General features: G+C 32.6%; 62 protein-coding genes and 1 other RNA gene (2 of these 63 only partly in view). 29 read left to right on the top strand and 34 right to left on the bottom strand.

Annotation, left to right across the window (positions count from 1 at the left end):
- Positions 1-1449 carry the 3' portion of an OmpA family protein gene (locus ABD011_RS09195; RefSeq protein ID WP_343797666.1) on the top strand. Its footprint begins 462 nt before the window's first position, so the window shows 1449 of its 1911 coding nt (coding positions 463-1911); the start codon falls outside the window, past its left edge; it ends in the stop codon at positions 1447-1449.
- 575 nt (positions 1450-2024) lie between these two features.
- Here ABD011_RS09195 and ABD011_RS09190 read toward each other — a convergent pair.
- Positions 2025-2519 carry a CAP domain-containing protein gene (locus tag ABD011_RS09190; RefSeq protein WP_131507249.1) on the bottom strand — a complete coding sequence of 165 codons (495 nt, stop codon included), beginning with the start codon at positions 2517-2519 and terminating at the stop codon, positions 2025-2027.
- Positions 2520-2723: 204 nt separating this feature from the next.
- Positions 2724-3371, bottom strand: a complete 648-nt coding sequence (pdxH, locus tag ABD011_RS09185; protein WP_343797663.1) for a pyridoxamine 5'-phosphate oxidase — start codon at positions 3369-3371, stop codon at positions 2724-2726.
- Positions 3372-3453: 82 nt separating this feature from the next.
- Between pdxH and ABD011_RS09180 the strand changes: the two genes are divergently transcribed.
- The 4 genes from ABD011_RS09180 to ABD011_RS09165 all read left to right on the top strand — a co-directional run bounded on the left by ABD011_RS09180 (position 3454) and on the right by ABD011_RS09165 (position 6409).
- Positions 3454-3867 carry a hypothetical protein gene (locus tag ABD011_RS09180; RefSeq protein ID WP_343797661.1) on the top strand — a complete coding sequence of 138 codons (414 nt, stop codon included), beginning with the start codon at positions 3454-3456 and terminating at the stop codon, positions 3865-3867.
- 94 nt (positions 3868-3961) lie between these two features.
- A complete protein-coding gene (locus ABD011_RS09175) occupies positions 3962-4882 on the top strand; it encodes a helix-turn-helix domain-containing protein (RefSeq protein WP_343797659.1) in 921 nt (306 codons plus the stop codon).
- Positions 4883-4959: 77 nt separating this feature from the next.
- On the top strand, positions 4960-5874 hold the full coding sequence (locus tag ABD011_RS09170) for an alpha/beta hydrolase (RefSeq protein WP_343797657.1): 915 nt from the start codon (positions 4960-4962) through the stop codon (positions 5872-5874).
- Between the two features lie 43 nt (positions 5875-5917).
- Complete coding sequence (locus ABD011_RS09165; protein ID WP_134199969.1) at positions 5918-6409, top strand: hypothetical protein; 492 nt, start codon at positions 5918-5920, stop codon at positions 6407-6409.
- Here ABD011_RS09165 and ABD011_RS09160 read toward each other — a convergent pair.
- The 9 genes from ABD011_RS09160 to lon form a co-directional block, all read right to left on the bottom strand.
- The gene (locus tag ABD011_RS09160) at positions 6313-7233 is read right to left on the bottom strand and encodes a ribonuclease Z (RefSeq protein ID WP_343797655.1); all 921 of its coding nucleotides are present in this window, start codon (positions 7231-7233) and stop codon (positions 6313-6315) included. The genes ABD011_RS09165 and ABD011_RS09160 overlap by 97 nt on opposite strands.
- A 9-nt stretch (positions 7234-7242) precedes the next feature.
- Positions 7243-7575, bottom strand: a complete 333-nt coding sequence (locus ABD011_RS09155) for a ribonuclease Z (protein WP_262733969.1) — start codon at positions 7573-7575, stop codon at positions 7243-7245.
- Between the two features lie 6 nt (positions 7576-7581).
- Entirely contained in the window at positions 7582-8511 is a 930-nt protein-coding gene (locus tag ABD011_RS09150; protein ID WP_129760784.1) for an aspartate carbamoyltransferase catalytic subunit, read from the bottom strand.
- A gap of 4 nt (positions 8512-8515) precedes the next feature.
- Positions 8516-9055: a bifunctional pyr operon transcriptional regulator/uracil phosphoribosyltransferase PyrR gene (gene pyrR, locus ABD011_RS09145; protein WP_129760783.1), complete on the bottom strand. Its 540-nt coding sequence runs from the start codon at positions 9053-9055 to the stop codon at positions 8516-8518.
- Between the two features lie 120 nt (positions 9056-9175).
- A complete protein-coding gene (locus ABD011_RS09140) occupies positions 9176-9922 on the bottom strand; it encodes a T9SS type A sorting domain-containing protein (protein ID WP_343797651.1) in 747 nt (248 codons plus the stop codon).
- 299 nt (positions 9923-10221) lie between these two features.
- Positions 10222-12057, bottom strand: a complete 1836-nt coding sequence (rpsA, locus tag ABD011_RS09135) for a 30S ribosomal protein S1 (protein ID WP_343797649.1) — start codon at positions 12055-12057, stop codon at positions 10222-10224.
- A 199-nt stretch (positions 12058-12256) separates the two neighbouring features.
- Complete coding sequence (cmk, locus tag ABD011_RS09130) at positions 12257-12952, bottom strand: (d)CMP kinase (RefSeq protein ID WP_343797647.1); 696 nt, start codon at positions 12950-12952, stop codon at positions 12257-12259.
- On the bottom strand, positions 12952-13971 hold the full coding sequence (gene porQ, locus ABD011_RS09125; RefSeq protein ID WP_343797645.1) for a type IX secretion system protein PorQ: 1020 nt from the start codon (positions 13969-13971) through the stop codon (positions 12952-12954). Before porQ ends, cmk begins: the two co-directional genes overlap by 1 nt.
- A 96-nt stretch (positions 13972-14067) precedes the next feature.
- The gene (lon, locus tag ABD011_RS09120; RefSeq protein ID WP_343797643.1) at positions 14068-16518 is read right to left on the bottom strand and encodes an endopeptidase La; all 2451 of its coding nucleotides are present in this window, start codon (positions 16516-16518) and stop codon (positions 14068-14070) included.
- Between the two features lie 231 nt (positions 16519-16749).
- Here lon and ABD011_RS09115 point away from each other — a divergent pair, with 231 nt between their 5' ends.
- Genes ABD011_RS09115 through ABD011_RS09100 form a run of 4 tightly spaced genes read left to right on the top strand, consistent with a single transcriptional unit; the run spans position 16750 to position 19685 of the window.
- Positions 16750-17310 carry an RNA polymerase sigma factor gene (locus tag ABD011_RS09115; RefSeq protein ID WP_343797641.1) on the top strand — a complete coding sequence of 187 codons (561 nt, stop codon included), beginning with the start codon at positions 16750-16752 and terminating at the stop codon, positions 17308-17310.
- Positions 17311-17319: 9 nt separating this feature from the next.
- The gene (locus ABD011_RS09110) at positions 17320-17883 is read left to right on the top strand and encodes a hypothetical protein (RefSeq protein ID WP_343797639.1); all 564 of its coding nucleotides are present in this window, start codon (positions 17320-17322) and stop codon (positions 17881-17883) included.
- On the top strand, positions 17861-18955 hold the full coding sequence (locus ABD011_RS09105; RefSeq protein ID WP_335975260.1) for a hypothetical protein: 1095 nt from the start codon (positions 17861-17863) through the stop codon (positions 18953-18955). The genes ABD011_RS09110 and ABD011_RS09105 overlap by 23 nt, the downstream gene beginning before the upstream one ends.
- Before the next feature lie 19 nt (positions 18956-18974).
- Positions 18975-19685 carry a head GIN domain-containing protein gene (locus tag ABD011_RS09100; protein ID WP_335975257.1) on the top strand — a complete coding sequence of 237 codons (711 nt, stop codon included), beginning with the start codon at positions 18975-18977 and terminating at the stop codon, positions 19683-19685.
- A gap of 83 nt (positions 19686-19768) precedes the next feature.
- Here the strand turns inward: ABD011_RS09100 and ABD011_RS09095 are convergent, their stop codons facing one another.
- The 5 genes from ABD011_RS09095 to glgB all read right to left on the bottom strand — a co-directional run bounded on the left by ABD011_RS09095 (position 19769) and on the right by glgB (position 27416).
- Entirely contained in the window at positions 19769-20629 is an 861-nt protein-coding gene (locus ABD011_RS09095; RefSeq protein WP_343797635.1) for a hypothetical protein, read from the bottom strand.
- A gap of 41 nt (positions 20630-20670) precedes the next feature.
- On the bottom strand, positions 20671-22005 hold the full coding sequence (locus ABD011_RS09090) for an MFS transporter (protein WP_134199994.1): 1335 nt from the start codon (positions 22003-22005) through the stop codon (positions 20671-20673).
- A 75-nt stretch (positions 22006-22080) separates the two neighbouring features.
- Entirely contained in the window at positions 22081-22896 is an 816-nt protein-coding gene (locus ABD011_RS09085; protein WP_129760773.1) for a M48 family metallopeptidase, read from the bottom strand.
- Between the two features lie 105 nt (positions 22897-23001).
- On the bottom strand, positions 23002-25407 hold the full coding sequence (locus ABD011_RS09080) for a glycoside hydrolase family 31 protein (RefSeq protein ID WP_343797632.1): 2406 nt from the start codon (positions 25405-25407) through the stop codon (positions 23002-23004).
- A gap of 95 nt (positions 25408-25502) precedes the next feature.
- Complete coding sequence (gene glgB / locus ABD011_RS09075; RefSeq protein WP_343797630.1) at positions 25503-27416, bottom strand: 1,4-alpha-glucan branching protein GlgB; 1914 nt, start codon at positions 27414-27416, stop codon at positions 25503-25505.
- Between the two features lie 124 nt (positions 27417-27540).
- Between glgB and msrB the strand changes: the two genes are divergently transcribed.
- On the top strand, positions 27541-28029 hold the full coding sequence (gene msrB, locus ABD011_RS09070) for a peptide-methionine (R)-S-oxide reductase MsrB (protein ID WP_343797628.1): 489 nt from the start codon (positions 27541-27543) through the stop codon (positions 28027-28029).
- 36 nt (positions 28030-28065) lie between these two features.
- The gene (locus tag ABD011_RS09065) at positions 28066-28596 is read left to right on the top strand and encodes a DUF1572 family protein (protein WP_343797626.1); all 531 of its coding nucleotides are present in this window, start codon (positions 28066-28068) and stop codon (positions 28594-28596) included.
- On the opposite strand, the gene ABD011_RS09060 is transcribed toward ABD011_RS09065, so the two are convergent.
- On the bottom strand, positions 28593-29897 hold the full coding sequence (locus tag ABD011_RS09060) for an NAD(P)/FAD-dependent oxidoreductase (RefSeq protein WP_343797624.1): 1305 nt from the start codon (positions 29895-29897) through the stop codon (positions 28593-28595). The genes ABD011_RS09065 and ABD011_RS09060 overlap by 4 nt on opposite strands.
- Before the next feature lie 116 nt (positions 29898-30013).
- On the opposite strand from ABD011_RS09060, the gene lpdA reads away from it, so the two are divergent.
- Entirely contained in the window at positions 30014-31390 is a 1377-nt protein-coding gene (gene lpdA / locus ABD011_RS09055; protein ID WP_131507293.1) for a dihydrolipoyl dehydrogenase, read from the top strand.
- A gap of 53 nt (positions 31391-31443) precedes the next feature.
- Here the strand turns inward: lpdA and ABD011_RS09050 are convergent, their stop codons facing one another.
- The 5 genes from ABD011_RS09050 to ABD011_RS09030 all read right to left on the bottom strand — a co-directional run bounded on the left by ABD011_RS09050 (position 31444) and on the right by ABD011_RS09030 (position 34272).
- Positions 31444-31875, bottom strand: a complete 432-nt coding sequence (locus ABD011_RS09050) for a PorT family protein (protein ID WP_161566741.1) — start codon at positions 31873-31875, stop codon at positions 31444-31446.
- Between the two features lie 76 nt (positions 31876-31951).
- Positions 31952-32461, bottom strand: a complete 510-nt coding sequence (locus tag ABD011_RS09045; RefSeq protein WP_343797621.1) for a hypothetical protein — start codon at positions 32459-32461, stop codon at positions 31952-31954.
- 107 nt (positions 32462-32568) lie between these two features.
- Positions 32569-32988, bottom strand: a complete 420-nt coding sequence (aroQ, locus tag ABD011_RS09040) for a type II 3-dehydroquinate dehydratase (protein ID WP_134200010.1) — start codon at positions 32986-32988, stop codon at positions 32569-32571.
- A gap of 78 nt (positions 32989-33066) precedes the next feature.
- On the bottom strand, positions 33067-33585 hold the full coding sequence (locus tag ABD011_RS09035; RefSeq protein ID WP_129760761.1) for a hypothetical protein: 519 nt from the start codon (positions 33583-33585) through the stop codon (positions 33067-33069).
- A gap of 156 nt (positions 33586-33741) precedes the next feature.
- Positions 33742-34272, bottom strand: coding sequence for a hypothetical protein (locus tag ABD011_RS09030; protein WP_343797618.1), 531 nt, complete (start codon positions 34270-34272; stop codon positions 33742-33744).
- 221 nt (positions 34273-34493) lie between these two features.
- Here ABD011_RS09030 and xerD point away from each other — a divergent pair, with 221 nt between their 5' ends.
- Together xerD and ABD011_RS09020 are read left to right on the top strand one after the other, a co-directional pair.
- Positions 34494-35405 carry a site-specific tyrosine recombinase XerD gene (gene xerD / locus ABD011_RS09025; RefSeq protein WP_134200015.1) on the top strand — a complete coding sequence of 304 codons (912 nt, stop codon included), beginning with the start codon at positions 34494-34496 and terminating at the stop codon, positions 35403-35405.
- A 96-nt stretch (positions 35406-35501) separates the two neighbouring features.
- Entirely contained in the window at positions 35502-36662 is a 1161-nt protein-coding gene (locus tag ABD011_RS09020) for a sensor histidine kinase (RefSeq protein WP_343797616.1), read from the top strand.
- Between the two features lie 50 nt (positions 36663-36712).
- Here ABD011_RS09020 and rny read toward each other — a convergent pair whose 3' ends face one another.
- The 4 genes from rny to ABD011_RS09000 form a co-directional block, all read right to left on the bottom strand.
- A complete protein-coding gene (rny, locus tag ABD011_RS09015) occupies positions 36713-38290 on the bottom strand; it encodes a ribonuclease Y (RefSeq protein WP_129760757.1) in 1578 nt (525 codons plus the stop codon).
- 54 nt (positions 38291-38344) lie between these two features.
- Positions 38345-38452, bottom strand: a non-coding RNA gene (gene ssrS / locus ABD011_RS09010) — 6S RNA.
- A 56-nt stretch (positions 38453-38508) separates the two neighbouring features.
- The gene (locus ABD011_RS09005) at positions 38509-38802 is read right to left on the bottom strand and encodes a cell division protein ZapA (RefSeq protein WP_129760756.1); all 294 of its coding nucleotides are present in this window, start codon (positions 38800-38802) and stop codon (positions 38509-38511) included.
- Positions 38803-38819: 17 nt separating this feature from the next.
- A complete protein-coding gene (locus tag ABD011_RS09000; protein ID WP_134200019.1) occupies positions 38820-39110 on the bottom strand; it encodes a hypothetical protein in 291 nt (96 codons plus the stop codon).
- Between the two features lie 181 nt (positions 39111-39291).
- Here ABD011_RS09000 and ABD011_RS08995 point away from each other — a divergent pair, with 181 nt between their 5' ends.
- From ABD011_RS08995 to ABD011_RS08985, 3 genes are all read left to right on the top strand, one after another.
- Positions 39292-40983, top strand: coding sequence for a M23 family metallopeptidase (locus ABD011_RS08995; protein WP_343797611.1), 1692 nt, complete (start codon positions 39292-39294; stop codon positions 40981-40983).
- Between the two features lie 63 nt (positions 40984-41046).
- Positions 41047-43461 (top strand): TonB-dependent receptor, encoded by a 2415-nt coding sequence (locus tag ABD011_RS08990; RefSeq protein WP_343797829.1) that lies wholly within the window; start codon positions 41047-41049, stop codon positions 43459-43461.
- A 6-nt stretch (positions 43462-43467) separates the two neighbouring features.
- Complete coding sequence (locus ABD011_RS08985; protein ID WP_343797609.1) at positions 43468-44091, top strand: hypothetical protein; 624 nt, start codon at positions 43468-43470, stop codon at positions 44089-44091.
- 48 nt (positions 44092-44139) lie between these two features.
- On the opposite strand, the gene ABD011_RS08980 is transcribed toward ABD011_RS08985, so the two are convergent.
- Complete coding sequence (locus ABD011_RS08980; protein WP_343797607.1) at positions 44140-44880, bottom strand: DUF6263 family protein; 741 nt, start codon at positions 44878-44880, stop codon at positions 44140-44142.
- 160 nt (positions 44881-45040) lie between these two features.
- Here ABD011_RS08980 and ABD011_RS08975 point away from each other — a divergent pair, with 160 nt between their 5' ends.
- A complete protein-coding gene (locus ABD011_RS08975) occupies positions 45041-45442 on the top strand; it encodes a hypothetical protein (protein WP_343797605.1) in 402 nt (133 codons plus the stop codon).
- Positions 45443-45517: 75 nt separating this feature from the next.
- Entirely contained in the window at positions 45518-46021 is a 504-nt protein-coding gene (locus tag ABD011_RS08970; protein ID WP_343797603.1) for a hypothetical protein, read from the top strand.
- Between the two features lie 26 nt (positions 46022-46047).
- Here the strand turns inward: ABD011_RS08970 and ABD011_RS08965 are convergent, their stop codons facing one another.
- Both ABD011_RS08965 and ABD011_RS08960 read right to left on the bottom strand, forming a co-directional pair.
- Positions 46048-46674 carry a CHAP domain-containing protein gene (locus ABD011_RS08965; RefSeq protein ID WP_343797601.1) on the bottom strand — a complete coding sequence of 209 codons (627 nt, stop codon included), beginning with the start codon at positions 46672-46674 and terminating at the stop codon, positions 46048-46050.
- Positions 46664-47809 carry a cysteine desulfurase family protein gene (locus tag ABD011_RS08960; RefSeq protein ID WP_343797599.1) on the bottom strand — a complete coding sequence of 382 codons (1146 nt, stop codon included), beginning with the start codon at positions 47807-47809 and terminating at the stop codon, positions 46664-46666. The genes ABD011_RS08965 and ABD011_RS08960 overlap by 11 nt, the downstream gene beginning before the upstream one ends.
- Before the next feature lie 89 nt (positions 47810-47898).
- On the opposite strand from ABD011_RS08960, the gene ABD011_RS08955 reads away from it, so the two are divergent.
- Complete coding sequence (locus tag ABD011_RS08955) at positions 47899-48831, top strand: hypothetical protein (protein WP_343797597.1); 933 nt, start codon at positions 47899-47901, stop codon at positions 48829-48831.
- Here the strand turns inward: ABD011_RS08955 and ABD011_RS08950 are convergent.
- The gene (locus tag ABD011_RS08950; RefSeq protein WP_134200036.1) at positions 48828-49379 is read right to left on the bottom strand and encodes a Smr/MutS family protein; all 552 of its coding nucleotides are present in this window, start codon (positions 49377-49379) and stop codon (positions 48828-48830) included. The two genes, ABD011_RS08955 and ABD011_RS08950, sit on opposite strands and share 4 nt — an antisense overlap.
- Complete coding sequence (locus ABD011_RS08945; protein ID WP_343797595.1) at positions 49379-49585, bottom strand: hypothetical protein; 207 nt, start codon at positions 49583-49585, stop codon at positions 49379-49381. Before ABD011_RS08945 ends, ABD011_RS08950 begins: the two co-directional genes overlap by 1 nt.
- Before the next feature lie 149 nt (positions 49586-49734).
- Between ABD011_RS08945 and ABD011_RS08940 the strand changes: the two genes are divergently transcribed.
- The 4 genes from ABD011_RS08940 to ABD011_RS08925 all read left to right on the top strand — a co-directional run bounded on the left by ABD011_RS08940 (position 49735) and on the right by ABD011_RS08925 (position 51108).
- Positions 49735-50016: a DUF2752 domain-containing protein gene (locus ABD011_RS08940; RefSeq protein ID WP_129760746.1), complete on the top strand. Its 282-nt coding sequence runs from the start codon at positions 49735-49737 to the stop codon at positions 50014-50016.
- 14 nt (positions 50017-50030) lie between these two features.
- A complete protein-coding gene (locus tag ABD011_RS08935; RefSeq protein WP_131507323.1) occupies positions 50031-50363 on the top strand; it encodes a CCC motif membrane protein in 333 nt (110 codons plus the stop codon).
- Between the two features lie 69 nt (positions 50364-50432).
- Positions 50433-50708 (top strand): CD225/dispanin family protein, encoded by a 276-nt coding sequence (locus tag ABD011_RS08930; protein ID WP_129760744.1) that lies wholly within the window; start codon positions 50433-50435, stop codon positions 50706-50708.
- Between the two features lie 49 nt (positions 50709-50757).
- Entirely contained in the window at positions 50758-51108 is a 351-nt protein-coding gene (locus tag ABD011_RS08925) for a DUF2752 domain-containing protein (protein WP_343797592.1), read from the top strand.
- A gap of 54 nt (positions 51109-51162) precedes the next feature.
- Here the strand turns inward: ABD011_RS08925 and ABD011_RS08920 are convergent, their stop codons facing one another.
- Positions 51163-51612, bottom strand: coding sequence for a DUF5362 family protein (locus ABD011_RS08920; protein WP_343797590.1), 450 nt, complete (start codon positions 51610-51612; stop codon positions 51163-51165).
- A gap of 4 nt (positions 51613-51616) precedes the next feature.
- Positions 51617-52861: an ornithine--oxo-acid transaminase gene (gene rocD, locus ABD011_RS08915; RefSeq protein WP_343797588.1), complete on the bottom strand. Its 1245-nt coding sequence runs from the start codon at positions 52859-52861 to the stop codon at positions 51617-51619.
- Between the two features lie 239 nt (positions 52862-53100).
- Between rocD and rlmD the strand changes: the two genes are divergently transcribed.
- Genes rlmD through ABD011_RS08890 form a run of 5 tightly spaced genes read left to right on the top strand, consistent with a single transcriptional unit; the run spans position 53101 to position 56897 of the window.
- The gene (rlmD, locus tag ABD011_RS08910; RefSeq protein WP_343797586.1) at positions 53101-54552 is read left to right on the top strand and encodes a 23S rRNA (uracil(1939)-C(5))-methyltransferase RlmD; all 1452 of its coding nucleotides are present in this window, start codon (positions 53101-53103) and stop codon (positions 54550-54552) included.
- A gap of 51 nt (positions 54553-54603) precedes the next feature.
- A complete protein-coding gene (locus ABD011_RS08905; RefSeq protein ID WP_343797584.1) occupies positions 54604-55128 on the top strand; it encodes a DUF6452 family protein in 525 nt (174 codons plus the stop codon).
- Positions 55094-55849, top strand: a complete 756-nt coding sequence (locus tag ABD011_RS08900; protein ID WP_343797582.1) for a DUF6048 family protein — start codon at positions 55094-55096, stop codon at positions 55847-55849. Before ABD011_RS08905 ends, ABD011_RS08900 begins: the two co-directional genes overlap by 35 nt.
- A 37-nt stretch (positions 55850-55886) precedes the next feature.
- Positions 55887-56411, top strand: a complete 525-nt coding sequence (locus ABD011_RS08895) for a DinB family protein (protein WP_343797580.1) — start codon at positions 55887-55889, stop codon at positions 56409-56411.
- Positions 56412-56429: 18 nt separating this feature from the next.
- Entirely contained in the window at positions 56430-56897 is a 468-nt protein-coding gene (locus ABD011_RS08890) for a hypothetical protein (protein WP_129760737.1), read from the top strand.
- Here ABD011_RS08890 and ABD011_RS08885 read toward each other — a convergent pair.
- A protein-coding gene (locus ABD011_RS08885) for a THUMP domain-containing class I SAM-dependent RNA methyltransferase (RefSeq protein WP_129760736.1) crosses the window boundary here: on the bottom strand, positions 56894-57671 show its 3' portion. It continues 380 nt past the right edge of the window; the window shows 778 of its 1158 coding nt (coding positions 381-1158); its start codon lies off the right edge, out of view — the gene reads right to left on this strand; its stop codon occupies positions 56894-56896. The two genes, ABD011_RS08890 and ABD011_RS08885, sit on opposite strands and share 4 nt — an antisense overlap.

Below are 57671 nucleotides of genomic sequence, written 5' to 3'. Positions count from 1 at the left end.
ATTAACACCAAGTTTGCCGATTTTGGTGCGTTTGAAAAAGATGGTAAGTTAATTTTCTCTTCTTCAAGAGATGGAAAAGACAAAATTTACGATTGGAATGGTGAACCATTTTTAGACCTTTATGAAGTAGAGGTTACTGAAAAAGATGGTGTAAACACTTATGAAAAAGTAAACAAAATTAATGGACCAAAAATAAATACTGAGTTCCATGAAGCAAATGCAGTTATTACTAGTGATGGAAAAACAATGTACTTTACTAGAGACAATGTAAATAAAAGAAACAAGTTAAAAACTGACAAAGAAGGAACATCACATTTAAAGATTTATAAAGCTTCTTTAGTAGATAGCATGTGGCAAGATGTAGTTGAACTTCCTATTAACGACACCTACTACTCTACTGGTCATCCTGCTTTAAGTCCTGATGATAGTACATTATTTTTTGTTTCTGATCGTGATGGTGGTTATGGATCGACAGACATCTATAAAGTTGCAATACTTGGAGATAATAAATATGGAACTCCTGAAAATTTAGGACCAGAAATTAATACAGATGGTAAAGAAATGTTCCCTTTTGTTGCCAAGGATAATACATTATACTTTTCTTCTGACAGTAATATAAACTTAGGATTCCTGGATATTTTTAAATCAAATATATTAAAAGGTGAAAACGCTGAAGTAGAAAACTTAGGTGCTCCTTTTAATACAAGTTATGACGACTTTGGTTTTATTATAGATTCTGACACTCAAATTGGTTACTTTTCATCAAACAGACCTGATGGAGCTGGTAGTGATGATATTTATGGATTTATTGGTTGTTCTCAAATAATTAAAGGAACCATTAGAGACAGTTTAACTCAAAAACCTATTGCAATGGCTACCGTTAAACTAATCAACAAAGAAGGTAAAATCTTAAACGAAGTTACTGCTGATGAAAATGGAGCATATTCATTTAAAGTAAAATGTCATACTGAATATACTGTATTAGCTACCAAACCAGATTATAAAGACAATCATAAACAAATTATGACTGGTGAAGTTAATAATGAAGAAAACACATTAGACCTAGATTTAATTCCGTTAATTATAAATAATGAAATAGTTATCAACCCTATTTTCTTTGATTTTGACAAATGGAATATAAGACCTGATGCTGCTTACGAACTTGAAAATATAGTAAGTGTAATGAGAGACCACCAAAATATGGTTATTAAAATTGAGTCGCATACTGATAGTAGAGGTAGTGATAGATATAACTTAAAACTATCAGACAGAAGAGCTAAATCAACTCATGAATATTTATTATCAAGAGGTATAGCTCCTGAAAGAATTGAAAGTGCTATTGGTTATGGTGAAACACAATTGTTAAACAAGTGTTCAAATGGTGTAAAATGTACTCCTGAAGAGCATCAACTTAACAGAAGATCTCACTTCTATATCTTAAAAAACTAAACAGCACTTAATTATAAGAACAAAAAAACAGGCTAATAATAGCCTGTTTTTTTATACATCATAGTTAAGTCAATTATTGCCTAACCATTGTAATTTTGAACTATTAAAAACTAAGCCTTTTAACAACCTTGAATCATTCTTTTGTTACGGTAGTTGAATAATCCATTTCAAACTTTAATATTAATTGTTCTTCAATAATTAAGTATGCTTCTTCTCTTCTAGCATTAATAAGATATCCTACTGCTCACACACTTGTGATTTCCTTTCTCGTTTTCGTTAGGTTAATGTTAATAGTCTAAAGTGAATATAACTCATAGACAATGTACTCAAATTTAAAGTCCTTTATAATTGATATACTTTAATTTATCAGAGCTAATAAAACTACCTATTTGTAGTTTGAATTATACCATGGTTAAGCTAGAAATAGTAAATGGTTTAGCTGCATGATTTATAACAGTACAACAAATGTAATCCCTGTATTTACATTAATAACCCATGAATTAAATAAATAAAACGTTTAAATAAAAAAAGACCACTAAAAAGTGGTCTTAATTCATTAACTAATAATTAATCTATTAACGTTTTATAAAAATGTTGGTATAATACCATTTACCTTCTTCATTTTGTTCGGCAGAAATATCAAAGTCTGTAAAGTCTCCTTCAATATTTGCTCTATGACCTTCACTGTTAATCCAAGCGTTTACAACTGATTGCGCTGAGCTAAAAGCATAAGCAACGTTTTCAGATACTTTAGTTGCTGATGCGTGTTGCTCTAAACTACTTTTTCTTTGGAAAAAATTGTCATGATTTACTTGATTAACACTAACCATATAGTCAGTATGCGAATAGGCAACAGACTTAATAATGTTTAAATTGTTCAATGGATTTAAGCCTAATTCTATTCTGTGCGCATTGATAAGCTCTAAAATTTCTATTTCAATACTTTTTGCAGCTGGTGCGTTTTGTAATGTTATATTATTTGCTTCATTTTCAGGGAATTCTTCAGTAGAACAAGAGAAGCTTAACATTGCAAACAATACCATAACAGGTAGGTAAAATTTAGTCTTCATAAGAGGGTTATTTAGATTTGGTGTAGTAAAATTAGAAGACTATACGTAGTAGACTGTTAATAAAATGTTAAAATCGATGAAAAACATGCATTTCATCGATCTTAAATGTCAATAATCGATGAAATGCATAGAATTAAGGAATATTCTTACTTTTTATCGATAAAATTTTACACTTTATCGTTTTGTAAAAGCTGAAAAAAATAATTAAGGCGCAAGTCGGTTAATTGTCCAACTAGAATCTGAATTCAATTTATATTCAATTCTATCATGAAGTCTATTAGGTCTCCCTTGCCAAAACTCAATTTCTGTAGGCTTAATTAAAAATCCGCCCCAATGATTAGGTCTAGGTATATCTTTGTCTTTATATTGAAGCTCTAATTCTTTTAACTTGTTATTCAATACATCCCTATCGGCAATAATTTCGCTTTGGTTAGAAGCCCATGCTCCTAGTTGACTACCTCTTGGACGTGTTAAAAAATAGTCGTCACTAGTAGCTGCATCAACTTTTTCAGCAATACCTTTAATTATAACTTGTCGTTCAGCTGAATGCCAAAAAAAGGAAAGACAAACATTAGGATTCGCTATTATGGCTTGTCCTTTGTCACTATTATAATTAGAATAAAACACAAAACCATCAGTATTAAACTCCTTTAACAACACAATTCTACTTTTAGGGAAACCATCTAAACTTATTGTAGATAACGTCATTGCATTAGCTTCAATATCAGGAAAAGAAGTATCTATTTCATGAAACCATCTTTTAAACAATTCTAGAGGGTTTGCAGGAGCATCTTTTAATAAAAGCTCATGTTTTTCATAAGATTTTCTGTAATTACTTAAGTCTGTACTCATTAGATTTTAATATGCTTTTTTGATTAGATTTTATTTTTTTGAATAAAGTAATTCATATAAATTTAAGAATTATTTTAGTCCCATGACATTTGAAAATAGCAAATATTTTAACCTTCTTAAACACTCAAAAGTAGAGTTTTCATTTGGTAATTTTTATCTTTTTGACAAGTTTATAATCTCTGAAATAAATGAAGGCATCCATTTTGACTGGGACAAAATTCAACAGGTTATTGCTGCATTAATAGATTACTATGGGTCAAATCTTAAAATTGGATATATTTCAAACAGAGTAAACCCCTACTCTATTGAACCACAATTGTGGATTAGATTTCAAAGAGATTATGGGTTTATTGTTGCTAGTGCTATGATATCTTATACTGAACTTAATTACATAAACGCCTCTATTGAAAAGCGATTTTCAGAGATGAGTATAAAGCGTTGCGGCTCTTTAGATGAAGCTATAAACTGGATTAAAAATTTAAAGGAGTTTAAATAATAAAATAGAACTGTCTTGCTTTTACTCTCAAAAAAGCTTATTTTAGTTAAAATATTTCCCCTTACATTATTATTTAAATTTATAGCAATTAACAATGGATCATTTTAGAACCATAGAACAATATTGTAAGGGAATAGGTATATCTAAACCTAAACATTCAGAGTTTGACATTAGAAGATTTGAGATTAACATGAAAACCGTTAATCTTAAACAACCTCCTTTTAGACATGAATTTTATGCTATTGCCATAAAAGTTGCAGGAGGTGGCAAAGCTATTTCTGGTCATCATACTGACTTTCCTACTGGTTATACCATTTTCTTTAATTCACCTTATCAAATTTTATCTTGGGATATTTTACCCGATTGGGAAGGCTTTTACATCATTTTTAATCAAGACTTTATATCAAGATCTTCAGTGTTTAATAATATCTTGAATAGATTTCCCTTTTTAAAGATTGAAAAAGATATCCCTTTAGAGATTGGACAAAAACAAGTAGACGAAGTTTTAGCCATCTACGAATCAATTTATGAAGAATACCACAGCAACCATAAAGACAAGTTTCAAATTATTGAATCGCAAGTGTTACTGTTACTAAACTACATTAAAAGGTATTTTAAAAACACAAATACCACTTTAGATGTTCCTGAAGAAATTAGAAAAACAGATTTAAAAATACTAGGTCGGTTTCAAACACTTATTGAGACTTCTTTTTTTCAAGACATCGATACTAACTTTGATTCTAAGCTACACTCTACCTCATTCTATGCTGATATATTAAATGTTCATCCTAATCATTTAAATACTGTAATTAAACAAATTACAGGGCAAACAGCAAAACAGTTAATACAAAACCATGTTATCAATTTAGCTAAATCAAGACTTATTAACACTCAACTTAGTGTAAAAGAAATCGCATACTCTCTACATTACGAATCTCCTAACAATTTTAGTAGTTTCTTTAAAAAAATGACAGGAAAAACACCAAATTATTACAGAAAAGAAAGTAATATTTGATTTTTATAGTTTTTCCTTTGTTTTTATTTAGATACAAAGTTCTAATAATTAGAACTTTGTGTTCATAAGAAATAAAAATGCACAAAAAAATATCTTTTAATAGCAAAGGCCTCAAACTTAAGGGCAACCTTTTTTACCCCAATAATTATAGTGATAAGCAAAAATATCCTGCTATTATAGTCTCTGGAAGCTGGACAACAGTAAAAGAGCAAATGGCAGGTCTTTATGCCTCAAAATTATCAAAAAATGGTTTTATCACCTTAGCTTTTGACTTTAGTCACTATGGTGAAAGTGAAGGTGAACCTCGTTTTTTTGAAAGACCAAAACTTAAAAAAGAAGATATTAAAAATGCAGTTACTTTTTTATCAAAACAAAAAACTGTGGACACTAATAAAATTGGAGTTTTAGGCATTTGTGCTGGCGCAATGTATACATTAATGGCAGCTGCTGAAGACAATCAAATTTCTTCAGTAGTTACTATTGCATCTTGGTTACATGATGAAGAAGTGGTAAAACTCTTTTATGGTGGAGAGACAGGTGTTAGATCAAAAATTAAAGCTGCAAAAAACGCAAAAATTAAATACGCTATTACTGGAGAAGTAGAATACATACCAACAATATCTGAAACAGATGAAAGTGCAGCCATGTTTGGATCGTACGATTATTACCTAAATCCTAAAAGAGGCGCAATTAAAGAATGGAGTAATGATAAATTTGCAGTTGCTAGTTGGGAAGATTGGTTAACAACTAATCCTATGCCTTATGCTGAAAAAATTAAAACACCAACATTAATGATACATTCAGATGGTGCTGTTTTACCTGACTACACAAAAAAATTTTATAACACCATACCAACTCACAACAAACAACTTATATGGATGGATACTGACTTAGAGTCACCATTTCATCAATTTAGCTTTTACGATCAAGAACCTGAAGTTAACAAAGCAATAGAATATGCTAGCCAATGGTATAAAAAACACATGAATTAATAGCCTTCAAATATTAACCAAACAACCTCAAAAACACTTTACTATGCGACTAGAACTAACACGTTATTACAAAGAAAACAGTTCGTACAAACTGAAACTGTCTTTTGGAACATTTTATTTATTTAGTAAATTTTATGTTGCCGAAATCAATGAAGGAGTGCATTTAAGCTACAATAAGTTAAAAGTTATTTTTCAAGAAATAACTGATTTTTATGGTAAAAATGCTAAAATTGTATGTATTGCAAACAGAGTGAACACCTACTCTACCGAACCTATAGTATTTAATATACTTGATGATGAATTCCCTATTTTAAAAGCAAGTGCTTTTGTTACTTATAGCGACAAAGCTTTTAAAGTATCAACTTTAGAAAAAATTATCATTAAGAATAATGTATTAAGATTTAGGTCTTTGGCCGAAGCTTTGCATTGGGCAACTAATTATGACCTCAAATCATCAAAATCAAATGATTTTCCATCTTTAGATAACAACACATTATCAAATACTGATGAAGCTTCCTCTCGAAAATCTTCATAGCCATTATAACGTGTTGAATAATGACCTAAAATTAATGCCCTTACATTAGCTAACTTAGCTATTTCAGCAGCTTCCTTTGCTGTAGAGTGTTTTGTTTTTGGGGCTAAATGTGCGTGTTTTTCTAAAAAAGTAGACTCGTGATAAAGTACATCAGCATCTTTAATAATAGGAACAATACTAGGGTTATATGCTGTATCACTACAAAACGCATAGCTTTTAACTGGAGTTGGAGCTTTAGTAAGCACACTATTTTTAATTAGTTCTCCATTGTTATCTAAAACATCTGCTCCTTGTTTTAACTTTCTATAATAGGCAACATCAATATCATTATTTAATATTGCATTCATGTCTAGTTTTCGCTCTCCAGGTTTCTCTTTAAATAAAAACCCATTAGTGTATACTCGATGGTCTAAAGGAATTGTATGAACTTCTACTTTATCGTCTTCAAAAATTAATTCAGACTTTGTTGAAGTTAACTCATGAAAAATCAGTTTATAATTTGTCCATGATTCGGCTAATTTCATTTGGAGTGTAATGACTTCTTTAAGTCCTTTTGGTCCATAAATATGCAAATCAGTTTCTCTGGTTAAAAGCCTAAAAGTTGATATTAAACCAACTAAACCAAAATAATGGTCACCATGAAGATGAGAAATAAAGATATGCTTTATGCGATTGAACTTAATCTTGGCTTTTCTTAACTGCACTTGTGTGCCTTCGCCACAATCAATTAAAAACATGTGGTTTTTAATTTGTAATACTTGAGACGTTGGGTTTGTATCTATTCGTGGAGTTGCACTATGACAGCCAAGGATTGTTAGTTGCATGTAGTTGTTTTAAAATCCTAAATCGCGCTCAATTTCTTCCATTTCAATAATATCATAAGCTTCTTGCAGTGTAGGAACTACAACAATTTCATCTGGAGTTTCATCTAAATTGGTTTTGTCAGTAACTATAACAAACGAATGTTTTGATGCTCTATGTTTATTTGAAATACTTAAAAATTCTACTATTTGTTCTAAAGGAATTTTATTTAAACTAGTAAGATTAACAATTACATTGTCATTTTTAAAACGCTCATACATTACTTCAAGCTTTTTTACTAGTTCAACAACCGTAGCTTTTTCTTGTGTAATGATAGTTGTATTTCCGTCTTTGTCAAAAATCATAATAAATTAGTGTTTAATTTTTGAAGCTAATAAATAAATTACAGCCATTCTAACTGCTACTCCATTTTGAACTTGATCTAAAATAATAGCTTGGTCAGAATCTGCAACATCACTCGTGATTTCCACACCACGATTAATTGGTCCAGGATGCATTATTGTAATTTCTTTATCAAGACTGTTCAATAACGCTTTATTAACTCCATATTGCTGAGTGTACTCTCTTGTTGAAGGGAAATAGCTTATATCCATTCTTTCGTTTTGAACGCGAAGCATATTAGCTACATCACACCAATTAAGGGCTTTACGCAAATTAGTTTCAACTTTTACACCAAGTTTATCAATATGTTTTGGCAACAATGTTTTTGGTCCGCAAACCATAACATTTGCACCTTGAAGTTGTAATGCATATATATTTGAAAGGGCAACACGACTATGTAAAATATCACCAACTATAACAACGTTTTTACCTTTTACACTTCCTAGTCGCTCTCGTATTGAATAACTGTCTAACAAAGCTTGTGTTGGATGCTCATGAGCTCCATCTCCAGCATTTACAATACTTGCATCTACGTGTTGAGATAAAAACACTCCTGCTCCAGGATTTGGGTGTCTCATAACAACCATATCCACTTTCATGGAAAGAATATTGTTTACCGTATCAATTAAAGTTTCTCCTTTTTTTACTGAAGATTGTGATGCTGAAAAATTGATAACATCTGCAGACAATCGTTTTTCGGCTAACTCAAAAGAGAGCTTTGTACGCGTAGAGTTTTCAAAAAATAAATTAGCAATTGTAATGTCTCTAAGCGAAGGTACTTTTTTTATTGGCCTGTTAATGACTTCTTTAAAATGATCGGCAGTTTCAAAAATAAGTTGAATATCTTGAGAGTTAAGATATTTTATTCCTAATAAGTGGTTGACACTTAATTCGCTCATAGATTTAATTATTTATTAAGTAAACCGAGTCTTCTCCATCATTTTCAGCCCAATTTACTTTTACTTTTTCTTTGTTAATAGCGTCTACCTGACGACCTCTATAATTAGGTTGTATTGGTAAATGCCTACTAAAACGTCGGTCAATTAAGGTTAAAAGTTCTATTTCGTTAGGTCTTCCAAACGATTGAATTGCTGTTAAAGCAGACCGTATACTTCGTCCTGTATATAAAACATCATCAATAAAAACCACATTTTTATTTTCAACTAAGAAGTTAATTTCGGTAGTATTAGCTTCAAGGGTTTTTTCTCCTCTTCTAAAATCGTCTCTAAAAAAAGTAATATCTAAATGCCCTAACTGAATGTTTTTTACTTTATAGTCTTCAGTTAACATTTTAGCTAAACGATTAGCTAAATACTTACCTCTAGGCTGAATACCTATTAAAACTGTGTTGGAAAAATCGTTGTGGTTTTCAATTAATTGACAAGCCAATCTATGAAGAATGATGTTTACCTCTTTTGCATTAAGTAACACTTTTTGACTCATATTGTATCCAAACGTATTTGGAGAACAAAGATAATGCAAAATTTTTACGCAGTTTATATAAACTCTAAAAAAGTAAAAAGAAGCCTATTTAAGGCTTCTTTTTTTAGTTGTCAAAATAAATTAATATCTAACAAACTTGACAGACTCACTGTTTTTATTATTGTATAAGTTTAAAACATAAACTCCTTTGTTTAAATAAGATGTGTCAATAGATTGTAAAACATCACTTGAATCTCCTTTAGCTAATTGCTTACCGTCTAATCCATAAATACTAAATTCAAAAAAATCGGTATTGTTTAATAAATCTATTTTATTGTCCTTTACTAGAACTTTAAAGTCTTGTTGATTTGCGCTTTCTAAACCTAAAGTACTATCATACTCACTAACCATGGTAATTGATGTTCCATTTAAAAGATTGGTTAAAACACCTCCAAGTCCTGAAGTTTTATACACTCTTAAATAGTAAACATCACCTGGGTTAATATTATTGATAACAACTTCAAAGCTACCTCCAACAACCAATAAAACTCCGTAAGAATCACATCCTATTTCTTGGAGATTTCCAATATCTCCTGATGGTGCTAATAAAATTTGATAATCAACACTAGTTATTAAGGAAACACCAGCGCTTACCATACCAATTGTAACTTTGTTATCTCCTCCTGAGACTTCATGCATATAAAACACATCATCAGTAGCTCCACATACAGGATTTAATCCCGAAGGAGTAGCTGAGTTAAAATCTAAAACATTTACAGCTACAGCAGTTCCATCTACTTCTATAGCATCGTTAATCGTGTTTCCATTTTGAGCTACTAAGATGGTAGCCATCAAAAATCCGGTTAAAAAAAGTACATTTTTTTTCATAATATAAAAATTTAGGGTTAATAAAAAGACTGCTTTGTTCTTGATTGAACTATATCTTGTCTAATTACAAAGTGCACTCTATAATTATGAAAAATTTTAAAACCTATTTTAACAAATAATCATTAAAATTACTATTTTGATAATTATTTACTATTAATTTAACAAATAAAAACACAAACAACAATAATTTAATTAGATATTATGTGAAATGCATAAAATTTTAACATTTAATATGAAGAACATAAAAAAGCCTTACAGAAACTGTAAGGCTTTTTAAAAAATTGGTTTTGGGTCAAATATTACTTCTTCCCGTCCATTTTATCTTTAAGAGCTTGCAACGCGTCGTTAGCATCACCTAAAGTAGGTTTTGCTTCAGCAGCTTGAGCTTCTGCTTTTTTAGCAGCAGCTTTTACGTTTGCTATTTCTTCTTCTTTAAAGATTGCTGTATGAGAAGCAACTACTCTCTTGAATTCTTTATTGAACTCAATGATTTTGAATTCAGCTTCTTCACCTTTCTTAAGTTTCTTACCATCTTCTTTCTCTAAGTGACGAGAAGGAACAAAAGCAACGATATCTTCGTTAAACTCAATAGTTGCACCTTTGTCAACGATTTCAGAAATTTCAGCAGTGTGAGTTGTATCTAAAGCAAACTCAGTCTCATACTTATCCCATGGGTTATCAGTAGTTTGTTTGTGACCTAAAGATAATTTACGTCCTTCTACGTCTAACTCAAGAACAACAACTTCTAACTTGTCTCCTACGTTACAGAACTCGCTTGGGTGTTTAATTTTCTTAGTCCAAGATAAATCAGAGATATAAATTAATCCGTCGATACCTTCTTCTAATTCAACAAATACACCAAAGTTTGTAAAGTTACGTACAATACCAGTGTGTGTAGAACCTACAGGGTATTTTCCTGTAATGTCAGTCCATGGATCTGGAGTTAATTGCTTAATTCCAAGTGACATTTTACGATCTTCTCTATCAAGAGTTAAGATAACTGCTTCAATTTCGTCTCCTACAGATACGAAATCTTGAGCTGAACGTAAATGTGTTGACCATGACATTTCAGATACGTGAACTAATCCTTCAACACCTTCTTCTACTTCAATAAATGCACCGTAATCAGCAATTACAACAACTTTACCTTTTACTTTGTCACCTACTTTTACAGTTTCACCAAGTGCTTCCCAAGGATGCTTGCTTAATTGTTTTAAACCTAATTGGATTCTAGATTTATCTTCATCGAAATCTAAAATTACAACGTTAAGTTTTTGGTCTAATTCAACAATCTCATTTGGATGGTTGATACGAGACCAAGAAAGATCAGTAATGTGGATTAATCCATCAACACCACCAAGATCAATAAACACACCGTATGAAGTAATGTTTTTAACAACACCTTCTAATACTTGTCCTTTTTCTAATTGACCAATGATTTCTTTCTTTTGTTCTTCAATATCAGCTTCAATAAGAGCTTTGTGAGATACTACTATGTTTTTGAATTCGTGGTTGATTTTTACAACTTTAAATTCCATAGTTTTATTTACGTACTGGTCGTAATCTCTAATTGGTTTTACATCAATTTGAGAACCTGGTAAGAATGCTTCAATACCAAATACGTCAACGATCATACCACCTTTAGTTCTACATTTTACAAAACCGTTTACGATTTCACCAGTGTCATGTGCATTGTTTACACGATCCCATGCTTTGATAACACGAGCTTTACGGTGAGATAATACTAATTGTCCTGTTGTGTCTTCACGAACGTCAATTAATACTTCTACCTTATCACCAACTTTTAAATTTGGGTTGTAACGGAACTCATTTAATGAGATTACACCTTCAGATTTTGCGTTGATGTCGATGATAGCATCACGATCAGTAATGTGGATTACTTCTCCTTCTACTACTTCATCATCTAAAGTATCTACGAAATTTTCAGATACTAATTTTTCAAATTCTTCTAATTGCTTGTCGTCAACTTGGTCAATTCCTTCTTCGTAATTGTGCCAGTTAAACTCTTTTAAGAATTTTTCAGGATTTGCTTGTGCTTCAGATACTACTGGAGCTTTAGCTGCTACTGCTTCAGTTGCTTCAACTTCTGCTTGTTTTGCTTGTTTTTCAGCCATGTGCTGATAATTAATTTGTATTCTGTATGTTTAAAAAGATTTATGCGAACACACACAGAAGTGTTATTGTTTGTTTTGTTTGTTTCCTTCCTATCTTTTTCAACTCGCTAAAAAGGAGTGCAAAAATACAATTTATTTATTGTAATACCAAATAAATAATTGAAGTATAAATTATTGGTTTTTAACGCGTAATAAGTGCTTATGCGTTTTTAGCAATGGTTTGTTTTGCTAGTTGCAAAATGGTCTCAAATTGCTCATCTAATGTTAGATTTGAATTGTCTATTTCTATAGCGTCTACAGCTTTGGTAAGTGGAGAGTCTTTTCTGGTGGAATCTATCCTATCTCTGGTTTCAACATTTTTTAAAACGTCTTCAAAACTCACATCGTCACCGCGTTCTTTTAATTCTTCATAACGTCTTACTGCTCTTGTATTTGCAGATGCTGTCATAAACAATTTAAGTTCTGCATCAGGAAAAACAACTGTACCAATATCTCTACCGTCCATAACAACACCTTTGTCTTTTCCCATTTGTTGTTGCTGTTTTACCAATTGCCTACGAACTTCAGGAACCGTTGCTACTTGACTTACAAATTTTGAAACTTCTAATGTTCTAATCTGCTTTTCAACATTTACAGAATTTAAATAGACCTCAGCAAAACCTAGCGTTTCATTAAACTTAAATGAGATATTTATATCATCTAATTGATTGATTAATGCTTCTGTATCAAAACAGTCTTGCGCTATAAAGTTATTTTGCATCGCATATAAAGTTACAGCTCTATACATAGCTCCTGTATCTACATACACATAGCTTAAAGCTTTTGCTAATTGTTTAGCAACTGTACTTTTTCCTGTTGAGGAAAATCCGTCTATAGCAATAGTAATGTTTTGCATTATCTCAAATCTATTTGTAACCCAAAGAAACTTGTGTTTGAAGCTCCTGTATATCTTGCATGCGTATAACTGAATCGCATTTTGTTAAGTTTTATTCCAACTCCAAAAGATAATCCTGAAAAGTTACGTTGGTCAACAATTCTTAATTCTTCTGATCTTCTAAAGTTATATCCTAATCGAACATTAAACCCTCTATCAGGAAATAACTCTGCTCCTAATATTGTATGACGCAGTACTTCATTTAAAAACCCTACTTTTTCTTGAGTTTGTTCGCCATCAAGGTCTGTGGTTGCTCTTGCAGGATTAGAAAAACCAATTGGCCACTCTTGTAGATTTTCTAAGGTTAAGTGCCATCTAATTGGTACGTTCTCTAAAGTTTGCGACATACCAAAATTGATTTCTAAAGGTAAACTCTCATTTAAACCTGCATAAGTTTTAAGCTGCGCTCCAAGATTTCTAACGGTTAATGCTGCATGAAAATCTAATCTTTCATTTATATACATTATTCCTAAATCCAATGCACCTCCAATAGAGTTGTATTGTTCCAATTTTGAAGTGATGATTTTAAGGTTTGCTCCTGCATAAAAATCGGAAAACCCTATTTGCTTTGCATAACCTAAAGATAAAGCAGCTTCATTTCCTGTAAAAGAACCTGTAGATACTCCGTTGATATCATAACCATCAAAACTACCATAATTAATATAGGTCATCCCAATATGAAATGTTTGCACTCGTCTATCCCAAGTATATGCATAAGCAGCAGTACCATAACTAATACCTCCCAAATAGCTTGAATAATTAAGTGCTAACTGGTTATCCATTTCATCATTAATAGTTGCAGGATTGTATAAAGGACTGGTTACATCATAATCATAATTGGTAAGCACTTTACCTCCTAATGCAGCTTGACGAGGAGATGATACCAAATTTAAAAACTGGTACGTAGACTCTCCACCAACTTGAGCATAAATTGATGAAGTGACAATGCAAAATAAAAAAATAAAAACCCTCTTTAGCATAAGTCTGCAAAGTAAACAAATCTATCTTAAAACGAAGACATCATTGTTTTATTTTTATGCTATAAAAAAACCTCAACAAATTGTTGAGGTTTAAACTTATAAGGTCTTTGCATTTTTAACCTTTTGGTTAGTGAGTGCAAGCTTTAAAACATCGCTCATATCGGTAACATAGTGAAATTTGAGACCTTTTAAATATTCAGGCTTTATTTCGTCTATATCACGCTTGTTGTCTTCACAAAGTAAGATTTCTTTTATTCGAGCACGTTTAGCAGCCAATATTTTTTCTTTAATACCACCAACAGGTAACACTTTTCCACGAAGTGTAATCTCACCTGTCATCGCTAAACTACTTTTAACTTTACGTTGCGTAAATAAAGACACCAAAGAGGTTAACATAGTTACACCTGCACTTGGACCATCTTTAGGAGTAGCTCCTTCAGGTACGTGAATGTGTACGTTATATTTATCAAACACTTCTGGGTTTATACCAAACTCATCAGCATGCGATTTAATATATTCCATAGCAATGGTAGCAGACTCTTTCATTACCTTTCCTAAGTTACCAGTAATAGTTAAATTACCTTTTCCTTTAGAAAGTATTGATTCTATAAACAGAATATCGCCTCCTACTCTAGTCCAAGCTAACCCTGTAACAACTCCTGCTACATTATTATTCTCATATTTATCGCGTTCTAGCTTTGGTGCTCCAAGTACTTCTATAATATCATCATTACTCACTTTTACATTGTACTCCTCTTCCATAGCAATGTTTTTTGCTGCGTAACGCACCATTTTTGCTACTTGCTTTTCCAACCCTCTAACACCAGACTCTCTAGTATAACCTTCTACTATTTTTTCTAATTGTGGTTTTGCTATTTTAAGGTCTTTAGACTTTAAACCATGTTCTTCAAGTTGTTTTGGTAGCAAATGTCTTTTAGCTATTTCAACTTTTTCTTCAATAGTATAACCGCTTACATTTATAATTTCCATTCTGTCTCTTAAAGCAGGCTGAATGGTATTTAAACTATTAGAGGTTGCAATAAACATCACTTTAGAAAGGTCAAATCCCATTTCTAAGAAGTTATCATAAAACTCACTGTTTTGCTCAGGATCTAACACTTCTAACATTGCAGATGAAGGATCGCCTTGATGCGAATTAGACAGTTTATCTATCTCATCTAACACAAATACTGGATTAGATGTTCCTGCCTTTTTAAGACTTTGAAGAATTCGTCCAGGCATTGCACCAATATAGGTTTTACGATGTCCTCTAATTTCAGCTTCATCTCGTAAACCTCCTAATGACATTCTTACATACTCTCTCCCTAAAGCTTCAGCAATAGACTTTCCTAAAGACGTTTTACCAACTCCTGGAGGTCCATAAAGACAAAGGATTGGAGATTTCATATCATTACGCAATTTTAAAACTGCCAAATATTCAATAATTCGACGTTTTACGTCATCTAATCCATAATGGTCTCGGTCTAAAACTTTTTTAGCGTGTTTTAAATCGAAGTTATCGTCACTAAACTCATTCCAAGGTAAATCTAAAAATAAGTCTAAGTAATTACGTTGAATAGAATACTCTGCAACTTGCGGATTCATTCGCTGTAATTTAGATAATTCTTTATCAAAATGCTCGCCTACTTTTTCATCCCAAACTTTATCCTTAGCACGTTGGCGCATCTCTTCTACTTCCTCTTCATACGAAACGCCTCCAAGTTCTTCTTGAATGGTTTTCATTTGTTGATGCAAAAAGTACTCACGTTGCTGTTGGCTCATGTCGCTTTGTACTTTAGACTGAATGTCGTTTTTAAGCTCCAGTTTTTGGAACTCAACATTCATATACTTTAAAGTCGTTAACGCACGCTCTTTTAAATCGTTTATCTCTAAAAGCTCTTGTTTTTCCTTTACTGTAAGATTCATGTTTGAAGACACGAAATTTACCAGAAACGAATTGCTTTCAATGTTTTTAATTGCAAAAGTAGCTTCGGTAGGAATGTTTGGGCTTTCCTTAATGATTTGAAGCGACAATTCTTTTATAGAATCTATTATTGCCGAAAACTCCTCGTTATCAACAGCTGGTTTAGCTTCTGCCACATCTTTGATAGTTGCTGTTATATAAGGTTTTTCAGAAACTATTGTATCAATCTCAAAACGTCTTTTACCTTGTATAATAATAGTAGTATTACCATCAGGCATTTTTAAAACTTTAAGGATTTTAGCTACTGTTCCTTTTTTATAAATGTCGTTTCCTGTTGGATTTTCTATAGTTTCATCTATTTGAGAAACCACACCTATTACCTTACTACTTTTATTAGCATCGTTAATAAGCTTTATAGACTTGTCTCTACCTGCTGTAATTGGAATAACCACTCCAGGAAACAACACTGTATTACGCAAAGGTAATATTGGTAATGTTTCAGGTAGTGCTTCATTATTTATTTCTGCTTCATCTTCAGGTGTCATTAGCGGGATTAACTCTGAATTTTCATCGAAATCCTGTAATGACAAACTGTCAAGACTTAAAAAATTAGATTTTGCCATATATCTTTTGTAGGTCATTCTGTCATTATAAACAACAAAATGCATTTTAATTAATCATTAAATATTCAAAACAAATGCTGATAATCAACAATTTAACATATCAACAAAGTTATTTACCTTTATATAATTTCAATAGTTATGCCATTACCAAAATATCACAGTAAAAACTTTTTTCAATTAAAGTGTAACAAATTAAAAACACATACATCTTTATACTAAAGCATTTGTTTTTTGACACTAACCAATCAAAATATAGAGCAGCTACTACAGCTATGTAAATTAGGCAACCAAAACGCGCAAATGGAAGTCTACAACCGGTATTACAAAGCTATGTATAATACTGCATACCGAATTGTAAAAGACAGCTTTGAAGCTGAAGATATCATGCAAGATTCTTTTTTAACCGCTTTTACAAAATTAGACAGCTTAAAAAACGAGTCGACTTTTGGATCATGGTTAAAACGAATTGTAGTAAACAATAGTATTTACCATTATAATAAAAACAGTAAATACAGTGATGTTCCTTTAGATAATGTAATGTATAAAATTGAAGATGAGCAAGGGATTGCCGAAGATTATGAATTTACCAATCTAAAAGCAACCCAAGTTATGCAGAGTATGAAGCAGCTTAAAGAAAATTACCAAGTTAGCTTAACACTGCATTTAATTGAAGGTTATGATTATGAAGAAATTTCGGAAATCATGAATATATCACACGCTAATTGCAGAACAATGATATCTAGAGCTAAAGAGAGTTTGAGGCAAAAACTTCAGCCATTAGCGGAATTATAAGTAAACGATATGGAAAAAGATAACTTAAAGAATTTGTTTGAAAAGCTAGATGGTCAATTTGACATTGAAACTCCATCTATAGGTCATCAAGATCGTTTTTTGAGTAAATTAAAAACTCAAGATACTAAAGTAACAACGGTTCAATCCAAAGGTAAAAACATTTGGAAACCTTTAATGGCTGTTGCTGCATCAGTAATACTATGTTTAAGTCTTTTTACTATTACTCAGCAAGAACCTGAAGTAAAAGATTTAGCTAGTGTGTCTCCAGAGTTATCAAAAACTCAAGATTTCTTTACAACAGCTATAAACAAAGAATTAGCATTACTTAAAGATGAGCGTTCTCCTGAAACCAAAGTTTTGGTTGACGATGCTTTAAAGCAGTTAAACATTTTAGAAAAAGAATACGAATTACTAAAAGTTGACCTTACCGAAAGTGGAGATGACAAACGAGTTATTTATGCTATGATCTCAAATTTTCAAACCAGAATTGACGTATTACAATCAGTACTAGAAAACATAGAACAAGTTAAACAATTAAAGCAACAAAATAATGAAATCAAAAATACTATATAACCTGTTTTTAACCTTGGTTTTAGTGATGCCACTATCTGCTATAGCTGGTGGAACAAGCTTAAAAGGCAAACACACTAAAGAAAAAACCATTAAAAAAGAGTTTACTGTTAACAGTGATGCTCTATTAAGAATAAAAAATAGCTATGGTAATATTAATGTAGCTACCTATGAGGGCAACACGACATCTATTGAAGTGGTTATAAAAACCAACGGAAATGATTTAGACGAAGTTCAAAAAAAGCTTGATGAAATTACTGTTGAATTTAACGCAACATCAAACGAAGTTGAAGCAAAAACCATTTTCAATAAAAACAAATCAAAGTCTTGGTGGAATTGGGGAAAAGGTAACAATATTAATATGGAAATTAATTACATCGTCAACCTTCCTATTACTAACAATGTCGATTTAAACAACGACTATGGTAGCATTACACTTGATAAGCTAGAAGGAAGCGCTATAATAAGATGCGATTACGGAAAGATTACCACAAAAGAATTAATGTCTGACAACAATATACTAAGCTTTGACTATACTAAAAACTGCTACTTTGAGTATATAAAAAGTGGTAAAATCAATGCTGATTACAGTGGTTATACTGTTGCAAAAACCAAAAATCTTGAAATTTCGGCAGACTATACAGACTCTACAATTGAAGTTGCTGAAAATGTAAGTTACAATTGTGACTATGGTTCAATTACCATTAATAACGCAAACAACGTAAATGGCAAAGGAGATTACCTTACTCAAAGACTTGGCAACATTTATAAAAATGTAAAATTGAATGCTGATTATGGTTCTATAAAAATTGCTAAAATGGCTGCAAATGCAGGAAATGTATTGATAGAGTCAGATTACGTTGGAATTACAATTGGCTACGATCCTGGATACAACTTTAATTTTGAAATTGATTTAGAGTATGCATCCCTAAAAATTGATGATGCTGTTGAAATTTCTAAAAAACGAATAGAATCTACTGACAAGTATTACTTAGGACATAAAGGAAGTCCTAATAGCGGAAACAACATTAAAATCACTTCAGATTATGGAAGTGTAACACTAAAAGAGAATTAATCAAAAAACACAACAAACAATGAAAAAATCAATCTTATTTTTAGCCTTTTTAGCATGTTCGTTTATTGCAAACGCACAAAAAATAAAAGGAAATGGAAACATGACCACTATTACCAGATCAACATCAGACTATGATGGTATAAAATGTGCTGGGTCGTTTGATTACATTTTGGTAGCAGGAACTGAAGGTAACATAACTATCGAAGGAGAAGAAAACCTTTTAGAATATATAGTTACCGAAGTTAAAGGTGGAAACCTTATCGTTAAAACCGAAAACAATGTTAACCTTAGAACAAGTAAAGGGAAAACAATTAAAATTACCATTCCGTTTAAAGATATCAATAATGTATCGCTTGCTGGTTCTGGAGACCTTTGGAACGAAGATAAAATTACCTCTACAAACCTCGACGTAGCTTTAGCTGGTTCTGGTGATGTAGTACTTAACGTAGAGGCTTCTTCTATAGTTGGAAAACTAGCTGGCTCTGGCGATTTAACGCTTAAAGGAAACACCAATGAGTTAGAAGCTAAAGTTTCAGGATCAGGAGATTTTCATGGTTTTAATTTGCAGTCAAACCACACAAATGTAGCTGTAGCAGGTTCTGGTGATGCAGAAGTTGTGAGTAATATAAGTTTAAAAGCAAGAGTTGCAGGTTCTGGTGATATAGAATATAGAGGCAACCCAAAAACTGAAGACACTAAAGTTGCAGGCTCAGGAAGTATTAGCAACTAAAATAATTTCATCAATCAATTAAAAAAGCCACTCAATCCCATTACTTAGGAAGAGTGGCTTTTTATTTTTATCGTTTATATTTCTTAATACGTAATATTAATAACACCTGAAGTAATACTAAGGTCTCCTCCATCTGCATTGGTAACTACTCCTCCAAAAGAACCAACTAAATTTCCAGCTTCATTAACTGTTATATTTGATACAAAATCAAATGGAGGTCCTAATTCTGAAGGATAAAATACTGATGTTAATGTTAATTCAAAAGTATCATTAATTAAACCTTCTCCTGTAGCATCAACAGGTACTTCAAAATAAATTGAATATACAGATCCTGGAGATGTATCTACTCCTGTAACTTTTACCATTCCGTTTTCAACAGCTACACTAATATCTTCAAAATCAATTGGAGCTGTACCTGCAAAAAGGCTTAGTTCTTGATCAGGGTTTTCAACATTTACAACACATTCGCCTAAATCATCAACAATCGCTTGTAAGCTTCCGTCGTTATCTCCACATTCGGCAATTTGGTTTTCTAAAGCCAATTTGTAAGCATTACAATAATCAGCATAATTATCATCAGTTGCATTATTAAAGTTTACCTCAGCTAAGTTAGTTGCGTTCGCTAAAGCTTCACAATCATCAAATCCGTTAGGGTCAGAACAATCTCCTAAAGCGTCGATACTAGATTGAATGCTTCCATCAGGATCACCACAAGCAGCTAATAAGTTTTCTAATGCGGTTTTGTACGCAGAACACAATTGAGTATAGTTATCATCAGTAACCGAAACAAAAGCTAAAGCAGCTGTAGCCACTTCTTGTGCTGCAGCTTCACAATTTAAATTTCCTGAGTTTGATGTATCTATTTCACTATCTAATGGTTCGTTTTCGCAAGTAAATGCTGATAAAAGAATAAATAGAGAAAATAAAAAACTGAGTTTTTTCATAATAGTTTTGAGTTGAATTTTTACAAACATAATACTTTTAATTAATTTTCAGGATTAGATTTAGGCACTCTGAACAATAAAATTATTCCAAATAAGAAAAACAGAAATAAAAATACAATAGCATTTCGCATTGTACTTATGTGGTCAACAATAGCAAAAATAGCCATACCTATAACGATTCCTATTTTTTCAGCTACATCATAAAAACTAAAATATGAGGTTGAATCTTCAGTTTCAGGTAAATATTTTGAATACGTAGAACGAGCCAAAGCTTGTATTCCTCCCATTACCAAACCTACAAAAGCAGCAGTAACATAAAAGTGTATTGGCAATGTTACAAAGTAAGCACAAACACATAAAAGCATCCATATAGCATTAATTACAATTAGCGTGTATTTGTTTCCAAAACGTTTTGATGCCCTCGAAGTCAATACAGCTCCTAATACAGCTACTAATTGAATTACTAGTATACTCACTATTAATCCTGTTCTTTTTTCATTATCATCAGCCCAAAGAATTTCTTTTTCACCAAAGTATACAGCCATTAACATAATGGTTTGTACAGCCATACTAAATACAAAAAACGCATACAAATAACGTTTTAATCTTAGGTTTTGCTTAAGCTCTTTCCAAACCGATTTAAGCTCAGTAAATCCGTTAAAAATTACACTTTTGGTTACTTTATGACCTTTAGATGTTCCTTTTGGTAATACGTAAAATGTGTACTGACTAAATATAATCCACCATAACCCAACTGTTATAAATGAAATTCTCATAGCTTCTATTGAAGCTGTATTTCGAGACTCTTCGGTTGTACCAACATCAAATCCAAACCACTCAGGAAACATAACCATAAAAAGGTTAAGAATTAATAATAACACGCTACCTATGTAGCCCAAACTAAATCCTTTTGCACTTATGCTATCCTGTTGGTCTTCGAACGCGATGTCTGGTAAGTACGAATTATAAAACACCAAACTTCCCCAATATCCTATAAGTCCCATAAAATAGAATAGTAAACTAACGTGAATTAAATCTTTACTAAACCAATACAAGCCTATACAACCTAAGCCACCAACATAACAGAAAAACTTCATGAACGTTTTTTTGTTTCCTACAAAATCGGCAATACCTGAAAGTATTGGTGATGAAAACGCAACCACAAGAAAGGTAAAGGCTGTTACAATTTCAATTAAAACGGTTTGTTTAAATTCATATCCAAATGCCGAAACTAGTTCGGTTTTTGTTGCAAATAAACTCCCATAAAACAATGGAAAAATAGAAGATGCTATAGTTAAAGTATATACTGAATTTGCCCAATCATAAAATGCCCAAGCATTAAGAAGTTTTTTACTTCCCTTTTGAAGTTCTGCCATAGTTAGTTAAAATAAAAAGCTGCCCTTTTTAGGACAGCTTCTAAAGTAATCAAATATTTTTAGAATTTGGTGTTATCATTTAAACGATGTTACACCAAACTTTTTTGCTTCAGCTTTTGCCTTTGCAGCATTCTTTGTAAGATTAGCAATTCTAGTTTCGTTTGAAGGATGCGTACTTAAAAACTCAGGTGGTGCTTGTCCTCCACTTTGTGCTTGCATGCGTTTCCAAAGTTCAGCACATTCATCAGGATTATAACCTGCAATAGCCATAATCATTTGTCCAATCTCATCAGCTTGCGTTTCATGACTTCTGCTAAAAGGTAACATTCCTAATACATTTGAACCTACTCCATAAGACTGGTTAAATATATTTCTGGTTTGCTCATCTTTTATAGCAAAATTACCTGCTACTGCAAGACCTTGTTGTATATATGCAGCACTCATACGTTGTTGTCCATGGTTTGCTAAAGCGTGTGATACCTCATGTCCCATAATAGCAGCTACTCCTGTTTCTCCATCTGCTATTGGTAAAATACCTGTGTAGAATACAATTTTTCCTCCAGGCATACACCAAGCGTTTACAGTTTCGTCATTAACTAGATTATATTCCCATTGGTAATCTTTTAAATACCCTTCATAGCCATTAGCATTTAACCAACGCTCAGCAGCAACTGCAATACGTTGACCAACACGTTTAATCATTTCAGCATCAGCAGTTCCTGTAACTACTTTGTTTTCAGTTAAAAATTGATCGTATTGCGAAAATGATGATGGAAACAATTGGTCGTTAGATACAAATGCCATTGTTTTTTTCCCTGTAAAAGGGTTTGTTGCACAAGATAAAAACAGTAATACTGTACCTAATGCAACGATGCTTTTTCTATAGTTCATTATTGATGGTGTTAAATGTTATTAGTTATAAATTTACAAAAATCATTCCATACAATTATGACACATAACATCATAAATTGTCACAATTAACTTACAGTTTAGTTCTTATTCGCCCACTAAGTGAAGTTGAGTAAAATCTTTATCAACTATCATACTATTGTCTCCATTCATCTTAACATTAGCTAATGGAATATCGACATTATCAATTTGGATACTAGAGACCTTAAATGGTAATCCATGGAATTTCACTAAAAACTGCTGATAGTTTGCTGTAAACTTACCTTCTTTATGTTGCTGAATAATAAGTTGATTTGGCTTTCCTGTTAACTTAAACGTTCTAAAACTATAACGTCCTTTTATGTAGTCATAACCATCATGCGCATCATCGTAAAATAGAGAATCTTCTTTACCTTCTTTGTAATATACATCTAATACTACTTGGTCTATTTCTTTTTCATCTACATATTGCTGAACAGGATATTTTGGAATAATTGCACCTTCTTTCACAAAAATTGGCATACTATCAATATCAGCATCAACCCACATTTCCTTTCCTCCATTAACAATTTCATTTGTCCAGAAATTGAACCATTTTCCTCTAGGTACAAACATGCGTCTGCCTCTTGCATTTTGTTCTAAAATTGGACAAACCAATATTTTTTCACCAAAAATAAACTCGTCATTTCTGTAATGTGTGTGAACGTCTTCTTGATCAAACAACATTAATGATTTTAACATTGGAATACCTTCTTCAACATACTGCCAAAATGTAGTATATAAATATGGAAGTAATTGGTAGCGAAGTTCAATAAACTTTCTGACAATATCTGTTACGTCTTCATCAAAAGCCCATGGTTCTTGATCGCCATGATCACCAGAAGAATGTACTCTACAAAATGGATGAAATACTCCTAACTGAATCCAACGAGTAAAAAGCTCACCTTGGGGCTGTTCAGCAAATCCTCCTATATCGCTACCAGCAAATGAAAAACCAGACATTGCCATACGTTGTGCTTGTATGTTTGCTATCCATAAATGCTCCCATGTTGCAACGTTATCACCTGTCCAAGTTGATGTATATCTTTGAGTTCCTGAATAGGCTGCTCTTGTAATTACAAATGGTCGTTTTGGATAAGAGTACTTTTTTAATCCTTGATATGTAGCTCTCGCCATTTGCATACCATAAATGTTATGCGCTTTTCTGTGGCTACAAGGGTTACCATCATAATCGTGTCTTACATCATTAGGGAAAGTTTTATTAGGAACTTCCATAACTGCAGGCTCGTTCATATCGTTCCAAACTCCTTTTACACCAATGTCTTCAACAAGCTCTTTGAATAAACCTGACCACCATTCTCTAACTTCAGGATTTGTAAAATCAGGGAAATAACATTCCCCAGGCCATACTTTACCTTTCATGTATGGTCCATCAGCACGTTTACAGAAGTAATCTTTATCTAAAGCTTCTTTAAACACACTGTATTCCATATCTATTTTAATTCCTGGATCAATGATAACCACAGTTTTAAAACCATCGTCTGATAGTTCTTTAACCATTCTCTTAGGATCAGGAAAATAGTCTTTATTCCAAGTAAAACACCTAAAACCATCCATATAATCAATATCTAAATAGATGGCATCACATGGTATTCTTAACTCTCTAAATTTTTGAGTGATTTCTTTTACCTTACTTTCTGGATAATAGCTCCATTTACATTGGTGAAAACCTAATGCCCAAAGTGGTGGCAATTGATGTGGTTTTCCTGTTAAATCTGTATAATTAGCAACTACATCGCTCATTTGAGGACCATAAATGAAATAGTAGTTCATTTCGCCTCCTTGAGCCCAAAAACTAGTGACGTTGCGTCTTTCATTAGCAAAGTCAAAAAATGACCTAAAGGTATTGTCAAAGAAAATTCCGTAGGCTTTTTTATTGTGCAATGCTGTATAAAACGGTATTGTTTTATAGATTGGGTCTGTATTTTTACCATAAGCGTAAGAATCGGTTACCCAGTTTTCAAAGCGTTTTCCTTTAAGGTTAAGCTTTGCAGGTTTATCTCCAAGACCAAAGTAACTTTCACCATCATGAGAGGCTTTGCTCATTTTTACAATATTGCCTCCAAACTCATAGCTTTCTTCCCAATGAAACCCTAATTCGTCTTCGTTTATCAAACTTCCATCAATAGCATCAAACAACGACACTCTAAGGTCTAGTTTTGAAATTTCACAAATTAGTTTTGAAGTTGTGACTTTATAAACTTCTTCTTGCTCTTCAATCTCAAGTTTATTATATCCTCTACTTGCATATTTGGTTATTGCATAGGAAAAATCGTTTTCAAAATTGCCTGTTGTTGTAAACCTAAATCTCAACACACTATCTCTAACCACTGTTAATTCTAAAACAACATCATTATCGGTTTTAAAATACAAGGTATCAACATCTTTGCTATACGAAACAATTTTTGAAGGAAATAAGTTTCCTTTATATTCTAATTCAGTATTTACAATCATAAGTCAAGGTTAATATACATAACAAAAAAACGTATAAGTTACCACATATAAAACATTAGTTTATAAGAATTATTAACTATAACGTTTTCGAAAATTTATTTTGAATATTTAAACGCTACCATACCTAAAGGTGGAATAGTAATCGCTACAGAATGCTTTCTATACTGCCAATCTTTTTTCTCTGACTTAAGCGTTTTGTTTTGATATTCACCTGTACCATTGTATGACTTTAAATCACTATTAAAGATTTCTTTAAGTGTTCCTTGTTTAGGTAAACCTATTCTATAGTCTTCCCTAGGAATTGGTGTCATATTACACACTACAATAATGTTATCTTTTACGAGCTTACCTTTTCTTATATAGACAAGTACAGAGTTTTCAGAATCGTTATAATCTATCCATTCAAAACCGTCGTTTGAAAATTGCTTTTGATGTAAAGCAGGTTCACCTTTGTACAGTGTATTCAAATCTTTTATAAGCGATTGAACACCTTTATGAACATCATACTGTAATAAATGCCAATCTAAACTTTGTTGAAAATTCCATTCTTCGCTTTGCCCAAATTCGGCTCCTTGAAACAGCAAGTTTGCTCCAGGATGTGTAAACATATAGCTATATAACAAACGTAAATTAGCAAAGCGTTGCCATTCGTCTCCTGGCATTCTACCTAGCAAAGAGCGTTTACCATACACAACTTCGTCATGTGATAAAGGCAGCATGAAATTCTCAGAAAATGCATAGGTCATTGAAAACGTTAAATCATTTTGATGATGCTTTCTGTAAATAGGTTCTTTTGCAAAATATTGAAGTGTATCGTGCATCCAACCCATCATCCATTTCATGCCAAATCCTAAACCTCCTAAAAAAGTTGGTTTTGACACCATTGGATATGCTGTAGATTCTTCAGCAATGGTTTGTACATCAGGAAACAAACTATAAACGGCTTCATTCATTTCTTTCATAAAATCAATAGCCTCAAGGTTTTCTCTACCTCCAAACTTATTGGGTTCCCATTCTCCTTCTTCTCTTGAATAGTCTAAAAACAACATAGATGCTACAGCATCAACCCTTAAACCATCTGCATGATAATGATCTAACCAAAAAATAGCGTTACTAATTAGAAACGATTTTACTTCATTACGACCATAGTTAAAAATTAGGCTTTTCCAATCAGGATGATAGCCTTTTCGCTTATCAGGATGTTCGTACAAATGTGAGCCATCAAAAAAACCAAGTCCGTGAGCATCTTCTGGGAAATGTGATGGTACCCAATCTAGAATAATTCCTATGTCATTTTGATGAAGTTTATCTACCAGAAGTTTAAACCCTTCAGGATACCCAAAACGCGATGTTGGTGCAAAATATCCTGTAATTTGATAACCCCAACTTGGGTCATAAGGATATTCCATTACTGGCATCAACTCTACATGTGTAAAGTTCATGTCCTTTACATAGCTTACCAACTCGTCAGCTAATTCTCGATAAGACAAAAACCGATTGTGTTCTAGCTTTCGTTTCCAAGATCCTAAATGCACCTCATATACTGAAAATGGAGCGTCCAAAGCATTATTAGCTTTACGCTTTTTCATCCATTGGGCATCATCCCAAGTATAATTTTCATCATCCCAAACTATTGAAGCTGTTTTTGGAGGATGTTCGCATCGTCTTGCGTAAGGGTCAGCTTTTTCAGTTATTATATCAGCATTATTACTATGTATTTTATACTTATACACACTGCCTTTCCCAACATTGGGTATAAAGCCTTCCCATATTCCGCTAGAATCCCAACGTACATTAAGTTGGTGTTGTTCATCTTCCCAAAAGTTAAAATCACCTATAACCGAAACAGCCTTAGCACTTGGAGCCCAAACAGCAAAATACGTCCCTTTTACTCCATTTAAAGTAGTAATATGAGAGCCAAACTTTTCATAAAGTCTGTAATGCTTTCCTGCTTTGAAAAGACCAATATCAAATTCCGTAAACAAACTATGGGCTATTACCTTTTCCATATTGAGAATTAAACACTAAATGTACATAATTAAATACACTGTAAAAGTATTATTTCTTTTAAATAAATGTAATTTTAAGCTAATGGTCTCGACCAAAACCATAAAAAATTGAAAATTTAGAATTATGAAAAAGCTCTTTTTATTATTTGCTATAGGAATATTGTTTAGCTGCAATTCTGTAGCGCAAAAAACAAAAACTACAAAAAAGGACGTTTACAAAGTGAACAAAACTGATGAAGAATGGAGACGCGTTTTAACTGATGAACAATTTTATGTTTTAAGAGAAAAAGGCACTGAAAGACCTCACACAGGCAAGTACAATTTACATTTTGAGAAAGGAACTTATGCTTGTGCAGCTTGTGATGCGCAATTATTTGAAAGCGGAGATAAGTTTATGTCAGACTGTGGTTGGCCCAGTTTTGACAATGCCATTGAAGGCACTATAAAATATAAAGAAGATCGCTCTTTAGGAATGGTTCGCACCGAAATACTTTGCGCCAATTGTGGAGGACATTTAGGACACATTTTTAACGATGGACCTACTGCAACAGGAAAGCGTTTTTGTGTAAACTCTGCGAGTTTAAACTTTGACGCTAAAGCTGAAAAAAATTAGCACCAAGTTATTGACATAAGTGTTATCTTTACACTTATGGAAAATACAATAATTTCTGGCATAATCAAACAGTTTGAATACTACAAAACTGCTGCTGACAAAACATTTGACCAACTATCTTTTGACGATATAAATTGGCAACCAAATGATACCTCAAATAGTATTTCTATAATTGTTAAACACATGGTAGGAAATATGTTGAGTAGGTGGACCAATTTTTTAACAGAAGATGGTGAAAAAGATTGGAGGCATCGCGAACAAGAATTTGTGGCAACTTACACAACCAAAAACGATGTATTGCAAGCATGGGAAAAGGGCTGGAACTGTTTGTTTGACGCAATACAACCACTTAAAGATTCTGATTTAGAACGTGTAGTTTACATTAGAAATGAAAAGCACACTGTAGCTGAGGCTATCTTTAGGCAATTAGGACATTACCCTTATCACATCGGTCAAATTGCTTATATAGGAAAATTGCTAAAAGAAAATCATTGGAAATCATTATCTATTCCCAAAGGACAATCTGAAGCATTTAATAAAGAAAAATTCAACAAAAACAGAAATTAACTTTTTTTCACTTCAGATTTTACAATATGATGTTTTTTATAAGGCCTAATAATTAGTCGTGCTTCCCTATCAAAACGAATGTAATTATACACCCAGTTTATAAAAACAACTGCTCTGTTTCTAAATCCTATTAAAAAGAATAAGTGAACAAACATCCAAACAAACCATGCAAACACACCTTGAAATTTAAACGACTCTAAATCTACAACCGCTTTATTACGACCAACTGTTGCCATTGATCCTTTATCGTTATACTTAAAAGGTTTCATGGGTTTACAATCTATTAATCTCACCAAGTTATCTCCAAGTTGTTTTCCTTGTTGAATAGCAGGTTGAGCCATCATAGGATAACCTTGTGGAAAATCTTCGGTTTGCATACAAGCAATATCACCTACAGCAAAAATGCTGTCAAATCCATTTACTTGGTTAAATTCGTTTACCACAATTCTATTACCTCTTGTAATGTAATCTTGAGCATCTAATCCTTTTATGGTAGCACCTTTAACACCTGCAGCCCAAACAACAGTTGCAGTTTCAAAAGTAACATCGGTATTTGTAGTTACGGTTTTGCCATCATATCCTGTAACTCTTAAATCCTTCCAGATGTTAACACCTAGTTCTTCAAGAAAATCTTCAGCTTTTTTAGAAGCCTTTTCACTCATTTCTTTCAACACTCTGTCACCAGACTGCACAAGATTTATTTGTGCTAAACGTGTATCTAAATCAGGATAATCTTTAGGTAAAATGCCTTTCTTTATTTCGGCTAAAGCACCAGCTAACTCCACTCCTGTTGGTCCTGCTCCAACTATTACAAAATTCATTAAAGCATTACGCTCATCAAGGTCTGATGTGAGCAGCGCATCTTCAAAATTCTCTAAAATTAAGCTTCTAAGGTTAAGCGATTGTGGTATGCTTTTCATAGCCATACTATGCTTTTCAATCGATTCGTTACCAAAATAATTGGTTTCAGAACCTGTTGCAATAACCAGATAATCGAACTTTAAATCTCCAATATCAGACTTAACTATTTTATTTTCGGCATCAATCTCCTTCACATTTGCCATTCTAAAGAAAATATTAGGAAAATTCTTCAATATTTTTCGCAATGGATATGCAATAGAATCAGGTTCTAGTCCACCTGTAGAGACTTGATATAGTAAAGGCTGAAACGTGTGATAATTGTGCTTATCCAATAAAACAACTTGTGCTTCTTTTTTTGATAATCTTCTGGCAAGAGAAATGCCTGCAAATCCACCACCAATAATAACAATGCGTGGATAACTCACTCTAGGTATATTCATAAAGCTTAACTTTCAATACAAAGGTAGCAAAACATATAATTTTTTGTTAGCTAAATTCATATTTCAATTTAGGTTTTGTAAATTCGTAGCTTCAAAATAAGACAAAACAAATTCTCATGAGTAAATACGATATTATTGTTCTTGGAAGTGGTCCTGGAGGCTACGTAACTGCTATTAGAGCTTCACAATTAGGTTTTAAAACTGCAATTGTTGAAAAAGAAAGTCTAGGTGGTGTGTGCTTAAATTGGGGTTGTATTCCAACAAAAGCATTGTTAAAATCTGCACAAGTATTTGAATACTTAAAACATGCTGAAGATTACGGATTATCAGTGAAAGATGCTGATAAAGATTTTGATGCTGTTGTAAAACGTAGTCGTGGTGTAGCAGATGGTATGAGCAAAGGTGTTCAGTTTTTAATGAAAAAGAACAAAATTGACGTTATTGAAGGGTATGGAAAAGTAAAACCTGGAAAGAAAGTTGAAGTTGACGGTAAAGACTACAGTGCTGATCATATTGTAATAGCAACTGGAGCACGTTCTAGAGAGTTACCTAGCTTACCACAAGATGGTAAAAAAGTAATTGGTTACCGAGAAGCAATGAGCTTAAAAGAGCAACCTAAAAAGATGATTGTTGTAGGTTCTGGAGCTATAGGTGTTGAGTTTGCTTACTTTTACAACTCTATGGGAACTGAGGTAACTATAGTTGAGTACTTACCTAATATTGTTCCTGTTGAAGATCAAGACGTATCTAAACAACTAGAACGTAGCTTTAAGAAAAGTGGTATTAAAATCATGACTTCAGCCGAAGTAACTAAAGTTGACACTTCAGGAAAAGGTGTTAAGGCTACTGTAAAAACATCTAAAGGAGAAGAAGTTCTTGAAGCTGATGTAGTATTATCTGCAGTAGGAATTAAAACTAATATTGAAAACATAGGATTAGAAGACGTAGGTATTGTTGTTGATAGAGATAAAATTTTAGTAAATGATTTCTACCAAACCAATATACCTGGTTATTACGCTATTGGAGACGTTACTCCTGGTCAAGCATTAGCTCACGTAGCCTCTGCTGAAGGAATTCTTTGTGTTGAAAAAATTGCAGGAATGCATGTTGAAGCTTTAGACTACGGAAACATTCCTGGTTGTACATATTGTACTCCAGAAATTGCTAGCGTTGGTTTAACCGAAAAACAAGCTAAAGATCAAGGTATCGATATTAAAGTTGGAAAATTCCCATTCTCGGCTTCTGGTAAGGCAAGTGCTGGTGGAAATAAAGAAGGCTTTGTAAAAGTTATTTTTGATGCCAAATATGGTGAGTGGTTAGGATGCCACATGATTGGTGCTGGAGTAACTGATATGGTTGCTGAAGCTGTTTTAGGTAGAAAACTAGAAACTACAGGTCATGAAGTATTAAAAGCAGTACATCCTCACCCAACAATGAGTGAAGCGATTATGGAAGCTGTTGCAGATGCTTATGATGAGTGTATTCATATCTAAACAAAACAAACTAATAGATATAAAAAGCAATCCTTAATTTGGGTTGCTTTTTTTTATAATACAAGTCCCATTCCTATGAACAATCCATTAGGAGCTATTTCTTCAAATCCTATGGTGTATTTCATGTGAGCATCTAATGAAGGTGTGATGTTATAAGACGCACTTATATCTGCTCTTACTTTAAATTTACTAGAGAAAAAATCAAAAAAGTAATTAAGACTAGGTCCAGCAAGTAAGTTAAAATTGTTAGCCACTTCATATTTGGCATAAATAGGAGCATTTATAAACTTAAAATCACTAAGCCCAATGTATAACACTTCAGGTTGCAAAGAAAAGGTTTCGTTAATTTCAAACTCAGTAAAAGCACCTAAATAAAACCCTGTTTCAGTTTCAGTGTTTGCTCCAAAATTAGCTTCTTCTACATTAAAAAACGTAAGGTTTAAACCTCCTTTAACTCCAAAATTCACTTCATTTTGTGAATGCATTGTAAATGTTGAAATACAAAAAAATAGTAATAGATTAAATCTCATAGTTAGTTATGTGGTTGGTTAAATTATGTGTCTAGAACTTAAATCTAGAGCCTAAATTAAATGAAGAACGTGATTTACCTTGATAATGTTGTGTATTAAAACCTTCATTCTCAAACTGCTCAGTCATTAACAAATTAAATCGCGCATAGATATTCAAATTATCATTAACATCATATTGAACTCCAGTAGTCATGGACATAGAGTATTCGCGTGGAACTCCTGTATTATCTGTGAGAATATTAACTTTTGGACCAGACATCACACTAAATTTATTTGTAACTCCATATTTTAAAAGAAAAGGATACTCTAAATAATTAAAATGCGGTGTAATGGTTTTATGCAGTTCTGTTCTTAACGTCCAATTATCACCAAGTATGTCATACTCTGAAAAATAACTACCATAAAAATAATTAATCCCTAAATCTGAATTCAAGACTTCGTCACTTTGTGTAAAAGAATCTACTGGTTGAGTGCTCGTTTCTTGAGCGTTAATAGTTTGAAAAAGACCAACTAATAACAGGCTAGAAATTAATCGTTTCATATGGTTGAGTATAGTATTTTACACTAATTTACAACAACATAGAATAAGTATTTCACAAAAGAACCTTAAATTATAGCTTAAAAAAAGTTAATTAACTAATCATAGCTTTATAAAAAGCTTTGAATACCAAGCTCATAGCTTTGCAAACCAAAACCAACTATTACACCTTTTGCATTAGGAGACACATAAGATACATGCCTAAACTCTTCCCTATCAAATGTGTTGGAAATATGAACTTCTACAACAGGAGTTTCAATGGCTTTTACAGCATCACCTATACCAACAGAAGTATGTGTATAAGCAGCAGCATTTAATACAATACCATCATAAGCACCATAACCAGCTTCATGAAGTCTATTAATAATTTCGCCTTCAATGTTTGACTGAAAGTATTCTATGTTTACGTTTTTATACTTTTCTTGTATTGTATCAAAAAACTCATTAAAAGTTAAGCTACCATATATATTGGTTTCACGTTTACCTAACAAATTTAAATTAGGTCCATTAATAATAATTAGTTTCTTCATATAGTAAAGATATTAAAAAAAGGTATAAAAAAAGCCGAAGCAACTGCTTCGGCTTTTTTCAACTATTATTTTTTATAATTAGAAGTGAAAAGCAAATCCAATTAAACCTTGGAAAGCGCTTTCAGCTTTTTCCTCATCTAAAGTTACATTGTAACGTACAGTTGGCTCAATACTTACGTTTGGAGCAACAAACCAAGCATAACCACCTTGTACACCAACCCAGTTAGCGTTGTTTCCATCTTGAGAAACACCTGTAAAATCAACTCCTACAGGAAACTGTCCGTCGATGTAGTATTTTGCCCCAACTTTGTAAGCAAACATTCCATCGTTAAAACCATCATCAGCATAACCTAAACCAGCTTTAACCGCTAAGTTATCCATAACAAAATAACCAGCTTCAGCACCAGCAGACCAAGCAGTGTTTCCATCAATAGATGTTAAAGAAAATGCTGTACTTCCTGTTGTCCAAGAACCAGTGTTGATTTCAATAACCATACTTCCTTCTGATAAAGCAGTTGATCCGTTGTCAGAATCTTGAGCGTTTACATTAGATAATCCTAATACTGCAGCAGCAGCAAATAAAAATAATTTTTTCATAATTGATTAAGTTTTTTTAATTGAGGTTGCGAAAGTATGTAGAAGTTTTATATCTACACAACATTTTAACAAGAATTTTCTTAACTTTTTAAGTATCAGAACATAAAAAAAGCCGAAACGAATGTTTCGGCTTTTAAAATTACTTCTTCTTGTAGATTAGAAATGAAAAGCAAACCCAATTAAACCTTGGAAAGCACTTTCATAAAAGTCATCATTCATTGATAAATTGTATCTTAAAGTAGGCTCTATACTTACATTAGGCGCAACAAACCAAGCATATCCTCCTTGAATACCAACATAAGATGGGTTTTCATCAAAATCTTTTACACTAGAACCAGTAAAATCAACTCCTACAGGAAACTGTCCATCAATGTAATATTTTGCTCCAACTTTATAATTAAACGCTGAACTACCAGCTCCATCACCTCCATTATCACCATAACCTAAACCTACCTTAATTGCTAAGTCATCCATAATGAAGTAACCAGCTTCTCCACCAATAGACCACATTGTTATACCATCTTGAGATGTTAATGAAAATGCTGTACTTCCTGTTGTCCAAGAACCAGTGTTTGCTTCAATAACCCAACTTCCTTCTGATAGTGCATTTCCACCATCATCTGAACCTTGCGCTTTAGCAGTAAATCCAAAAGCTACCATAGCAGCTAATAACATTAATTTTTTCATAATATTTAAAGTTTTTAAATTGATTATTAGCAAACTAAACACTTTTTTTTGAATTTTTCACATTTTTATCGCTAGTTATTAACAATTTTATAAACATTAATTTTTAAATTACTAATTATCAACGCTTTAAAAAACACGTTATTAACAATTTTTAAGAAATATACGACATATGACGTACTGATTTTGACTAATTTACAGTAAAAAAGTACTATTTTTACCCAATGAAATGGCTAAATGCACTCAACGATTATAAACATTATCTCAAAATTGAAAGAGGGTTGTCTGATAACTCAATTACTAATTATGAGTATGATGTTCAAAAACTCATCATCTATTTAGAAGAGAATAACATTAATCAATCGCCTGATGTAATTGATTATGATACTATACAACCATTCATTTACGAATTATCAAAATCTCTTAATGCTAGGTCACAATCGCGTTTAATATCTGGTTTGCGTAGTTTTTTTAGCTACTTGGTATTTGAAGATTACAGAACCACAAATCCTTTAGACCATATAGAGTCGCCTAAAATAGGCCGAAAACTACCAGACACTTTAAGTATTGAAGACATTGACTCACTTATAGCTGCTATTGATATTACCAAAGAGTATAATGGAATACGAATTGGTGAACGTGATAGGACAATACTAGAAACACTTTACAGTTGCGGATTGCGTGTAAGCGAACTTACTAACCTAAAGCTATCTGATCTTTATTTTGATGAAGGATTTATAAAAGTAACAGGTAAAGGTAATAAGCAACGGTTTGTGCCTATTGGAAAAAACACTCAAAAGTACATTAACATCTATAAAAACGAAGTGCGTACAACTATTAATGTTCAAAAAGAGTTTAAAGACACTTTATTTTTAAACAATAGAGGGAAACAGCTTACTCGTGCTATGATATTTACAATTATTAAACAGCTAGCAAAAAAAACTGGTCTTCAAAAAACTATTTCTCCACATACATTTAGACATTCGTTTGCTACTCATTTATTAGAAAATGGTGCCGATTTAAGAGCTATACAACTTATGTTAGGTCATGAAAGTATTACCACTACCGAAATTTATATGCATGTTGATAGAACTCACTTAAAAGACGTACTTACTCAGTTTCATCCAAGAAAATAATGTTCTTCATAATTTTTTCTAAAAATCAGTCCTATCTTTGTGACCCTTTTTTAGATTATGTGTCTTAACACAAAAGCCCTTACATCTTGAAAACCTATGGAAAATAGCAAGCTACTCTACATAGAATGCTTAAATAATGATAAGTACCTCGAAGAGTTAATTACTGATAGTTATAAATGGCGTTTTGCTTTAGAAAACTCAAATATTGGTGTTTGGGATTGGAATGCAAAAACTAATGAAGTCTTTTATTCTGAAGAGTCTAAACAAATGATAGGCTATGAAGATTATGAAATTGGAAACACATCAGACGAATGGGACAAAAGAGTTCATCCTGAAGATAGAGAAGCCTATTACAGAGACTTTAATGCACACTTAAGAGGCGAGCTTGACATCTATATAAACGAACATAGAATACGCTGTAAAGACGGAAGTTATACATGGATTTTAGATAGAGGTAAAGTTGTTAGTAAAGATAACGATGGTAAACCTACAAGAATTATTGGTACGCACTCCAATATTACCAAACGTAAAGAAGTTGAAGAGGCATTAAAAATAAATCTTGACCTTATAACTAATCAAAACGATAGATTGCACAACTTTACTCATATTGTATCTCATAACCTACGCACACACGTTGGTAACTTTGAGAGTATTTTAGAGTTTTATGACCAAGCTAGTTCTGAAAGTGAAAAAGAAGACATGGTTAATCATTTAAAAACTATTTCAAAATCTTTAACTGAAACCATAACCGATTTAAATTCTATCATTAGTATTAAATCAAAGTCAGATACCAAAGCACTTAATCAAAGAATAAACTTAAGAGAGGTTGCAAAAAAAGTTGTAGAAAGCTTAGTACTTGATATTAAAAAACACAATGTTTTAATTGAAAATCTTATTCCTGAAACAATTTATTTAAATACCAACGTAAGTTACTTAAATAGCGTTATACACAATTTAATTTCAAACAGTATTAAATACAGTAGTAAAACACGTCAACCCTTAATAACATTAAATTGCGATGTAACTATTAACACTATTCAACTTACTGTTAAAGATAATGGTATTGGTATAGATTTAAACAAACATAAAGACAAGATTTTTCAGCTTTACCAAACATTTCATGGCACTCAAAGAGAAGATTCCAAAGGCATAGGTTTATATATCACAAAAACCCAAGTAGAAGCTCTTGGAGGAACTATTGAAGTTGATAGCACTCCTAACCAAGGTACTTGCTTTAAAGTCATATTAAACACATAAAAAAAGCACCATTTTAGGTGCTTTTTTTATGTTGTAGTAGTTTATATATTCTATTTAGCAATATTAACTGCTCTTGTTTCTCTAATTACAGTAACTTTAACCTGACCAGGATACGTCATATCTGTTTGGATTTTTTGTGAAATCTCAAACGATAAGTTTGCTGCTTGATCATCAGATACTTTTTCACTTTCAACAATTACACGAAGCTCTCTACCTGCTTGTATTGCATAAGCTTTATTAACTCCTGTAAATCCAAAAGCAACGTCTTCAAGGTCTTTTAACCTCTGAATATAAGAATCTAGCACTTGTCGTCTTGCTCCTGGTCTTGCTCCTGAAATAGCATCACACACCTGAATAATTGGCGATAATAAAGTGGTCATTTCTATTTCGTCGTGGTGCGCTCCAATAGCGTTGCATACTTCTGGTTTTTCACCATATTTTTCAGCCCATTGCATTCCTAAGATTGCGTGTGGTGTTTCGATATCAGCTTCACTATCTGGCACCTTTCCTATATCGTGTAATAATCCAGCACGTTTAGCTAGTTTAGGGTTTAGGCCTAATTCTGCAGCCATTACACCACATAGCTTAGCAACTTCACGAGAGTGTTGTAATAAGTTTTGCCCGTAAGACGAACGGTACTTCATACGTCCTACAAGCTTTATAAGTTCAGGGTGTAATCCATGAATTCCTAAATCAATTACAGTACGCTTACCTACTTCAATTATCTCCTGCTCTATTTGTTTTTGCGTCTTTTTAACAACCTCTTCAATACGTGCAGGATGAATTCTACCATCAGTTACCAACTTGTGTAACGATAAACGCGCTACTTCTCGTCGCACAGAGTCAAAGCACGATAAAATGATTGCTTCAGGTGTATCGTCAACAATAATCTCTACTCCTGTTGCAGCTTCAATAGCTCTAATGTTTCGACCTTCACGACCAATAATGCGTCCTTTAACGTCATCAGATTCGATATTGAAAACCGATACACAGTTATCAATAGCTTCTTCAGTACCTATACGCTGAATGGTGTTAATAATAATTTTCTTTGCTTCTTGTTGAGCGGTAAGTTTAGCTTCTTCTATTCTATCTTGAATAAAGGCCATTGCATCAGTTTTAGCTTCACCTTTAAGTGACTCTACCAATTGTGCTTTAGCATCTTCAGCAGAAAGCCCTGAGATAACTTCTAATTGCTGAATTTGGCTCTTATGCGCTTTTTCGAGCTCTACTTTTTTCTTCTCTAAAAAGTCTAAACGAAAATCATAATCTTTGATTTTCGCGTCTAGTTCTTGATTGGCTTTTTTACTTTTTGAAAGCTCGTTAGATACTTGAGACTCTTTATCTCTAGTTCTTTTTTCGGCTTCAGCCATTTTTTTATCTCTAGATAAAATCACCTTTTCGTGTTCAGACTTTAGCTCGATAAACTTTTCTTTTGCCTGAAGTATTTTATCTTTTTTAATCGATTCTCCTTCGGAGTTTGCTTGCTTTATAATTGAATCTGCTTCACTTTTAGCATTCTTAATAAGCTTTGATGCGTTGCTTTTTTCTAATGATTTTGCAACTATATATCCAAGTATTACTCCTAATACTATTCCTCCAACAATTAATAAAATTGTGTTCGTTTCCATGTTTAGTTAGTGTTTATATATAAAAAAAGCCTACATCAGTTGAGCATTTTGTATAAACTCCTTAAAAACAAGTTTAGGGCTAACAAGCTGATCAAGGATCCATTCAAAGATGGCTTGCTTTTACAACTTAAACTCACCCTTTTTAAAGAATTAACGTTGAGTTTATCAAAAAAAATAACTAATGTAGGCAGTAACCTTATGTTTTATTTAAAAGAACGTTAGGCTGATAAATGTTTGTGCAATAGTTCATCAAGTGCTGATAACTTGTTTTGAACTTCTTCACTCACATTTGCCTTATCTATTTGTTTTTGCTCTACCTGAGATGCAAACTGTAACGCACACATGGCTAATACATCTTGCTTATCTCTGACAGAATAATTCTGCTCAAACTGAGAAATCATGTCTTCAATTTTCTTTGCAGCTCTTCTCAAACCTTCTTCTTGGCTTGGAGCAATCGTTAAAGGATATACTCTATTTGCTATTGAAAGCTTTATTTTAAGCTGTTCTGCCATGATTTATTTTACTAACATTATTCAGATAATTGCGCTATACAATGGTCAATATCCCTGATTAATGTATTTATTTTGAGCTTAGTTTCTCTATTATCTTCGCCACTGCCAAGTAATGAATTTGCCATTTTTAGAGCTTCATACTTTTCAACCCAAGAACTTATTTCTTCTTGTTGTTGAATATTTTTTTGTTGTTGTACTGCTAATTCTTCTGAAAGTTTAGCATTGGTTTGCCTTAAAACCTCTAGTTTGTGCAAAACCTTGCTAATTTTATTCTCTAAAGAATCTACAATATCTTCAATTTTACTCATTTACAAATTTCAATACTGTTGAAACAAAGTTAACATACCAAATCAAAAATTACAATTGTTTTACAATAAATTTTAAAATATTTAATTAATAGTATGATAAGCAATCAATATTTTATGAATAACTCTTTATGCTTTTGAAGATTACATTCAAATTAATATTTTAGCTATTATAATTCCATATATGAAATACCTCTTTTTAATCCTTTTTTGCTCACAATTCTATAGTGCTTACGCACAATACCCTCAAGATTACTTTAGGAATCCTTTAGGTATTGACCTTGTTTTATCTGGTACATTTGCTGAGTTGCGTTCTAACCACTTTCACTCAGGATTAGACATTAAAACACAACAACGCACAGGCTTAAAGGTTTATGCTGCTGCTGAAGGTTATGTAAGCAGAATTAAAATTTCACATTATGGTTATGGTAAAGCGCTGTACATTACCCATCCTAATGGATATACTACGGTTTATGCACATTTAGAAAAATTTTCGCCAAGAATTGAAGAATACATCAAGCAGTGTCAATACCAAAAAGAAACTTATGAAGTAGAGGTCTTCCCTACTCCTGACGAGCTTCCTATTACAACTGACGAAATGGTAGCTTTCTCAGGAAACTCAGGGTCTTCTGGCGGACCACATTTACATTTTGAAATTAGAGATAATGCTGAAAGACCTATAAACCCAATGCTCTTTGGTATGGATGTAAAAGATTCTAGAAAACCTTTAATTTCTGGTATTTATGCGTACCCTAAAGACGAAAATTCACATGTTAACAATTCAAAAAAACGTGTTGAACTAAGATTAATACCAAATAAAAATGGTGATTATTCCGTTGAAAGTGTTGAAGCTTATGGAAATATTGGGTTTGGTATAGTAAGTTATGACCAATTAGATGGAGCTAGTAACAAAAATGGTGTTAGTAACATTCAAACCTTTTTTAATGGCAACAAGAGTTTTGAAATGGATTTTAAGCGTTTTAGTTTTGACGAAACCAAACACATCAATCGTTATATAGATTTTGAAATTTATAAAACCAAACGCTCAAGAGTTCAAAAATTATTTGCACAATCTGGTAATACACTTAGTATGCTTAAAGATTTAGATAATAATGGGTATTTAATTGTTGAGGACAGCACCTCTTCAGTTTATAAAATTAGAGTTAAAGATTTTAAAGACAACGATGCGTGGATTACCATTCCTATTATTGGAAAAAAAGAAGTCAAAAAAGAGCAAGAAGAACTCAACGATATTAAACCGTTACACTTTGCGTATGCCAACCAAGTAACTACTTTAGAAAAAGGTAACGTTTCAGTTTATATTCCTAGCAATACGTTTTACGATGACCTTCATTTAGATTTTAATGTTAGTAGCGACACACTATTAATGCATAAAGATGTGGTACCATTACTTAAAAGCTATACCATAAATTATGACATAAGCAATTATAACGATGTTGATAAAGACAAACTGTTTATTGCTGAACTTGTTGGGTATTACCAAAGACCATCTTATTTGCATACAACCCGAAAAGGAGATGTGCTTTCAGCTAGAACAAAATCCTTAGGAACATTTGCTTTACAAAGTGATTTAGTAGCTCCTACTATTACTCCTGTTAATTTTACCGATGGTAAGTGGATGAGTAAATCTTCCGAATTGAAAGTAAAAATAGCCGATGACCTTTCAGGTATTAGCAATTACAGAGCTACTGTAAACGGAAAATGGATTTTAATGGAGTATGAATACAAAACAGGTGTATTAACCCATAATTTTGATGATGGTATTGTTACTGATACCGAAAATAAATTAAAAGTAATTGTTACTGATAATGTAGGAAATAGTTCTACTTTTGAAGCAACCTTTTTCAGAAAATAAAATTTACAGCATTTGAAACCACTTACCAACTATCTACTTTTGTTTTTCTTTGTCTTGTCTACAATGGCTTTTTCACAAAACGCTACCATTAGAGGTGTAATATTGGATGAAAACGATACTCCTATTTATGATGTAAATATCAAAGCAGGTGATTTAGGAACAGCAACAAATATAAACGGGTTTTACGAACTAAAAATACCAGCAAACCAAGATGTAACCATTGTTTTTACACATTTATCACATAAACCAATAACACAAACTTTTAACCTAAAAAGTGGTCAAGAACTGGAATTTAACCCAGTAATGAAAGTTGATGTAGAACAAATAGGTGTTGTTGTAATTAACACAAATACAAGACAATCAGTAACTGGAGTAACCACAATAGCTCCCGAAATGATTAGAACCATAAAAGGTGCGCAACCAGGAGTTGAAAACATCTTAAAAACATTACCAGGTGTAAATATTTCCAATGAACTGAGTACACAATATTCAGTAAGAGGTGGAAATTTTGATGAAAACTTGGTATATGTTAACGAAATTGAAGTGTATCGTCCGTTTTTAATTCGTTCAGGTCAACAAGAAGGATTGAGTTTTGTAAATACTGATTTGGTTCAAAATGTAGATTTTTCAGCTGGTGGTTTTCAAGCAAAGTATGGAGACAAACTATCTTCGGTATTAGATATTACGTATCGAAATCCTATAAAGTTTGGTTTAAGAGCAGACTTAAGCTTACTTGGAGGAAGTATTGCTGCTGAAACTGTGAGTAAAGACTCTAAGTTTTCAGGTATTGTAGGGTTGCGTTATAGAGACAATAGTCTTTTAATAAACTCTTTAGAAACCGAAACCAATGTAGTTCCTGTTTTTGCAGATGCTCAAACCTATTTAACGTATAAGTTTTCTGATAAATTTCATTTAAATTTCCTTGGAAACCTTTCACTTAACAAATACGACTTTAAACCTCAAAACAGACAAACCAACTTTGGTACTATAGATAATCCTGTAGCTTTATTGGTGTTTTATGAAGGTCAAGAAAAAGATCGTTACCAAACCGCTTTTGGAGCATTTAAAGCTAATTATTTTGTAAATGATGACCTAACCTTAAAGCTCATTACTTCTGCGTATCACACGACTGAAGAGGAATACTTTGATATTTTAGCACAATACAGACTAGGTGAAGTCAATAGCAATATTGGAGACGAAGACTTAGGTGAAGTGGAGTTTAGTGAAGGTATTGGCTCTCAACTTACGCATGCTAGAAATAACCTTGATGCTGTAATTGTAAACGTTGAGCACAAAGGAGACTATAAAATTGATGAAGAAAGCACACTTGAGTGGTCAGCAAAATATACTCATGAAGATATTAGAGACCGTCTAGTAGAATGGGAAGTTATTGATAGTGCAGGTTTTTCAATAAACCCACCAAATATTGATGCGTTTAACGATCAACCTTACTCGCCTTACGAAGGACCACTTGTCGCATTCCAAAATGTAAGAGCAACCAACAAAGTACTTATTGACCGTTTACAGGCCTATTTACAATACAGCAAGCGTACAAAACTAGGAGAACACGACGTGTTTTATAATGCTGGAGTACGTGTGCACAACTGGAATGTTAGTGGTGACGCTATTGAAAGTAAAAGTCATACCGTATTTAGCCCAAGAGCTCAATTTGCCATAAAACCAAATTGGGAAAAAGACATGCTATTTAGGTTTGCTGCTGGTATGTACTACCAACCTCCTTTTTACAGAGAATTAAGAGACTCTTCTGGTGTAGTACAACCAGATGTAAAAGCACAAAAATCAGTTCATTTTGTATTAGGAAACGAATACAGTTTTGAACTTTGGGACAGACCGTTTAAACTTGTATCTGAAGCTTATTACAAAAGTCTGTCTGATGTAAACCCTTACACTTTAGAAAACGTTCGAATTCGTTACAGAGCAAAAAACAACGCTAAGGCTTATGCTTATGGTCTTGACTTAAGACTTAATGGTGAGTTTGTAAAAGGTACTGAAAGCTGGTTTAGTTTTAGCTACCTTAAAACCGAAGAAAACATTGAAGACAGAGGGTATATTGCAAGACCAACAGATCAACGTTTAAAATTTGGAGTACTGTTTCAAGATTATGTCCCAAGCATTCCTGATTTAAAAATGTACCTTAATTTGGTTTATAACACAGGTGTTCCAGGAGGTTCACCAAGTTATGCTGACCCATACGACTACCAAAACAGATTGAGAGACTACAAACGTGCCGATTTAGGTATAAGCTATGTGCTTGTTGACCAAAACAAAACCTATGATAGTAGTTGGAAACGTCATTTTAAAGAACTTACCGTAGGTTTTGAAATCTTTAATATGTTTGACGTACAAAACTCAATTACCAATACTTGGGTAAGAGATGTGTACAGTAAGCGTCAATATGCTATTCCAAATTACTTAACACCAAGAGTATTTAATGTAAGGTTGTCTACTCGATTTTAGAGGAATATGATGCGGAAAATATTGTTTCCAATAATAGCATCAATACTTTTATCTAGCTGCAAATCAGAAAGTAAAGAAAGAGAAAACACATTAGAAAGTAATAAAAAAACTATTTCTAAAGCATCTAAGCTAACTGAACAATACAACCTATTTGTTGAGCAATTTCCAATAATTAAAACTCCTATTAAAATAAAAGCTTGTGATGATGATTTTAGTGAGTTTATCCAATTAAACGACACAAACAACATTCTTGATAGAGAAGAATTCAATTACATCTATGGAAAAATTAAAATTAATGAAGAGTATATTGCTGTAATAACACTAGAAGAAGCTGAGTGTTTTATGCCAATATTAACAACTTTCAAGAGTAATGGTGAAATAGTCAATTCAAAAGAATTGATGATTGGACGTTGTGGACCTGACCCTTGTTTTGAATGTGAAGAATTAATGGAAATAGATAATGATTTAAATATTTACGTTGCATTTAATTCTCGTTATTTTAATTGTGATGAAAATGGAAACGAAATAGTAGGAACTGATAAAAAAGAAGTTATTTACAAAACAGGAAAAATCACAAAAGAAGGAATTATTGAGTTAACAAATGAAGTAAAAAAACAAAACCCTGATTAAACTATAACCAAGGTTTTTCTATTAGTACTAGGTAAAAATTTAATGCCTTTAAATTTTAGTAAATTTAGCAGTCATATCGGTTGTAGATTTTTGACCTTCAATACTCATCGTCATATTGATTTTTGATAATGTAGGCATACCAGAATCTCTATCTATATCCATAGTTCCTGTAATATCACCAGAAGCAGTACCCGAAATACTACCAGAAATATCAACTAAAACATTATTACGATTGATAGCTTTCACTTTGTATATAAAGTTAAACGTCATTGCGTTATCAACCTTAGTTTTTGTCCATGTATCACCAACAGCAACTTCCTCTTTAGGGTAAATTACACTACCTGATTGATCTGCAAAGTCTGCAGCACCTTCAATGTCACTAGGCTCAACTCTAGTTTCTAAAATATTACCTAAATTATCACCTTTAGTTATAATTGTTGCCGATAACATAGGTTCCAATCGAATCTTCATCATTTGTCCTGTTTCATCTAATTCATCATGTTTTTTATTTGTATCATAAGATACAGCCAATTGATCTTGTCTCATATCCATTGCCATTCTAGTAATTTTCGCATTACTTTCATAGGTGTCACCAGTGACCTTAGTTATATCATACTGCATATCTATTTGCATATCATTGGTTATAATATCATCACCAATTACTTGCGACATGCTCATACTCATAGCATATTTTTGTCCTTCAACATAATTTAAACGAAGTAACACTTTTTCTTGCGCAGCACTTAGCATGCTTACACCTAACAAAAGCAGTATTAAAATTTTTTTCATCTTTATTGATTTGTGGTTAATTATTTGAAAGCTAATATAGATAAAATAAAAAGACTACTTACAGTAATGTCTTGTAACAACTTAATTGAAAAATAGTATCTTTAATCCAAGTAACTGACGGTTATACGAGACTATTACCCAACATTTGACAAAATCAACAGTGAAAAGAAAAAGATTACAGCATCATACAGATATATTTTGTGATATGTTTTATGGTTGGAGATTAACAAACGATTTAGACTCATTAATTGAATTACAAAAAGGAATTATTGAGTTTGACTTCTTAAATAAAACTCAAAAATTAAATAACGAAATTTCGGAAATTGACTTTAACATGTTTTATGAAATTTCAAAATGGTTTTTTGATGATTTAAAAAAGTACAAAATTGAAACTAAATTAATAAAAGAGGCAAAACTGAATGTAGAATTTGGAGTTGAAGTAATACTTGACAAAAAAAAATCTGGTACAATACGAAACATAAAATTAAATCTGATTTTAACCTCATGGATTTTGACTGACGAAAAAAAATATCAATCAAAAAAGGAATACAAAACTGAATAAATTAACCGAATTAGTAGTGGAAAGAAAAAAAAGCTACTAACAACAATTTTACAAACGAAATCATTGTAAATAATTATGAAAAAACAAGTTCTGATAATATTTTTACTTCTGATTTCAATGAAATCTTTTGCTTGCTCTTGCGAATGCAATTGGAATTGTCGATTTGGAGCAATCTCTGATAATCAAGAGTTTGTTGCACTAATCAAAGTAATTGAATATTCGGACTTTCTAGAAGAAGAAACCTACGGTTACGATGGAAAAATGCCTTATTCAATGACAGTTGAAGTCGTTAAAAAGTATAAAGGTTCTGAATCTCGAAAAAGATTTAAAGTTTGGGGAGATAACGGAATTCTATGTCGACCATATATTGCAGAATTTGAAGTTGGAAAATATTATTTAATTGCACCATCCAAAATAGAAAATGATTTAGATGATGAACAAAATGGAGATTATGATTTTTTCTCTTGTTGGAACGATTATTTGAAAGTAGATTATGACAAGAAAATAGCTTATGGTGAATACTCTTGGTGGCGAAAAGAAATAACTCTTGAGAAGTTTGAACAGAAACTCGAAAAATAACTGTTTATGGTATAGTTAACTACTTCTCAATCTTTCCTTAACCAACCCAATATGCTGGTTTCATCAATAATCCATTTTCCGTTCACTTGTTTTAAACCTAATTGGTCTCTAGATTGTTCCCCAACGTTTTGTTGTACAATTTCAACATAGCTATCTTCTACTCTACTCACAATAGCTACATGTCCATAAGGGTTAAACACATTTCCTTTAAAAACAACCAAATCATTAACTTTTGGTTTGCTACTACTACCATTTGTGTATTGTAGTAAATTTCTATCTCTATTGATGCTGCTATCTGCTATTTCAGTATTAAAAAAATCAACAGCATGTCCGTAACTATTAGGCATTTTATGGTTGAGATGTTGGTAGTAGTAGCGTTTTACAAACTCTACACACTGCCATTTTAAACCAAGATTATAACCGTCTTTGGTTAAATGCCTACCAGAAGTATTCCCTATACTTTTATTGTAAATAACATACACTTCGTTAAATACATCTAAGGTATCACCAATGTTTTTAACCTTAAAGGTTTTAGGAGATTGAGCTGTTGGTTGTTGCAACTCTTGAGTAATCACAACGTCTTGCTTAGGTTCTTGTTTACAAGACACAAGCAATAAAGCAATAATAACTACTACAATTGGGTCAGTTTTCAACAAAGTCTTTTAAAACCTCTATAACGTAGTCTACTTCGTCTTTAGTATTAAAACTACTGAACGAAAAACGTACCGAAGGTTTTTTTAGTTGTTCTTCATCTAGTATTTGAGACAACACATGAGAGCCTAAAGTACTTCCGCTTTGGCAAGCACTTCCTTTAGAACACGCAATTCCTTTTAAATCCAACTGAAAATGTAACATTGGTGCTTTTTCGGGTGCAATTGGTAAGCATACATTAACCAATGTGTATGTGCTGCTTTCAAAACACTTACTAGCTCCATTAAAGCTTGCTTGTGGTAAAACGTCTTGCAGCTTAGTAATGAAATAATGCTTTAAATCTGATATATAAGCGGTTTCTTCTTCTAGAGTGTTGTAGCTTATATTAAGAGCTTCTTCCATACCTACAATATCGTGTATAGCTTCAGTACCTGCTCTAAAACCTCGTTCTTGTTCACCTCCAAATACTGATGCTTTTAAACCAGAGTTTTTTCTTATGTAAGCGAACCCTACACCTTTTGGACCATGAAATTTATGCGCACTAGCTGTAATAAAATCAACAGCTACATCTTGTAAATCTATTTTATAATGTCCAACTGATTGCACAGTATCACTATGAAACAGCGCTCCATTGGCTTTACACAATTGCGCAACACGCTTTAGGTCTAAAATATTTCCTATTTCGTTATTAACATGCATTAAAGACACTAAAGCTTTTTCAGTAGATGTTAATACCGTTTCTAGATGTTCAATATCAATGTTACCATCGTCTAACAATGACACAAAATGAAGCGAAACGTTATACTCATTACTCAATGCTTCTAATGTATGTAGTACTGCATGATGCTCTATTTTGGACGTTATAATATCGGTTACTCCTAAATCTCTTACAGCACTTCTGAGTATTAAATTATCGGCTTCAGTACCACCTGCAGTAAATACAATTTCTGATGCTAAAGCATTAAAATGTTTAGCAATTGATTTTCTTGAATTTTCAATTAAAGCTTTAGATGACCTACCAAAACTATGTGTAGATGAGGCATTTCCAAAGTTGATCATCATCACTTCTGTCATCTTATTCACAACCTCTGCGCGCATAGGCGTGGTTGCAGCATTATCAAAATACACTTTCTTCATGCTGCAAAAATACTTCAAATAAAATTATTTGCATCTTACTGCGTTATAAGTTTATCAAATCTTTTATTTTTGTTTCCAAATCAAATACAATGCGAAAAATACTCTATATATTTTGTCTAAGTTTACTGTTAACAAGTTGCGATGATGGCGATATTCTTGAAATTGAATTAGACTTTGAAGATGACCTTACGTTGTGCGATCAATTTGAAGATGAATACAGCTTATATAAGATTAAAGCAGACCCTTATGAATCGTTGAGCATTGTTTTTCCTTCCAATACTAATAATGATCAAATTTTCAATCCTCCAACTGATGAAATTCCTTTTGAAGGTACTATAACTGGAAGTGTTAGGTTTATTTACAGAACTTATGATGGAAATCCAGAAAATCTTTTCTGTACTCTTGTTCCTGGTTCAGACGTTAATATTATTAGCGATAATGAAAGTGAATCAATAGATATAGATTTCACCTCTACTTTTGTGGATGATGATGATGATGGAATTCCTTCTGAATTTGAAGATTTAAATGGTAATGGTAATTATGATGACGATGACTTTGATGGAGATGGTATACCAAACTATATCGACCAAGATGATGATAATGACAATGTATTAACCATTAACGAAAATCATAATTTTAGTACTGAAGATGGCTTAGCTAATGCTGTAAACACTGATAACGACACGTACGACCACGATAACGATCCTACAACTCCCGAAATACCTTTACCTAATTATTTAGATAATGACGATGATGGTGATGGTGTGTTAACACGTTATGAGGATGAAAATATGGACAAAAACCCAACTAACGATTTTGCTACAGATGCAACTATTGCTAGGTATTTAGACGCAGATGCTGCTGATACTTTTGTGGTTGATGAGTTTATTGACAATACATACACTAGAACAGTGACCACGAATTTTGAAATTAATGACCCTTTCAATTTAGGTGCTTTAAGTATGGATTATTACTTCTTTGGAACTTATGAAACTATAATTACGTTTCCTGAAGAAGACTAATTCACGTTTTGGTAAATATAAACCTCAGTAGCTCCTAAACCGTATTTTTTGTAGTCTGCGTCGTAAAATTTGATGTTGTCATAGCGTCGAAACAATGTTTCTAATTCCATTTTTAGAACGCCTTCTCCTACGCCATGAATAAATACTATTTTTTGAATTCGCTTTTTTATTGCAAATTCTAGTTGTCGTTGAGCTGTATCTAACTGTAAAGTTAACTTTTCATGACTAGTCATTCTAGAGTCATGATCAGTAAGCTTGTGTATGTGAAGATCAACTTCCATAGCAGGATTATTACGCTCTTTAGGCTTTATCTTAGGAAGCTTTCGTCTTTGTTGCTGCTCTTTTTCTTGAATAACAGCACTAGCACTTTGTGTAGAAAACAATTCAGATTGTATTGAAGCATCAGTTTTTATAAGTTCGCTTGCAGGAAATTCAAACACAAAACCATCAGGAGTTTCAATACTCACTTGTGCATCTGAAGTTTTTAAAACAACACCAGAAATGTCTTCATCTAATACTGAAACTTTATCGCCTTTTTTAAATTTCATTATGCAGTATCATTATCAGAGTCGTTAGTGTCATCGTTTTTATATTTACTAGGAATATTTCGGGAAGTCCTGTAAATACCCATCATTAATAGTACAATTCCTGCCATTAGCAAATAAACACTTTGTCCATCACCTGCTTTGGCATAAATTGCAATAATTCCGCCAGATAAAATCAAAATAAAATTTATGGTTCTTGATAAACTCATGTGTTTGACTATTAAAAATACGTTATCTATAAAGTAATAGATACAAAAGTAAAGCATTATGCTAAATCGTTCAAATTTTCACTAAAAAACAAAGAAACCTTAGTTTCATTTTTAACTTTTTTTACATTTGTAAGAACTAAAACAGTACCATGTCGCAATACGAAGACTATATGTTACCTTGCTTAAACAAAAAGTTGTTTGGCTTTGAGTGTATGGGTTGTGGCATGCAACGATCGGTTGCGCTTATTCTTGAAGGCGACTTTATTGGTGCATTTTTTATGTATCCTGCTATTTATACACTTATACTCCTTTTTGGGATGCTAATAGTAAATGCGCTTAAGATTTATGAAATTTCTCAAAAAATTATTCTTACATTGGTAATCATTAACATTGTTATTATTGTAGGTAACTTTTTACTAAAAATAATCTAATCAAAACTAAAATTATGGAACAACAAAAACTCAACCCAACTATTGTTTATGTATTAGCAATTCTAGGATTACTATGCTGCTGCATAGGAGGTTCAGGATTTATCCTTGCTGGTATTGCTTTTTTTATTGCTCAAAGTAAATTAAAGCAAGCGCAAGCAGCCCCTGAAAACTACGATCATGATAGTGTTAAAGCTATGAACACTGCCAAAATTGTAGCAATGGTAATACTAATAATAAATATAGCATACTTAATTTTTACTATATACCGAATTTCAACAGTTGGTTGGGATGAGATGATGGAACAGTCCAGAGAAATGATGGAACAGTACCAACAACAAAATCAATAAATGAGAAAAGCGACCAAATGGTCGCTTTTTTTATTACATTTGAACACTAACTAAACAAAAAATTATTACATGGAACAAAAACCTACAAGACCTAATAGTTACTTAGCCTTAGCTATAATAAGTACCATTTTATGCTGTTTACCTTCTGGTATTGTGAGCATTATTTACGCTACAAAAGTTAATTCATTATATGAAGATGGAAAGTATGATGAAGCAGTACGTGCTTCTAAGAATGCAAAAACTTGGGGAATTGTTTCTGTGGTTATTGCACTTGTAGGATGGTTACTTTATATTTTAATCTTTGGAGTTGCAATGCTTGGAGCAATTGCTAATGGTGGTTACTAAGTCAAAAAAAATAATAGTATATACAATTATAGTGATAGTATTTTTAGGAATGCTATCACTATATTTTTTTTGGAATCCGTCTAACCACGCTTTTTTTCCTAAATGTCCTTTTTATGCTCTCACAGGTATTTTCTGTCCTGGTTGTGGTAGTCAAAGAGCAATACACAAGTTAATTAATGGCGAAATTATTGAAGGTATAAGACACAACTATCTAATACTTCTTCTATTTGTAGTTTTAGGGTATCAGTCTATCTTATTTTTGCTTAACAAGTTCACCACAACAACCTATAAAAACCTAACTCATAAACCAATTACTACAAAAGTAATTTTAGTAATTGTTATTCTGTTTTGGATACTTAGAAATATTAGTGTTTTTCCGTTTACCGAGTTAGCACCTTAACAAAAAAAAAGCAACCAAATGGTTGCTTTTTTTCTTATAAATTAATGTCAGTTTTTAAAATAAGGAAGCTCCAACTATTGCTCCTATTAAAATTAAAGCGTATAAAGAAATAACTACAATAGTAAAAATCCCGATAAACTTATAGTGAGATTTTAGGTTTGCAAACGCCTTTTTAAAGTCCTGATTATTGCTTAGTCTTAACGCACTTTTCATGTTTTTAGAAAACCTAAATAAGTATAACACAGGAAACAAATAAACAAGCGCTAAAACAACATATACAAACGCTACACCAACAGCGTATCCTGCTCCATACGCTCCATCAAATCCACTGTTTGCAATGCCTCCTGAAATGGCCATAATCAATGCTCCAATAAGCATAAAACCTATTCCTACAAATCCTAATATTGATAAAATATAAGACCATTTAGATGTTTCTTTTAAATAACCAATAATCTCTTGATTAACGTCTAGTTCAAAGCTTTTAAAAGCCGATTGTTGTTCCATAAATTTAGTTTTCAAATTGTTTTAATGTCTTTGTTATAATTGACACACAGTCTAACAGTTGCTCCTTGTTCATTACTAAAGGTGGTGCAAATCTAATAATGTTACCATGTGTTGGTTTAGCTAAAAGACCATTATCTCTTAATGCCAAACAAATATTCCAAGCTGTATCGCTATCTTCATCATCATTTATAACAATAGCATTTAGCAATCCTTTTCCTCTTACTAAATTAACGGTAGAACTTGTTTCTATGTATTTATTCATTTCCTCACGGAATAATTGTCCTAATATTTCAGCATTTTCAGCTAGCTTCTCGTCTTTAACCACTTCTAAAGCAGCAATAGCAACAGCAGCAGCAACAGGATTACCACCAAAAGTACTTCCGTGGTTTCCTGGTTTAATCACATTCATAATGTTATCGTTTGCTAACACAGCCGAAACAGGATAAGCACCTCCAGATAATGCTTTACCAAGAATTAACACATCTGGTTTTACATTTTCATGGTCTACAGCTAACAACTTTCCTGTTCTAGCAATACCAGTTTGTACTTCATCTGCAATAAAAAGCACACCATGAGCTTCACATAACGCCTTTGCTTTGGCTAAATATCCTTCACTTGGCACATAAACTCCTGCTTCTCCTTGTATTGGCTCAACCATAAAACCTGCTACGTTAGGATTGTTTTTTAAAGCAGTTTCTAAAGCTTCTAGATTATCGTATTCAATTTTTATAAACCCTTTAGTATAAGGTCCAAAGTTTTTACGTGCTACAGGATCGTTACTAAACGAGATAATTGTAGTTGTTCTTCCATGGAAATTGTTTTCGCAAACAATAATTTCAGCATCGTTTTCTGAAATACCTTTTACTTCATAAGCCCATTTTCTACAAAGCTTTAAAGCCGTTTCAACAGCTTCAGCTCCTGTATTCATTGGCAACAATTTATCAAACCCAAACATCTCAGTTGCATACTGCTCATACTTTCCTAGCATATCGTTATAAAACGCTCTAGAAGTTAAGGTTAATGTTTTTGCTTGTGATACCATGGCATCTACAATTTTTGGGTGACAATGTCCTTGGTTAACTGCTGAGTAAGCCGATAAAAAATCATAATATTGCTTACCCTCTACATCCCAAACATGGACACCTTCTCCTCTACTCAACACTACAGGTAACGGATGGTAATTGTGTGCACCATACTTGTTTTCTAAATCTATCGCTTGTTGCGATGTTAATTGGTCTAAAACAGCCATTTTAAAAAAATTTTAATTGTGAAAAAATAACCATTCCTGCTCTACCTTTATTCTTTCATAAGCGTTGCGCAACCATTTTTGAAGTTATGGTGACGCTTAGAAAAAGCAGCGTGGGAGAGAAATCATCCCTAGAGGATGTAAATTTAGTAATTTCTGCACGATTTATAAATAATCACTATCAATTTTAAGTGTAGAATTTTATAAAATGCCACTATCTTTGCAATCAAAATTTTAAGTACATGGCAAGACGAGAACGCAATAAGTTTGTAAAACGTGGCGAAACGATAGATATCTTAATAGAAGATTATGCTTTTGGTGGTAAAGGTATAGGACGTATTAGAAATGAACATGGTGAGTTTGTTGTTTTTGTGCCTAATACTTTACCTGGTCAGTTAGTGAAAGCTCAGGTTAAAAAATCGAGTAAAAAATACGCCGAATGTAAGCTGCTTGATGTTTTAAAACCTTCTGAAGATGAAGTAGAAACCCCTTATCAAGATATTCCTGGTGCACCTTATATTCAGCTGCCAATAGACAAACAGCACGACTATAAAACGCAAAGTACATTAGAACTTTTTAAGCGTATTGGAAAAGTAAAAGATATTGAAAGCAAGTTTGATGAGTTTGTAAGTTCACCTAATACATTTCATTATCGTAATAAAATGGAATATGGCTTTTCAGCTATTGGTTATAATCGTGAAGCTAAAACTGACGTAGACGAGTTTACACTTGGATTTAAACGTCGTGGTCTTTGGTGGTGTGGTGATAACTTAAATAGCGATTCTGGTTTATTCGATGCGCAGTTAGAAAACCACCTTAAAGACATTAGAGCATATTGCGAAAATACAGGATTAGCACCATGGCATGCTCCTAAAAAAGAAGGGTTTTTCCGCTTTTTCGTGGTAAGAAAATCCTATAAAACCAATAAGCTGCTATTCAATTTAGTGACTACTTCTTATGATTTAGACCAATTTGATTTAGATGCATTTGCCAATTATTTAGTAGAATTGTTTGGAGATAGAGTTGCTGGTTTATTACATACCATTAATGACGAAATTGGAGATAGAACCATTGCTACCACTGGAAGCATAAGCTTAGTTTATGGTGAAGACAAAATAGTTGAAGAACTACTAGGTCTTAATTTTGAAATTAGCATGAAAAGCTTCTTTCAAACCAACCCAAAATGTGCTGAAAAACTATACTCTAAAGTAGTTGATTATGCTTTAGAAAATAAAGACGCTATAGACAATACCGTTGTTTTAGATTTATTTTGTGGTACAGGAACCATAGGACAAATAGTTGCTAGCAAATCCAACAATGCTAAAATTGTTGGTGTAGATATTGTAGCTTCAGCCATTGCAGATGCTAAAGAAAATGCTAAACGAAACAACATTAAAGGCTTAGAATTTTATGCTGCTGATGTTGGTAAATTCTTAACCGAGCATCCTGAGTTTAAAAACAAAATAAGAACCATTATCTTAGATCCTGCTAGAGCTGGTATTGCGCCAAAAACTTTAAATAAAATAATAAACCTAGGCGCAGAACGTTTGGTTTATGTATCTTGCAATCCAGCCACACAAGCTAGAGATACTGAGCAATTAATGCAGTCAGGATATGAAATAAAAAAGCTTAGTCTTGTGGATCAATTTCCACATACAGCACATATTGAGACTGTGGTTTTATTTGAAAAGTAAGCTATTACAAAAAATCTTGTGTAGACTATCACTGAAAAAAGAAAAATTATAATGATAAAAAAAATTAGCGCCTTAGTCTTTTTAATTGCTGTCCTATTTTTAGGCTGCGAAAGAGATGATATTTGTTCTGAAGCAACAGCAACAACGCCACATTTAATCATACGTTTTTATGACGTTAATGATACTGATGAACCAAAAAGCGTAAGACAACTTACTGTTACTGGTCAAGGTGTCGAAGATGAAATTGTTTCTAGCACAACTACTGACTCTATACTCTTACCGCTAAGGTTTCAAAACGAAGGTGAAACCATTTCTACTTTCTTTGAATTAAAAAAAGACACCGACTACGACACTAATGGTAACGATAGTAACGCTTCAAATACTGATGTTATTGAAGTAAGTTACACACCAGAATTTATATACGTATCAAGAGCTTGTGGTTATAAAAGTATATTTGCAGGTACTGAAATTGACGTCATTGAAGCCGATGACGATGACGTATGGATTATAAACGCATTAACCGTAAACACTACAATTGAAGATGAAAAAGCAGCACACATCAATATCTATCATTAGTCTGGTATTTTTGATGTTATGCTCCATAACATCATTTTCGCAAAATACAAGTGAACAAGAAGACAGCGAAACATCTAATGACACTCTTGTTTTTAAACAAAAATATGGATTGAGACTAGGTATAGACCTTAGCAAACCTGTGCGTTCTTTTTTAGATGACGATTATACTGGGTTTGAAATAAATGCCGATTACAGACTTACCAAAAGACTTTATCTAGCAGGAGAGCTTGGTACTGAAGAAAACAACTTAGTTACTGATTACCTCGATGTCACTTCAAAAGGAAGTTACTTTAAAGCTGGAGTTGATTACAACATGTACCTAAACTGGTTAGACATGGAAAATATGATTTATGGTGGACTTAGAGCTGGAGTAAGCTCCTTTAGTCAAACATTAAACAATTACACCATTTACAATCCTGACCAATACTGGAATGAGCCTTTTTCTCCTTCAGATACTAAAGAGTTTGATGGTTTGTCAGCTATTTGGGCTGAACTTATTATTGGTATTAAAGCCGAAACTTTAAACAATTTATATGTTGGATTAAACCTTCAATTAAAAGGGTTAGTAAGCGAAAATGCACCTAGCGATTTTGAAAATCTTTACATTCCTGGATTTAACCGAACCTATGACAGCGGACGTTTTGGAATAGGGTTTGGATACAATATCTCTTACCTAATACCTATCTACAAAAAAGATAAGAAAGTCGCTAAAGAAGACTAAAAATTGTGTATCTTTTCAATGAAAATGATCACAATTTATGGATAAGGAAAGCATTGCTGAACTTTTAGAATCGAAGCATCAGATTTTAATTGATGTGTTAAGTTCTCAAGATGATGAAAAATGGCAGCAAGGTCCTGAAGGAAAATGGACTTCTGGCCAGCAAGCATTACATTTACTTCAAAGCATAAAACCTCTTAACGATGCGTTAAGTCTTCCTAAGTTTATTATAAAATATCGGTTTGGAACAGCTAATAGAGCTGTGAGAGATTACGCAACTGTTGTAAATAGATACCAAGAGCGATTGCAAGAGTCTAAAGGTATCGTTTATGGTCCATCAAAAAATATGAAAGTTCCTTTACTAAAAGACAAAAACTACATTTTAAACCGCTTACAGGTTGAAAACAAAAAACTACAATACAAGACTCGAAAGTTATCTGACAAACATTTAGATACACTTATTTTGCCTCATCCCTTAATGGGAAAAATGCCATTACGAGAAATAATAATGTGGACTGCTTATCATGTAGAGCACCACACAAAACAGTTACAAGAAAACTATTAATCAATTAACTATATACTTATGAAAAAAACACTTCTATTTATCGCATTTTTAACACTTTCACTTAATGCCAATGCACAATACGTTAACGTTTGGAAAGATGGTAAACTCACCTTTGAAACAAAACAAAAAATTGATACTGAAGGAGATGAAGATGAAACCGATTATGATGGAGAAAATGATGTTTTAGGCATAAATATGCAAATTGTTACTATTAACCAAAACGTTGATAAAAATTCAAACACTCTTAAACTTGTGAGCAGAGAAGGTTGTAAAAATATGTATATGGATATTATTGAAGATGGTCGTCCTTTTTTACCTAACTATATGAGCCACTACACAGTTTGTCGTGATGGTGAAGATTATGTTTTAAATGCTGTAATTTATAGAGAGGACAATAAAAAAGCATATGATATAAACCTATATTGCTATGATATTAGTGTAAAACAAGGTGTTAAAATTCTGGAGTCCTTCAAGTTTTTAGACTAGTCCATATATTTAGCTTTCTTACTACCTTCATACATTTCGTATTTTACTAAACGAGATTCTAATTTAGCATTAAACAGTTTTATTTTTCGTGAAGGTCGTAAGCCTACAAACTTTAACGCATCTAAATTAGAGGTAATAAACCAAGCATGAGTTCCTGGGTAACCTTGTTTTAGGGTATCACCAATATTGGTGTAAAATTTCTCCATGTCAATATCTAAACGCTCTCCATAAGGCGGATTAAAAACCATGTGCAGCTTTTTATCTCCTGCTTTTTGGGTCTTAAAAAAGTCTTCATGCTGAATGCTTATAAACTCGTCTAAGTGCGCGTTTTTTATATTGTCTTTTGCTTTTTTAACAGCACTTGGTGACTTATCGTAACCTATAATTTTATGATGAAAATCTCTGGTCTTTTTCAATAAAGACTCTTCAATGGTTTCAAATAAATCCACATCCCAATCCTGCCATCTTTCAAAAGCAAATTCTTTTCGCATTAAATTAGGCGGAATATTACAAGCTATCATTGCTGCTTCGGCTAAAATGGTTCCACTACCACACATTGGGTCCATAAAATCACTCTGTCCATCCCAACCTGATAGCATAATCAATCCTGCAGCTAGCACTTCGTTTATTGGCGCAATGTTGGTAGCTGTTTTATAGCCTCTTCTGTGTAACGATTCTCCTGATGTATCTAACGAAATGGTACATTGTTGCCTATCGATATGGACATTTATTTTTAAATCAGGAAAACGTAAATCTACGTTAGGTCGTTCCTGA

The organism is Gaetbulibacter jejuensis (genome assembly GCF_039524015.1).
In the GTDB taxonomy this organism is placed as follows: domain Bacteria; phylum Bacteroidota; class Bacteroidia; order Flavobacteriales; family Flavobacteriaceae; genus Gaetbulibacter_B; species Gaetbulibacter_B jejuensis.
Note: the sequence above shows the minus strand (reverse complement) of the source record. Positions and strands in the feature narration are given on the sequence as shown.

Bases quoted from the DNA above. Each gene is read 5' to 3' on its own strand.
- ABD011_RS09190 (WP_131507249.1), bottom strand. From the start codon at position 2,519: ATGAAGACTAAATTTTACCTACCTGTTATGGTATTGTTTGCAATGTTA.
- pdxH (WP_343797663.1), bottom strand. From the start codon at position 3,371: ATGAGTACAGACTTAAGTAATTACAGAAAATCTTATGAAAAACATGAG.
- ABD011_RS09180 (WP_343797661.1), top strand. From the start codon at position 3,454: ATGACATTTGAAAATAGCAAATATTTTAACCTTCTTAAACACTCAAAA.
- ABD011_RS09175 (WP_343797659.1), top strand. From the start codon at position 3,962: ATGGATCATTTTAGAACCATAGAACAATATTGTAAGGGAATAGGTATA.
- ABD011_RS09170 (WP_343797657.1), top strand. From the start codon at position 4,960: ATGCACAAAAAAATATCTTTTAATAGCAAAGGCCTCAAACTTAAGGGC.
- ABD011_RS09165 (WP_134199969.1), top strand. From the start codon at position 5,918: ATGCGACTAGAACTAACACGTTATTACAAAGAAAACAGTTCGTACAAA.
- ABD011_RS09160 (WP_343797655.1), bottom strand. From the start codon at position 7,233: ATGCAACTAACAATCCTTGGCTGTCATAGTGCAACTCCACGAATAGAT.
- ABD011_RS09155 (WP_262733969.1), bottom strand. From the start codon at position 7,575: ATGATTTTTGACAAAGACGGAAATACAACTATCATTACACAAGAAAAA.
- ABD011_RS09150 (WP_129760784.1), bottom strand. From the start codon at position 8,511: ATGAGCGAATTAAGTGTCAACCACTTATTAGGAATAAAATATCTTAAC.
- pyrR (WP_129760783.1), bottom strand. From the start codon at position 9,055: ATGAGTCAAAAAGTGTTACTTAATGCAAAAGAGGTAAACATCATTCTT.
- ABD011_RS09140 (WP_343797651.1), bottom strand. From the start codon at position 9,922: ATGAAAAAAAATGTACTTTTTTTAACCGGATTTTTGATGGCTACCATC.
- rpsA (WP_343797649.1), bottom strand. From the start codon at position 12,057: ATGGCTGAAAAACAAGCAAAACAAGCAGAAGTTGAAGCAACTGAAGCA.
- cmk (WP_343797647.1), bottom strand. From the start codon at position 12,952: ATGCAAAACATTACTATTGCTATAGACGGATTTTCCTCAACAGGAAAA.
- porQ (WP_343797645.1), bottom strand. From the start codon at position 13,971: ATGCTAAAGAGGGTTTTTATTTTTTTATTTTGCATTGTCACTTCATCA.
- lon (WP_343797643.1), bottom strand. From the start codon at position 16,518: ATGGCAAAATCTAATTTTTTAAGTCTTGACAGTTTGTCATTACAGGAT.
- ABD011_RS09110 (WP_343797639.1), top strand. From the start codon at position 17,320: ATGGAAAAAGATAACTTAAAGAATTTGTTTGAAAAGCTAGATGGTCAA.
- ABD011_RS09105 (WP_335975260.1), top strand. From the start codon at position 17,861: ATGAAATCAAAAATACTATATAACCTGTTTTTAACCTTGGTTTTAGTG.
- ABD011_RS09100 (WP_335975257.1), top strand. From the start codon at position 18,975: ATGAAAAAATCAATCTTATTTTTAGCCTTTTTAGCATGTTCGTTTATT.
- ABD011_RS09095 (WP_343797635.1), bottom strand. From the start codon at position 20,629: ATGAAAAAACTCAGTTTTTTATTTTCTCTATTTATTCTTTTATCAGCA.
- ABD011_RS09090 (WP_134199994.1), bottom strand. From the start codon at position 22,005: ATGGCAGAACTTCAAAAGGGAAGTAAAAAACTTCTTAATGCTTGGGCA.
- ABD011_RS09085 (WP_129760773.1), bottom strand. From the start codon at position 22,896: ATGAACTATAGAAAAAGCATCGTTGCATTAGGTACAGTATTACTGTTT.
- ABD011_RS09080 (WP_343797632.1), bottom strand. From the start codon at position 25,407: ATGATTGTAAATACTGAATTAGAATATAAAGGAAACTTATTTCCTTCA.
- glgB (WP_343797630.1), bottom strand. From the start codon at position 27,416: ATGGAAAAGGTAATAGCCCATAGTTTGTTTACGGAATTTGATATTGGT.
- msrB (WP_343797628.1), top strand. From the start codon at position 27,541: ATGAAAAAGCTCTTTTTATTATTTGCTATAGGAATATTGTTTAGCTGC.
- ABD011_RS09065 (WP_343797626.1), top strand. From the start codon at position 28,066: ATGGAAAATACAATAATTTCTGGCATAATCAAACAGTTTGAATACTAC.
- ABD011_RS09060 (WP_343797624.1), bottom strand. From the start codon at position 29,897: ATGAATATACCTAGAGTGAGTTATCCACGCATTGTTATTATTGGTGGT.
- lpdA (WP_131507293.1), top strand. From the start codon at position 30,014: ATGAGTAAATACGATATTATTGTTCTTGGAAGTGGTCCTGGAGGCTAC.
- ABD011_RS09050 (WP_161566741.1), bottom strand. From the start codon at position 31,875: ATGCATTCACAAAATGAAGTGAATTTTGGAGTTAAAGGAGGTTTAAAC.
- ABD011_RS09045 (WP_343797621.1), bottom strand. From the start codon at position 32,461: ATGAAACGATTAATTTCTAGCCTGTTATTAGTTGGTCTTTTTCAAACT.
- aroQ (WP_134200010.1), bottom strand. From the start codon at position 32,988: ATGAAGAAACTAATTATTATTAATGGACCTAATTTAAATTTGTTAGGT.
- ABD011_RS09035 (WP_129760761.1), bottom strand. From the start codon at position 33,585: ATGAAAAAATTATTTTTATTTGCTGCTGCTGCAGTATTAGGATTATCT.
- ABD011_RS09030 (WP_343797618.1), bottom strand. From the start codon at position 34,272: ATGAAAAAATTAATGTTATTAGCTGCTATGGTAGCTTTTGGATTTACT.
- xerD (WP_134200015.1), top strand. From the start codon at position 34,494: ATGAAATGGCTAAATGCACTCAACGATTATAAACATTATCTCAAAATT.
- ABD011_RS09020 (WP_343797616.1), top strand. From the start codon at position 35,502: ATGGAAAATAGCAAGCTACTCTACATAGAATGCTTAAATAATGATAAG.
- rny (WP_129760757.1), bottom strand. From the start codon at position 38,290: ATGGAAACGAACACAATTTTATTAATTGTTGGAGGAATAGTATTAGGA.
- ABD011_RS09005 (WP_129760756.1), bottom strand. From the start codon at position 38,802: ATGGCAGAACAGCTTAAAATAAAGCTTTCAATAGCAAATAGAGTATAT.
- ABD011_RS09000 (WP_134200019.1), bottom strand. From the start codon at position 39,110: ATGAGTAAAATTGAAGATATTGTAGATTCTTTAGAGAATAAAATTAGC.
- ABD011_RS08995 (WP_343797611.1), top strand. From the start codon at position 39,292: ATGAAATACCTCTTTTTAATCCTTTTTTGCTCACAATTCTATAGTGCT.
- ABD011_RS08990 (WP_343797829.1), top strand. From the start codon at position 41,047: ATGGCTTTTTCACAAAACGCTACCATTAGAGGTGTAATATTGGATGAA.
- ABD011_RS08985 (WP_343797609.1), top strand. From the start codon at position 43,468: ATGATGCGGAAAATATTGTTTCCAATAATAGCATCAATACTTTTATCT.
- ABD011_RS08980 (WP_343797607.1), bottom strand. From the start codon at position 44,880: ATGAAAAAAATTTTAATACTGCTTTTGTTAGGTGTAAGCATGCTAAGT.
- ABD011_RS08970 (WP_343797603.1), top strand. From the start codon at position 45,518: ATGAAAAAACAAGTTCTGATAATATTTTTACTTCTGATTTCAATGAAA.
- ABD011_RS08960 (WP_343797599.1), bottom strand. From the start codon at position 47,809: ATGAAGAAAGTGTATTTTGATAATGCTGCAACCACGCCTATGCGCGCA.
- ABD011_RS08955 (WP_343797597.1), top strand. From the start codon at position 47,899: ATGCGAAAAATACTCTATATATTTTGTCTAAGTTTACTGTTAACAAGT.
- ABD011_RS08950 (WP_134200036.1), bottom strand. From the start codon at position 49,379: ATGAAATTTAAAAAAGGCGATAAAGTTTCAGTATTAGATGAAGACATT.
- ABD011_RS08945 (WP_343797595.1), bottom strand. From the start codon at position 49,585: ATGAGTTTATCAAGAACCATAAATTTTATTTTGATTTTATCTGGCGGA.
- ABD011_RS08940 (WP_129760746.1), top strand. From the start codon at position 49,735: ATGTCGCAATACGAAGACTATATGTTACCTTGCTTAAACAAAAAGTTG.
- ABD011_RS08935 (WP_131507323.1), top strand. From the start codon at position 50,031: ATGGAACAACAAAAACTCAACCCAACTATTGTTTATGTATTAGCAATT.
- ABD011_RS08930 (WP_129760744.1), top strand. From the start codon at position 50,433: ATGGAACAAAAACCTACAAGACCTAATAGTTACTTAGCCTTAGCTATA.
- ABD011_RS08925 (WP_343797592.1), top strand. From the start codon at position 50,758: ATGCTATCACTATATTTTTTTTGGAATCCGTCTAACCACGCTTTTTTT.
- ABD011_RS08920 (WP_343797590.1), bottom strand. From the start codon at position 51,612: ATGGAACAACAATCGGCTTTTAAAAGCTTTGAACTAGACGTTAATCAA.
- rocD (WP_343797588.1), bottom strand. From the start codon at position 52,861: ATGGCTGTTTTAGACCAATTAACATCGCAACAAGCGATAGATTTAGAA.
- rlmD (WP_343797586.1), top strand. From the start codon at position 53,101: ATGGCAAGACGAGAACGCAATAAGTTTGTAAAACGTGGCGAAACGATA.
- ABD011_RS08905 (WP_343797584.1), top strand. From the start codon at position 54,604: ATGATAAAAAAAATTAGCGCCTTAGTCTTTTTAATTGCTGTCCTATTT.
- ABD011_RS08900 (WP_343797582.1), top strand. From the start codon at position 55,094: ATGAAAAAGCAGCACACATCAATATCTATCATTAGTCTGGTATTTTTG.
- ABD011_RS08895 (WP_343797580.1), top strand. From the start codon at position 55,887: ATGGATAAGGAAAGCATTGCTGAACTTTTAGAATCGAAGCATCAGATT.
- ABD011_RS08890 (WP_129760737.1), top strand. From the start codon at position 56,430: ATGAAAAAAACACTTCTATTTATCGCATTTTTAACACTTTCACTTAAT.